This is a genomic window from Microbacterium sp. Z10_103 (assembly GCF_058310455.1).
Genome location: NZ_JBZEGK010000001.1, coordinates 2,697,772 through 2,754,023, shown reverse-complemented (window position 1 = coordinate 2,754,023; position 56,252 = coordinate 2,697,772). Strand labels below are relative to the sequence as shown.

Here is a 56,252-nt window from a genome sequence, read left to right as displayed (position 1 = left end):
ATGTCGATCGTACTCGTCGAGCAATCGATCGACTTCGCTCTGGCGATCGCGTCGAATCTCGTCGTGATCGATCTCGGCACCCTGGTGCTCTCGAGCGCGGCCGGAGCCGACGGTGTGCGGGAGGCTGTCCGCGACGCGTACCTGGGCCGAGCCGACGCCGCCGCCGAATGAGGCGAGCGGCGCCGGCCGCGACTACGACCCGTCGGGTGTGACCCAGTCGGTGAGTGCCGTGTACGTCGTCGCGAGCAGTTCGGGCGCGAGCGCCTCCGAGAGGTGCATGCCGGCCGACACGGCCTCCCACATGTTCGCCATCGCCACCTGCGGGTCGCCCTCGATCTCGTAGATCGCGATGTAGCGGTGCGACTTCAGCGCCGCCTCCGCATCGTCGTTGAGCTCGAACCGTCGTGCTCGTACGAAGCCGGGGATCGCGACGATGTCGCTGAGGTGCTGGTTGGAGTACCAGTCGTTGTACTCGTCCTCACGGCCCTCGACTGGGTTGGTGTGGACGACGTAAATCGACGAGGTCATGGCATGAAGCTTCCGCCGTTGACGTGCAGCGTCGTGCCCGTTGTGTGGTCGGAGTACGGGCCGCAGAAGTAGAGCACCGCTGCGGCGATCTCGTCGGCATCCCCGAGTCGAACCGGTGAGGCGATCACGCCGGACGAGTGCGCCTCGGCGACCTGCTGCTCGAGCGTCGGGAACGCACGCTCGACCATCGGGGTGAGGGTCGTGCCCGGGGCCACGTTGTTGACCGTGACCCCCCATTGCGCGACCTCGTTGGCCAGCACGCGCGAGTAGGCGAGCATGCCTCCCTTCGCGGCGGCGTACGGGCCGACTCCGGCACGGCCGCGGTAGGCGGCCCGCGAGGTGACGTTCACGATGCGTCCCCAGTCGCGCGTGCTCATGTCGCGCACGACGGCTTTCGAGCAGAGGAACGTGCTCCGCAGATGCACGGCGACGACCCGGTCCCAGTTCTCCACGGACAGGTCGAGGATCTGGTCGGTCGTGACGATTCCCGCGTTGTTGACGAGGATGTCGATCTTGCCGAGTTCGGCGATCCCCTTCGCCACGAGCGACTCGACTTGTTCTTCGTCGGCAGCGTCGGTCGGAACCGACACAGCGCGGCGCCCGAGCGCCTCGACTTCCGCTGCGACCGCAGCGCCGGTCTCGGGGTTGAGGTCGCAGATGACGATGTCCGCGCCCTCACGCGCGAGCATCAGGGCGGTGGCCCGACCGAGCCCGGCCCCACCCCCCGTGACCATCGCGACTCGACCTTCCACTGCGTTGCCGTTCGACATCGTCGACTCCTCCTTGAGCTGATTCGGGGTGCGGCGCCCGGCGACGGGTGCCGTCGCAAGCTCCGTCGCTTGCTCCCGGTCATGATTTCAGCGTGCATATGATGAACGCTCATGATCAATACTTGACGCGAGCGTAACCCTCGCTCTGTGCTCCGTCAACCCATCCCGAGCCGAGCTTCCCCGGCCGCGCGCGCCCGTTCCGTGAGCGAGGCATCGCCGCGCTCCCAGTGGACCGTGAGATCGATGTCGGTGAGCTTCCAGCCATCTCGCGTCCGGGCGAGCCGGTTGTCGTAGCTCGCGCCGAAGGTGTACTCGGTGTCGGGGTCGCCGGGGAGGAAGTGGGTCGCCTGCAGCATGGCTCGCTCCCTCGCGACGTCGCCGTCGATGTCGATCCGGATGTTCGTGACCTGATGGTGGGTCCCCGCGAACCCCAGGAACAGGGTGCGATTGCGTTCGACGAACTCGTCGGCACCGATCACGCGGGCCCCGGCCCCGAATCCGACGAAGGCCACGTCCGCGCTCCCCGGACGGAGTCCGAACCGCACCTCGTCGGCCAGCACGGTTCTGAGGAGGCCGTAGTCGCGATGGTCGATCGCGGCCGCGTAGTCGAGCACGGTGCGCTCGACGGCCGCGACGTCGATGAGTCGTGACACCTGTGGGTCGGTCATGGCGATCTCCTTCGATTCAGCCGATCGACGAAATGACGAGGTGGTCTCGCTCGCCCCACTTGACAGTCCAAAGGGGCCTGACTACTGTCAGAGCAGTTAGTGAACACACGATATCAATTATTGAACGAGGATGATGGTGTCCGAAGCGAGCATGCCCCTGGGCACCGCCGACCGTGCTGAGGTCGCGATCGTCGGCGCGGGCCCAACGGGCCTCATGCTCGCGAACCTCCTCGGCCTGCACGGTGTCCGCGTCGACGTCTTCGAAGCCGGACCGTCGCTCATCGACTTCCCGCGCGGGGTCGGCATGGATGACGAGACCCTCCGGACGTTCCAGAACGCCGGCCTCGCCGATGCCGTGCTGCAGCACACCATTCCGAACCAGCTGCTCGTGTTCGTGGATGCGAAGGGCCGCGATCTCGCGAGGCTCGCGCCGTCGGCGGCCGAGTTCGGCTGGCCGAGGCGAAGTGGGTTCGTGCAGCCGCTCGCCGACCGGGTGCTGATGGAGGGACTGAGCCGATTCGAGCACGTGCGCGTGCACTGGTCGTCGGCGGTGACCGGATTCACCCAGGACGCCGGCGGTGTCACCATCACCCTCGACACGCCCGACGGCGAGCGCACCGCGGCGGCCGACTACATCGTCGGCGCCGATGGCGGCAGCAGCCAGACCCGCAAGTCCCTCCGCTTGAGCTTCGAGGGTCGTTCATCCGCGGCGAACTGGCTCGTCATCGACATCCGCAACGACCCGCTCGGGCAGCCGGGAGCGTGGGTCTACGCCGACCCGAAGCGCCCGTACGTCTCCATCAGCATCCCGCACGGGATCCGACGCTTCGAGTTCATGGTGCTGCCGGGCGAGACCGAGGAGCAGGTGGTCTCCGACGAGTTCGTCCGCTCGGTGCTCGCGCCGATGATCCCGCCGACCGCCGAGATCGACATCATCCGTCGACGCGTCTACACCCACCACTCGCGCATGGCCGGCAGCTTCCGCGTCGGCAGGGCGTTCCTCATCGGCGACGCCGCCCACCTCATGCCGGTCTGGCAGGGCCAGGGGTACAACAGCGGTATCCGCGATGCGTTCAATCTGTCCTGGAAACTCGCGCTCGCGGCAGGCGGTCTGGGCAGCGAGGCCGTCCTGGACAGCTACGAGCTCGAGCGACGCGACCACGCGCAGGCGATGATCGACCTCTCGACCCGGGTCGGCGCCGTGGTCTCGGTGCGCAATCGTCTGGTCGCCGGTCTCCGCAATGTGTTCTTCAAGGGGATCTCGATCCTGCCGAGGGCGAAGCGCTACATCGTGACCATGAAGTTCAAGCCGATGCCGACCATCGAGGCCGGTGCGATCACCCGGGTCGGCTCGACCATCGGTGCGGAGGGGGTCGGTCGCCTCTTCTTCCAGCCGACGGTTCGCACCATCAGCGGGGCGACGGTGCGGCTCGACGACGCGATCGGCCCGTGGTTCGCCCTCATCGGCTGGAACAACGACCCGAGGCTCATCCTCGACGACGACGCCATCGCGCTGGCCGAGCAGCTCGGCATCCGCCTGGTCTGGGCGCGACCGGCCGTGCAGCTCGCCGACGCCGAGGCCTCCGACGACATCATCCACATCGGCGACCCGAGCGGTGCGCTCAAGCGGTACTTCGACGATCGGTCGGAGTCGTTCGTCCTGGTACGGCCAGACCGCATCGTCGCCGGCGCGAGCCCGGCGTTCGCGGCGTCCGACATGGTCAGGGCCTTCGGCGACGCCATCGAGGTCGCGCGCATCGCCACCACCGACCGTGAAACCACCGCCCGTCCCACCGCGAAGCGGAGTGCAGAATGAGCATCTGGTCAGACCTCGGGGGGCTCGACTACTCGATCCGACACGTGGACATCGGCGGATGGTCGACGCGCGTCCTCGAGGCCGGTTCGGGCGAGCCGCTCATCATCATGCACGGCACCGGAGGTCACCTCGAGGCGTTCACCAAGAACCTCCCGGCGCTCGCGGCGCACTACCGTGTCGTGCTCTACGACTACCCGGGCCACGGCTGGACGACGACCTCGACGCTCGATCTCGAGATCGACGCCTACATCGATCACCTGCTCGCGCTCATGGACGCCCTCGGCATCGACCGTGCGCACCTCAGTGGCGAGTCGCTCGGCGGCTGGGTCGCGATCAAATTCGCGGCGGCGCACCCCGACCGTGTCGGCCGCCTGCTCCTCAACACGCCAGGCGGCACGATGGCGACGCCCGAGGTGATGGAGCGCATCCGCTCGCTGAGCCAGGCCGCCGCCGACGACCCGAGCAAGGAGCGCATCCGCACCCGTCTCGAGTGGCTCATGGCCGATCCTGCGTCGGTGACCGACGAGCTCGTCGCGATCCGCCGCGGCGTCTACTCGAGGCCCGGCTTCGCCGAGTCGATGCGGCACATCCTGTGCTTGCAGGATCCAGACGTCCGCCGTCGCAACCTGGTGACCGACGAGGAACTCGCGGCCGTGGCCGCGCCGACGCTGGTCATCTGGACGAGCAACGACCCCTCAGGGCCGGCCGGCGCCGGCATGTCGATGGCCGAGCGGATCCCGGCCGGCGAATTCCGGCTCATCGAGAACGCCGGGCACTGGCCCCAGTGGGAGCAGCAGGTCGAATTCGACCGCGTCGCGCTCGAGTTTCTGGGGGGTGGCGCGTGAGCGCCACCCGCGCGAGCGAGGAGAACCTCGACCTCGCCGCATCGCTGCTCGACGCGGCCGCGTCGACGCGCCTCCCGTGCTCCCCGATCAACGGCCTCTTCGCCGAGCGCGACATCGACGCCGCCTATGGCGTGCAACAGCGGCTCACGGCCCGTCGTATCGCACGCGGAGGTCGGGTGATCGGGCGCAAGATCGGCCTCACCTCTGAGGCGATCCAGCGCCAGGTCGGTGTCGACCGTCCCGACTTCGGCGTGCTCTTCGACGACATGCGGTTCACCGATGGGGAGCCCATTCCCGCCGCAGTCCTGCTGCAGCCCCGCGCCGAAGCCGAGATCGCGTTCGTGCTCGGGGCCGACATCCTCGACGCCGGCGATGCCACCGCGGTGCGCGCCGCGGTCGCCACGGCCCATGCAGCGATCGAGGTCGTCGACTCGCGCATCGAGAACTGGAAGATCGGTATCGTCGACACGATCGCCGACAACGCGTCGTCCGGGGTGTTCGTCATCGCCGACCGCGGGATGACCCTCGACGAGTTCGACCCGGTCGACGCCGTGATGTCGATGACTCGGAACGGCGAGATTGTCTCAGACGGCCGCGGTGCGGCCTGCCTCGGTGATCCGCTCAACGCGCTGGCCTGGCTGGCGGCGACCGCGATCGAGCTCGGAGACCCGCTGCGAGCCGGCGACGTCGTCCTCTCCGGCGCGCTCGGGCCGATGATCGCGGCGAAGCCGGGAGACGCGTTCGTGGCGAGCATCGAGCCGCTCGGGTCGGTCACGGCCCGGTTCGGCAAGTGAAGGAGTACGTATGAGTGACAAGACAGGGGTCGCGATCGTCGGCTCCGGCAACATCGGCACCGACCTGATGTTCAAGATCATCCGCGGGTCGACCACGCTCGAGGTCGCGGTGATGGTCGGCATCGATCCCGCCTCGGACGGCCTCGCCCGTGCTGGTCGTCTCGGCATCGCGACGACGTCCGACGGTGTCGCCGGGCTCATGGCCATGCCAGAGTTCGCCGGGGTGGAGATCGTGCTCGACGCGACGAGCGCCGGTGCGCACATCGCGAACGCCAAACTGCTCGAGGGCTCTGGAGTGCGCCTCATCGACCTCACGCCGGCCGCGATCGGGCCGATGGTGATCCCACCGGTGAACTTCGCCGACCACCTCGATGCGCCGAACATCAACATGGTCACCTGCGGCGGACAGGCCACGATCCCGATCGTGGCCGCCATCTCGAGGGTCACGCCGGTGCCGTACGCGGAGATCGTCGCGTCGGTGTCCTCGAAGTCGGCTGGTCCGGGAACGCGGGCGAACATCGACGAGTTCACGGAGACCACGGCGCACGCGATCGAGGCCGTCGGCGGGGCGTCCCGGGGGAAGGCGATCATCATCCTGAACCCTGCTGAGCCGCCGCTCATCATGCGCGACACGGTGTTCGCCCTCGTCGGTGATGCCGATCATGCGGCGATCGAGGCGTCGATCCAGGCGATGGCGGCCGAGGTCGCCGAGTACGTGCCCGGCTACCGACTCGTGCAGCAGGTGCAGTTCACCCCGGTGACCCGCGACGAGGTCGCGACGCTGCTGCCTGACGGCACGGGTGCGGTCGACACCAAGGTGTCGGTGTTCCTCGAGGTCGAGGGCGCCGCCCACTATCTGCCCGCGTACGCCGGCAACCTCGACATCATGACCTCGGCGGCCATGCGGGTCGCTGAAGGCATCGCCGCACGCACCGTGAAGGGAGCGGCGTGATGTCGCAGAAGATCTACGTGCAGGACGTGACCCTGCGGGATGGCATGCACGCGCTGCGTCACCGCATCACCCCCGCGAACGTCGGCCGCATCGCCGCGGCGCTCGACGCCGCCGGGGTGTCCGCGATCGAGGTCAGCCATGGCGACGGTCTCGCGGGCGCGAGCCTGAACTACGGACCGGGCTCGAACACCGACTGGGAGTGGATCAGCGCGATCGTCGACAACGTGAAGAACGCGGTCGTCACCACCCTGCTGCTGCCGGGCGTCGGCACCATCGCCGAACTGCGCAAGGCCTACGACCTCGGCGTGCGCTCGGTGCGCGTCGCGACGCACTGCACCGAGGCCGACGTCTCGGCCCAGCACATCGCCGAAGCCCGCAACCTCGGCATGGACGTCTCTGGCTTCCTCATGATGGCCCACATGCTCGAGCCGGCCGAGCTCGCCGCCCAGGCGAAGCTCATGGAGTCGTACGGCGCGCACTGCGTGTACATCACCGATTCGTCCGGCCGGCTCACGACCGATGACGTGCGCGAACGCGTCCGCGCCTACCGCGACGTGCTCGACCCCGCAACGCAGGTCGGCATCCATTCGCACGAGAACCTCTCGCTCTCGGTCGCGAACTCCGTCGCCGCCGTCGAGGAGGGCGCCTTCCGCGTCGACGCCTCGCTCGCCGGCCACGGTGCAGCCGCCGGCAACACGCCGATCGAGCCGTTCGTCGCGGTCGCGCAGCTGCGCGGCTGGGAGACGGGATGCGACCTGTTCGCCCTCGAGGACGCCGCCGACGATCTCGTGCGCCCGCTGCAGGATCGGCCAGTGCGGGTCGATCGCGAGACGCTCACCATCGGCTTCGCCGGCGTCTACGGATCGTTCCTGCGCCACGCCGAGAACGCCGCCGCCCAGTACGGCGTCGACGCCCGCGACATCCTCATCGAAGCCGGCGCGCGCAAGCTCGTCGGCGGCCAGGAGGACATGCTCATCGACATCGCCATCACCCTCGCCGCGCAGCGGTCCTGAAGGAGCACGCCATGACCCGCCCCGGCTACGACCCAGGCCCCCGCATCGCGCACGCGGGCAGCATCGACCTCGGAACCCCCGACCTGCAGAAATCGCTCTGGTTCTTCCGAGACCTGCTCGGCATGGAGGTCGTCGCCGAGACCGACGGCGTCGCCTATCTCCGCGGCTACCAGGAGCTCGCGCACCACTCGCTCGTCTTGACGCAGCAGGAGACCGCCGCCGTCAACGCGTACTCGTTCCGCACCCAGCGCCCGCAGGACGTCGAGCTGTTCCGCGACGAACTGCTCGCGAGCGACATCGAGGTGCTCGAACTGCCGGCCGGCCTCGAGACCGGCCGCGGCACGGCCATCCGATTCCTCACTCCCTTCAGCGAGCATCCGTTCGAGTTCTACTACGACATCGAGAAGCCGCTCGCGCCCGAGGGGCTGCGCTCACGGCTCGCGTCGAACAGTTCGACCCGTCGAGGGCTCGGCGCCCGCCGTATCGACCACTTCAACATCCAGACCAGCCCGGGCACGATGAACCAGGCCGAGCAGTGGTTGCAGGACTTCATGGGGCTCAAGCGCCGGGAGTACATCATGATGCCCGACCACCCGACGACGCTCATGGCATCGTGGATGTCGGTGACCTCGCAGATGCACGACGTCGCGATCGGGGTGAACCGCGACGAGAAGACCGCGCAGATGCACCACGTCGCGTTCAACCTCGAGAACTACCACGACATGCTCACGGCGGCCGATCAGATCCGCGACCTCGATGTCTCGTGGGGAGTCGGCCCCGGCAAGCACGGTGTCGGTCAGGCGATGTACCTCTACCTCCACGACCCGGGCTCCGATCACCGTGTCGAGCTCTACTCGGGCGGGTACCACGTCTACGATCCCGACTGGGAGGCGATCCTCTGGCAGCCGAAGGACGTGCCGCACGGCATGACCTGGTACGGCGAGGCTATTGACATCACACCGGGCAGCCGGGGCCGCGGCACGACCCCCTCGGCCGGGCTGCAACGCTGATGCCGCTGTCGGAGCCGCGACGATGGGAGCAGTCCTTCGATCGTGCTGCTCGCGGCTCGCGGGCACTGGGGTGATGGGGGCCTCAGCGTGCCCGCAGCTCGTCGACAAGCCGGATGAGTTCGGCCGCCCAGATCTCTCCCTTCTCTCGTGTGAACCGCACGATCGGCAGGGAGATGCTGATCGCTGCGCGCTGCCCGTTCAGATCGCATGTCGCGATCGCCATGGCCGCGATTCCCGGTTCGCTCTCCTCGAAATTCCAGCCGATGCGGGTGTCGCGCACGTCGTCAATCTGTTCGTGCAGCGCTGCAAGGTCCACGGTGATGCGACGCCCACGTGGGCCGGCCATCGCCATCTTGTACCTTGCGTCGATCTCGTCGTCCGTCAGCTCCGCCAGAAGCACCTTGCCCGCGGACGTGCGGTGGGCGGGGAGCCACACCCCCACTCTCGAACCGAAGCGAAGAAAGTGCGAGGTTGCTTCGATGCCGTCGAGATGCTGGATCTGAGTCCCTGCCAAAGTGGCGATGTGCACTGTCTCATCGGTGCGTTCGAAGAGCTGCTCGAGAGCGGGCCGCAGCTGCATGACGAGGGACGGTTGGGGATACGCCGCGTGATCGACGCGGAGCACAGGACCGATCTCGTAGCGCTTGCGCTTCCCTCGCACGACGAATCCCTGCACCGCCAAGGTGCCCAGCAGCCTGTAGGCGGTCGACGGGTTGACGTCGAGTGCAGAGGCTGCCTCCGTCACACTGATCGATCCCTCGTCGAGGACGAGTTTCACCAGGGTGAGCGCGCGCTCCACGGATTGCACCGGCTCAAATTTGCGTATCACGCAAGGAAGCATAGTTGCATTTGCTCATGACGCGCGTAGTGTCGCATTTGGCGTCGTGCGGAGGTATGGCGCCCCACGACTGGACGCGATGGAGCGGCGGGATCAGACCCCTGACCGGAGCGCCGAATACACGGGCAGGGGTCGCTATGTCAACGACGAACTCGGAGTCGATCACCGCGGTAATGAGTGGGGGTGGTCGCCCGGCGAACAGCCGCCGTGAGATCAGGATCGTCGAGACGTCGCTGCGCGACGGGCATCAGAGCCTCTGGGCGACTCGGATGCGGACCGATCACATCATCGCCATGGCCGACAACTACGACGCCGCTGGGTTCGAGCAGGTGGATCTGGTCGCGCCGATTCAGTTCGACGTCGCCGTGCGCTATCTCAAGGAGAACCCGTGGGAGCGGGTCCGGCTTGCGCATGAGCACATGCCGAACACGAAGCTCCGAGCGCTCGTCCGGTCGCGCAACATCGCGGCATTCGACTTTCTCCCCGACGACGTCATCATGGCGTGGGTTGAGCGTCTACACGCGAACGGCTTCCGCGTGATCGGCTCCTTCGACGGTCTCAACGACATGGGCAACATCATCCCGGGCCTCATCCGAGCGAAGGAGCTGGGTGCGTCCACTTTCGGTGCGGTCTCGTTCTCGGAAAGCCCCGTGCACACCGACGAGCTCTTCGTAGCCAGGGCGCGTGAGCTTATCGAGAAGGCGGATGTCGACGCGATCATGCTCAAGGATGCAGCGGGACTGCTCACACCCGACCGTGTCCGCACGCTTGTGCCGGCGCTAAAGGAGGTGATGGGTGACCGAGTGCTCGAGGTCCACACCCACTCTCTGACGGGGTTGGCCCCGCTCGTGTACCTCGAAGCGGTCGAGCTCGGTGCCGACCAGATTCACACTTCCACGTGGCCGCTCGCCACGGGAAATGCGCAACCCTCGACACAGAACCTCGTCCGCGACCTGCGTGCGCTGGGGTACCAGGTCAACGTCGACCTGGACCGGGTGGACGGCATCAGCGAGCAGCTGGTGACCATCGCCCAAACGGAGGGAAAGCCGCTGGGCGCTCCGGTCGAGTACAACGGACTCCACTACATGCACCAGATCCCCGGCGGAATGCTCGCGAACTTCCGGTCGCAGCTCGAGACCGCGGGACTGTCAGACCGCTACCACGATCTCCTGACAGAGGTTGCACGAGTGCGTAGCGAACTCGCCTACCCCATCATGATCACACCGTTCGCCCAGTTCGTTGGAGTCCAGGCGGTCATGAATGTGATCACAGGCGACCGCTACTCGGTCGTCCCCAATGAAATTAAGAAGTACGCCCTCGGCTATTTCGGCAAGCTCCTCACGGACATCGAGCCAGGCGTCCTCGAAAAGATCATCCGTAACGGGTCTGCGAACATCGCCCTCGAGCCGCCAGCGCTGATCCCGCCCATGCTCGACGATCTCGTCGCCCAGCACCCGGACGAGGACATCGACACGGTCCTGCTCCGCGCCATGTTCGCGGGATCCCAGGTGGACGAGATGCTGGCGACCGCAGCCTCCGGAGGAAACCCCGACGAGGTCCCGCGTCCGATCCTCGACCTCATCCGCTCGCTCGCCGCTTCGAGCGGCCCGGGACGCCGCACGCTCAACGCCGGAGATATCCGCATCAGCATCGACAAGGGAGTAAAGGATGTCGCTTAACCCGCCAGACCTCAAAGAACTGAAGGCCATCATCGACTGGGCCAACCTGAGCGAAGACGTGCGTGAGCTGTCGCTGAAGTACGGTGACGTAGAGCTCTTCATCAGTCGCAACCACTCCTCTGCGCCCGCCGTCGCAAGCCCGCCCGCAGTTGCGGCCCCCCTGGCACCGGCACCGTCCGAACCCGTTGCAGCCGCGGCTCCGCCCGCACTCAGTCCCGTCGCGCCGGCCCCGAGCCCAGTGGCACCTCAGAACGTCGCGGGCGGCGAGACGGCGCTTGCCGACGGCGACGTCGTGGTGAAGGCGCCTATGGTCGGGACGTTCTACGCCGCGTCGAAGCCGGGAGCTCCGGCCTTCGTCGAAGTTGGCGCCCGCGTTGCGGTGGGCGACGTCCTGTGCATCGTCGAGGTTATGAAGCTCATGAACAACCTTGAGGCGTCGATCGCGGGTGTCGTCACCAGTATCTTCGTCGAGAACAACCAAACCGTCGAGTACGGCCAGCCGCTCATGGTGGTCCGTCCTGATGCCTGAGCCGCTGTCGAGCGTTCTCATCGCTAACCGCGGCGAGATCGCCCTGCGAGTTATCAGGGCCTGCCAGGAGCTCGGTATCCGAAGCGTGCTCGCTTACTCCGAGGGCGATCAGGACTCTCTGCCGGTGAAGCTCGCCGATCAGGCCGTATGCATCGGTCCCGCCCAAGTGAATTTGAGCTATCGGAACGCCCAGGCGATCGTCGGGGCAGCCCTCGCGCTCAAGGTGGACGCCATCCATCCCGGCTACGGCTTCCTTTCGGAGAATGCCGACTTCGCCGCCCTGTGCGAACGCGAAGGAATCCGCTTCGTCGGACCATCGTCGGACGTCATCCGGCGCATGGGCGACAAGATCGAGGCAAAGGAGATCGCCCGTCGCGCCGGAGTTCCCACCGTGCCCGGTTCGCTCGGCGCTGTCTCCGAGCACGCCGAGGCGCTCGAAGTCGCACGCGACGTCGGCTTCCCACTCCTCATCAAGGCTGCCGCGGGAGGAGGCGGCCGCGGAATGAGAGTGGTGGAGACGATCCAGACGCTGGAGCAGGACCTCTCGGAGATCATGTCGGAGGCCGAGATGGCTTTCGGAGACCCGTCGGTCTACATCGAGCGCTACCTCACAGACATCCGCCACATCGAGGTGCAGGTCGTGTCTGACGGGGAGACTGTGCTTCACCTCGGTGAGCGGGACTGCACGGCGCAGCGGCGCAATCAGAAGCTCATCGAGGAATCGCCGTCGCCCGTGCTCGATGCTGAGCTCCGCTCGGGACTCACAGCGGCGGCCGTCGCGCTGTGCCGCGAGGTCGGCTACAGAAACGCCGGCACGGTCGAGTTCGTCTTCGACAACATCGACCGGAAGTACTACTTCATCGAAATGAACACCCGCATCCAGGTGGAGCACCCGGTCACCGAGATGGTGACCGGCATCGACCTCATCAAACTGCAGCTGCGAATCGCGGGCGGAGAACCGCTCTCATTGACACAGAACGACATCGCGCTGCGGGGCCATGCGATCGAGTGTCGCATCAATGCGGAGGATCCCATGCGCGCCTTCGCACCTGAACCCGGAGTCATCACGCGGTTCCGCGCCCCCGGTGGGTTCGGTGTGAGGATCGACACCCACGTCGAGACCGGCTACACGATCCCGCCGTTCTACGACTCGATGATCGGCAAACTCATCTGCTGGGGTTCCGACCGCGAGGAGGCGATCGCGCGCACTCTTCGCGCCCTCCGTGAGCTACAGATCGACGGAATCACCACGACTGCGGAGTTCCACCAGGAGATCCTGCAGAGCAAAGGGTTCCGCAGCGGCCACTTCAACACCGCTTTCGTCGCCGCCCTCATAGCGGGTCGGAGCGAGGCCGCGATTCTGACCACCTCGACCACCAACTGACAAGGAGCGTTCGCAGTGTCGTCTCTCTCCATCCCCGCCCGCCGCCCCGTCCTGGCGGATCTCATCACACGTCCCCAGAGCCGTCGCTACGCTTTCGCTGTCGACGGGGGGCTCGTGTTCGCGGGCGTTGCCTTTGTCGCGCTCCTCGCCAAGGTGTCGTTCTTCATCGGTCCGATTCCGATCTCCGGTCAAACTCTCGGCGTCATCGTTGTGGGCGCGGCGCTCGGTGCGAAGCGGGCCGCCGCATCCCTGACGACCTACATGCTGATCGGACTGGCAGGCGCTCCCGTCTTCGCTGGCCCGGCAGCCGGACCCGCCTATGTGCTCATGCCGTCCTTCGGCTTCATCATCGGGTTCATCGCGGCCGCGTTCGTGGCCGGCTGGTTCGCCGAGCACGCCTGGGATCGCAACCCGGCGCTGGCGTTCGTCGGCTTCGCCGGCGCTTCCATCGTGCCGTTTCTGATCGGCGTGCCGTACACCGCGATGATCCTCGGGCTCGTGCTCGGGCAGGATGTCGCGCTCGCCGGGGTGCTCGACGCGGCGGTGTGGCCGTTCATCCTGCCGGGCCTCATCAAGGCCGCTGCCGCCGCTTTGCTGGTCCCGGGAGCCTGGCTGCTCGTGCGGGCGGTGGACCGCACAAAGGCGTGATGCGAAACGGTGCGGTGAGTCGGTGTGGCGACCTCGTCGGAGCAGCGGGCCGTAGGCGACACGCCCTCAAATGTGCTTCCGTCGCAGGATTCGCGTCCGCCCCTCGACACGCGCGCGTAGGCCCCTCCGTGAGCCCGCGGCAGCGCGCGTGAGCCGAACGGCCCAAGGGCCGAAGTCGACTTGCTATCGGAAGGTTCAACCATGATCGACAAGACCACGCTGGACACCCTCACGGCCGTCGGCGACATCGCCGACGGCGCGAGCATTATGGTCGGCGGGTTCGGGAGAGCGGGACAGCCCGTGCAGCTCATCGACGCGCTGATCGAACAGGGCGCAAGCGATCTGACGGTCATCAGCAACAACGCAGGCAACGGGGACGAGGGGCTCGCAAGGCTCATCCAGCTCGGGCGCGTCCGGAAGGTCATCTGCTCGTTCCCCCGCCAAAGCGATTCGTGGCATTTCGATGCCGCTTACCGGGCGGGCGCATTAGAGATGGAACTCGTTCCACAGGGCAATCTCGCGGAGCGCATCCGCGCAGCGGGTGCCGGGATCCCTGCGTTCTACACGGCGACCGGCGCGGGCACCGATCTCTACCGTGACGCGGAAACGAGGGTCTTCGGCGACCGCGAGTATGTGCTCGTGCCGGCGCTGGGCGCCGACGTTGCGCTCGTCCAGGGCTTCCGCGGCGATCGCCTCGGAAACGTCGTCTTCCGCAAGACCAGTCGGAACTTTGGGCCGGCGATGGCGATGGCGGCCAAACGTACGATCGTGCAGGTCGACGAGATCGTCGAACCTGGCGGACTCGATCCCGAGGCCATCGCTCTTCCGGGCATCTTCGTCGACGTCGTGGTGCCGGTCGGATGGCGTCCCTGGACGCCCCACGGCACGTTCGTGGGAGGGCTCGTGGACGTCAACGGTCGAGCGGTCAATCAGACGGCCTCGGTCGAGGGGGAGGACCGCTGATGGCGACCCGGATCAGTCGTGCGGACCTTGCGGCGCGACTCGCGCGAGACATTCCCGACGGCGCTTACGTCAATCTCGGTATTGGGGTTCCCACGCTCGTGGCCGATCACCTGCCGGAGGGAAAGCAAATCATCCTCCACACCGAGAACGGGATGCTGATGATGGGGCCCAGACCGGGGCCGGGTGAGATTGATCCAGACCTCATCAACGCCGGGAAGTGGGCCGTGACGGAGTTGCCCGGTGCCGCCTACTTCGCGCAGCACGATTCGTTTGCGATGATGCGCGGCGGACATCTAGACGTTTGCGTGTTGGGCGCCTTCGAGGTCAGCGAGCACGGTGACCTCGCGAATTGGTCGGCTGGCGGGCCGGACTCCATCCCTGCCGTCGGCGGGGCAATGGACCTCGCCAGCGGCGCGAAGGACATCTTCGTGATGACGGATCTCATTACGAGGGACGGTCGGTCGAAACTCGTCAACGAGTGCGCGCTACCTCTCACCGGCAGGCGATGCGTCAGCCGTGTGTATAGCGATCACGCAATCTTCGCGGTCACGCCAGACGGGTTCGCCGTCATCGAGACGTTCGGTGACACCACCGTGGCCGAGTTGAGGCAGCTCACCGGTCTCGCCCTGATCGATAGGACCCAGCCATGACCGCCTCCTTCGTCTATGACGCCGTGCGCACGCCCTTTGGTCGCGCGGGTGGGGCGCTCGCGAGCGTGCGACCAGACGATCTGGCCGCCGTTGTAATGAAGGCGATTGTTGAGCGCACCGGCGTCGACCCCGGGAGGATCCAGGACGTGGTGTTCGGAGACGCGAACCAGGCTGGCGAGGACAACCGCAACGTCGCACGTTTCGGCGCGCTGCTCGCGGGACTGCCGACGACGGTGACGGGCGTGACCGTCAATCGGCTGTGCGCTTCTTCGATGGAGGCCGTCTTTCAGGCATCGCGCGCAGTGGAATCCGGCGACGCGGACATCGTGCTCGCCGGTGGCGTCGAGTCCATGAGCCGCGCGCCGTTCGTCGTGGAGAAGGCGCCGAAAGGCTGGCCATCGACCGGAAACGGGACGCTTTGGAACACGTCGATCGGGTGGCGCATGGTCAACCCCGCGTTCCCGAAGGCCTGGACGATCTCCAACGGGGAGTCCGCCCAGAAGGTCGCCGACGGGCTCGGGCTCACGCGCGAGGCTCAGGACGAGTTTGCCGTCCGGTCGCACCGCCGTGCCGCAAAAGCGTGGGCCGACGGCTTTTATGAAGCGGAGATCGTGCAGGTGCCGGGCGCCGAACTTCCACGGGATGAGGGCATCCGTGACGATACGTCCGTCGAGGCGCTCGCCCGGTTGAAGCCGCTTTTTGGTGGCGGTCTCACCGTGACCGCCGGCAATTCGTCCGGTATTAACGATGGTGCCTCCGCGCTGCTTATTGGCGCCGAAGGCGCGATCGACGCTGAGCCGCTCGCGAGGATCGCGGGGCGCGCGACGCACGGCGTCGACCCAGACGTGTTTCCCCTCGCTCCTATCGAGGCGGCGAACAAGGCCCTCGCCAAGGCCGGTAAGACGTGGGAAGACGTCGATCTCGTCGAACTTAATGAGGCCTTTGCGGCGCAGTGCCTCGCTGACCTCGCGCAATGGCCTATAGATCCGCAGAAGCTCAACGTCCATGGCGGCGCGCTCGCGATCGGTCACCCACTTGGCGCGTCAGGCGGACGTGTCATCGGTCACGCCGTCCACGAACTCGCACGCAGGGGAGGCGGCGTCGCTGTCGCCGCACTGTGCGTCGGCGTTGGCCAGGGTCTGGCCGTAGTACTGGAGCGGTAGACGATCGAGGCTTCACCCATGCATATGAGAGGTGGGAGCGGACAGGGCCCTACCCAGTGAAGCCGCACGACGAGGCGGCGATCCTCAGCGCGGCGAACAGCCGCACGGGATGGTCGAGGATCTCGTCGTTGCGGGCGCCTGACGTCGTCCCCATCCGTTAGAGCAAGAGGAGGGCTCCTCTCTCAATGGAAAGGCCGGGCAATCCGGTCGTGAAAGCGAACGAGGCAGTCGGCTTGCCGCAGCGACCCTTTAGCTGGCTATCCGTCTGCAGCTGCGCCTGTAAAAGTAGACCACGGCGACCTCGCTGACACACCGGAGAGCAGCCGGTCCGAGGGTCGGTGTGTTTGTCAACGCAATGTCGGCGTCGCCGTCAACGCCCCCCTCGGCCCCGTCGTCAGGTGACCCCCAAGTGACCCCGAGCATCCTGAGGCGCACGTGCAGTGCGTACAGCCCGATACTCCGGAGTGCGAGATGAGCGACATGAGGATTGTGAGCAACTCCAGATGAATAGGAAGAAATGACGGCAGTTGCACCGTGAACAGTCCTCGAGCGCCGGCTCCGGGAACGCGCCAAGGCACCCTGCTAAGGTGGAGTCCCCTTACGGGGACCGAGGGTTCGAATCCCTCCGTCTCCGCGAGATAAAGCCCTGGTGAGCGTATTTTTCCTGATTGGAAAGACCGCCGCCATGGGCAACCGGGGGCGGCGGATTCGATCTCAGGTGACCCCCCAGGTGACCCCGGGAGAGCACCACCCTGCATGGCTTCGGAAGGGTGGCGTCCTCCTGCTGAAAACACCCTCTGAGCCGCGCCTTTGAGTAGCGCTTGAGCGCGAGTGACCCCCAGGTGACCCCGCAGGGAGTACCAACTCATCCTTCAGCGGCCAAGGGCAAGGGGGAGAGGGCGGGCGACGCGGCAGGAGACAGTACCGGCTTCGATGACGGCTCCGTTGAACGTGAGTCGGTGGACGTTCTCCTGATCGAGGTGCCACACGGGGAAGGAAGGTGCTGGCGGTCCTGGTCGAGGATGCGTCGCAGGATGGCCCGGATCACGTGCGGATCAGTATCGACGCGTTGGAACCGGGGCACCACGCTCGACTCGAGCCAACGCCACCGGTCGTCGTAGTTGGTGATGAGCGGGCACAGTCGTCCGTCGAGGCCGCGTGGGTTCTTGCGAAGGAGGGTGTAGACGAAGAACGATGTGAAGAACTTGATGGCCCGGCCCAGTCCACGCGAATCGAACGTCGTCGTCGACCCGATTGAGACGACCCGGGCGTACCTGCCGGAGAGGCGATCGAAGTGGGGTTGCACGACGAAGCGCTGCTCGTGCTCGAGAAGGAGGAGAGTGCCCTTCCAGATAAGAGCCTGTGCTCTTACTCGAGCCGCAGGCGACGCTGTTGCGTTCTCCAGTACCCGGCGGCCCTGGTCAAGTGCTTCGAATCCGGCCAGTACAGGCGCATAGTGACGCTCGTTCCGCAGCAGGGCGCGGAGCAGTTGGATCCCGTCCTCCGAGGTGACGTACGCGAGGTGGACCCAGAACAGATCGTCAAAGATGTCGTTGTTCGTCGCCCGGAGGGTATTCACGTCCGTCGTGAGCACCCGACATCTCTTCATGATGCGCATGTGACCATATGTGCCTCCGAGGGCGGTCTCGATGTGTAGCGGAACAAGGGCGACGCGGACGTGGTGCGAAGCGATCGCGGCCATCCCCGCCCACTTGAAGGAACTGGGCAGAGCCATGTAGGCCCAGGCGTAGTACGACGAGATCTGTCGGTTGCGGTCAACAGCACAGCGTTCGTCCACCAAGAGCCGTTCGGCCAAGGCCCTCCAGCCGGCGACCGTGCGAGGAGGGCCCTGCCGCTGGATCTGATCGAGTACCAGAAGAAGCCGACCGCCGCCGAAGTCTCCCTCCGCCATCGACCTGACGTTCTTCACGGGTATGGTTCCGGTCGGCTCGGGGCCGCGCGCCTCCTCAGGAACCCTCGGCGGCTCGTACCGGGGCAGGGGGGATGAGCGGCGTACCCTCACTGATTGAGAAAAGCTGAACCCGGCCATCGCCTGGTACCTCGGATTATGCTGCGACTGCCGCAGGTGTGGTAGCGCGCTCTACCCGAATTCGTCATGTGTGTCTCCCGACCGTGATGAAGGTGAAACCTCTCATCACGTTGACCGCAATCAGGCCTTGACTGTGATGCCGCGAACCGGGAGTGCTGCGGAAAGGCGTCCATGATCGGATGCCGGCGATCCCCACGCCTGATGCTTCCAGCGATCCGTGCTTGGCCGGGTGGGGTGGTCATCCTGTCCGAGCGGCAGATAGGACCGACCGTCGTCTCCGACTCGTGTAGCCACGGGTACCGCGCCGGGTAAAACTCAGGCGACCATTGGCGCCCGCCATGACACCGTCTAAGCGGACCTCCCGCATCGGAGGTAACTCGGCCGGCTAGGAGCGGGGGAAGCTGGCAAGACCAATTCCTTTCAGTAGAACGACAACCGCGTACGAGCAGAATCCGTGGAGCGGCGCGGCCTCACAACGCCACTGGTCGCCTGGTCAGTATTGATGCGCCTGCAGTGACCGTCACTGCGGTACCGCCAGTGCCAGAAGGGCTGAATAATGACTGTTCGCACCATCGGATACATCGTCGGCAGTATCTCCTCCACCTCTATCAACCGCCGTCTCGCGAGGGCACTGCGAAGGATCGCCCCGGAGGGCATGTATCTCGTCGAGATCCCCATCAGGGACCTTCCTTTTTACTCGCAGGACTTCGACGCCGACATCCCGCAGGTCGCCCGAGAGTTCAAGCAGGCCATCGACTACGTTGACGGCGTCATCATCGTGACCCCGGAGTACAGCCGGTCAATTCCGGGAGTACTCAAGAACGCCCTCGACTGGATCGCGCGACCGGTGGGCCAGAGCTCGCTGAGTGGCAAGCCAACGGCCGTCATCGGCACCTCTGCTGGATCCGTCAGCACCGCCGCAGCGCAACAGCACCTGAAGGCGATCCTCAGCCACCTGAACGCGCCCACGCTCGGTCAGCCTGAGGGGTACATCCAGTCCTTGCCGGGAATGTTTACCGACGAGGGCGAGGTGACCAGCGAGGGTACAGCCGAGTTCCTGGTGGGATATCTTCACGCATTCGACGCGCTGGTCGACCGCTACGCGGATGCTCCTGCCGTTCTCGCGAGGTAGATCCGCTCTCCCGAGGGGAACGGGCGCTGATCGAACCTGGGCGTCGCTCCACGACACCTTCGCGCATCAGCGACGGACGTATATGACGAAGCGGTACCGCGTCCCGGTCCGGCTGGTATGCCATTCGCGCTCGCCCGGGTCGACGAGAAGTCGAGTCCACTCCGCGCTCAGTTCGGGGGCCAGCACGTCGCCGTCGACCTCGACGTCCACCTCGGTCACGTGCACTTCACGGAGCCGGCTCAAGGCGCCGGCGTAAAGAGTGCCACCGCCGATGACCCAGGTGTCAGGGCTCAGCGCCGCGGCGCTTTCCAGCGCAGCGTCGAGGGAGTGAACCACGGTGGCGCCGGAGGCGCGGAATGAGACGTCTCGGGAGACGACGATGTTAGGGCGGTTCGGAAGCGGACGATAGCGATCCGGAAGCGACTGCCAGGTGCGACGGCCCATGACCACCGGCTCCGTTGCGGTGACTCGCTTGAAGTACGCCAAATCCTCCGGTAAGTACCAGGGGAGTCCGCCGTCGGCTCCGATGACGCGCGAGCGCGATTGTGCCCAGATGGCCCGCAACGTGGTTGTCACACCGCCACCGCAGCCCGGATGGCCGCGTGGTGCTGGTAGTCCTGCAGTTCGAAATCGTCAAAGGTGTAGTCGAACAAGGTGGACGGATCCCGGCGCAGCTTCATCCGCGGGTAAGGGAAGGGAGCACGTGAGAGCTGCTCCTGAACCTGGAGGCGGTGGTTGTCGTAGATGTGGCAGTCGCCGCCGGTCCAAACGAAATCGCCCGGCTCCAGATTCGTCTGCTGTGCCACCATCAACGTCAGCAGCGCGTAGGAGGCGATGTTGAACGGCACACCGAGAAACATGTCCGCGCTGCGCTGGTAGAGCTGACAGCTCAGTTTGCCGTCCGCGACGTAGAACTGAAAGAAGGCGTGACACGGCGGGAGTGCCATCGCGTCTACATCAGCGGGGTTCCAGGCGGTCACGATGTGCCGGCGGCTGTCGGGGTTGCTTTTGATCTGAACGACGACGTTCGCTATCTGGTCGATGCTCTCGCCTGACGGAGTGGGCCACGAGCGCCATTGGACGCCGTAGACGGGACCGAGCTCGCCGTCCGCATCGGCCCACTCGTTCCAGATGGATACGCCGTGCTCTTGCAGCCAGCGAACGTTGGACTCGCCCCGGAGAAACCAGAGGAGTTCGTAGGCCACCGACGCAAAGTGGACGCGCTTGGTCGTGATCAGGGGAAACCCCTGCGCGAGGTTAAACCGCATTTGTCGGCCGAACACGCTCGTCGTGCCCGTTCCCGTGCGGTCGCCCTTCGGTGTGCCGGTGGACATCACCTCACGCAGGAGGTCTTCGTAGGGGGTCGGGATGCTCATGGCCACCCGGTTAGCGTACCCACCGGCATCCTCGCGACCACGCGACTTAGCCGCCTCACAATGCGGCGCGCGTCCTGGTCCTTATTGTGAGCGGCGCCGACACAGCCGTGATGGGAGTCATCGTGAGCACCATGCACACCGCAAGCATCGCGGGCCTCGAGCGCGATTATCGACGCATCGGAATCGACCGGGACCGGATCGTGGCGAGAGAAGACGGAGCACGCACGGACGGACGCAGAGGGACCTACGAGTGGTGGTACTTCGATGCGCACCTCGACAACGGTGCGAAGCTCGTCGCGATCTTCATGACGAAGGATCTGTCGACGCCGGGTAAGCCGCTATCGCCGATGATTCGATTGAATCTCGATCTGCCTGACGGACGCAGCCGAAGCTTCATCCGGAGCTTCCCGGCCGGCGTGTTCTCAGCATCCGCGGAGGGCGCGGATGTGCGTATCGCGGAGAACCGCTTCGTCGGTGATCTCTCGCATTACGAGATCGATGTGGAGCTGGACGACGTCGTCGTTCGCGTGGCTCTGGACGCGACGATCCGCCCGTGGCGCCCGGAAACGGGATACCTCGTGTTCGGCGAGAAGCGAGACCGGGAATTCTCCTGGTTGCCCGCAGTTCCGGAGGGAACGGTTCGTGGGTACTACGAGGTGGCGGGTATCCGCACTGAGGTGACGGGGGTTGGCTACCACGACCACAACTGGGGCAATGTCGGCATGACGAAGATCATCAATGACTGGTATTGGGCCCGCGGCAAGGCCGGACCGTACTCCGTCATCGCGTCGTACATCACTGCTCATGAAGATTTCGACTTCGACGGGATTCCCATCTTTATGCTTGCCAAGGACGGTCACATCGTCGCGGACGGTGCGGAGTTCGTCCGATTTCGCGCCTCCGACGCGTACATCGACCCGAGGACTGGAAAGCCGGTTGCCAACGTCACGCGATATACCTACGACGACGGCGCCGACCGGTACGTCGTCACCTTCGCGAGACGACGCGACCTCGTCGCTGCGACCTTCGTCGAGCAGATGGACGGGTGGCGCAAGCTCGCCGCCCGGCTGATGCGGTTCGACGGCGCATACCTTCGTTTTGTCGGTGATCTCACTGTTGAACGATGGTCGGGGAACCGACTCGCCGAAACCTTCACCGACGAGGCCATCTGGGAAGTCATGTATTTCGGCCATGCCAGGACGGACGGCAAATCCGCGGTCCGAGTCCGCTGAGTAGACAGCAATGACGCCGGACGAATTCAATGAACAGCACTCCGCAATGCAGGAGGAAAGACGCCACCTCGCATCACTAGCCTTTCGGATGCTGGGATCCGTGACCGGTGCTGAGGACGCCGTGCAGGAGTCTTACATCAGCTGGTATTACCTGACGGCAGATGAACAAGACGCGGTCGAGACACCCCGAACATGGCTGACTCGAGCCGTATCTCGTGCTTGTCTGAGCAAACTCACGAACGCAGACCGAGAGAGCGCGCACCACTCGGAGGCCTGGTTGCCCAAGTCTCGTCACACCGATGATGAGGAGACGCGCTTCGAGGTGACGGAAGCGATGACCCCAGCAGAACGCGTCTCCCTGGTGCTCGACGCGCTGAACATGACGTTCGAGCAGATGGCCGAGATCCTGGACCACTCGCCGGCTGTGTGCCAGCGCATCACCGACGCCGCTCGTCGCCGGAAGACGGAAAGCCGCACGCAGCGAACCGAGCGCGCGCAGCATGACGATGTCGTGACGGTTTTCGCGTCGGCGGCCCACAACCGCGACAAAGCGGCGCTTCTCGCCGTTATGGATCCGCATGTCCGACTTGAGCCGAGCTGCGACGGGAACACGAAGCAGACGCGGAGGCGAGTGCTCAGTGCCGCGGACGCGTCGTTGTACATTCTGTCTTCTCTGGAGAGATGTCCGGCCGTGGCGGTCCTCCCGCAGGACAGTCCCATAGGTCTTGGGCTCGCGCTTTGGGACGACGGCCGTATCATCGCAGCGGTGTCAGTCGCCGTCCGCCACCAAGCAATTGCGGCGATTCAGCTACAGGGTGCGCACGAGGACCTTTGCTGACGCCGGCCTTGAAGGGGCGGGCGCGCGTGAGAATACCGTTGAAAACGACCAGGACCTGACTGGGTTGTTCGCCTGTGTGCAGTCAGTTCCACAACGACAGCTTGTAGGGGTTCATCACGAGACGAACCGCCGAAACCGTCCGCCCCGTGACATTCAACGTCGCAACACCGACGACGCGGCCGTCGCGGCGCAGTGCGAAGCCGAGGCGATCCGCCGTTTCCACGTCTTCAACGGTGATCGATGGGTACTTGCGAATCACACCAAGGAGGAACCGAGCGACCTTGTCGGCGCCGGAAATCGGTCGGCGCGCGGCCGTGACGTGACCGCCGCCGTCCGATCGCACCTCCACGCGAGGGTCCAGGACGGCGAGCAGGGCGGCCAAATCCCCTTCCCGCGCGGCGTCAGCGAAGGCGCGAACCACCCTGTCATGCTCCTCTCGGGTGACAGGCTGACCCCGGCCGTCCCTCACGCGACGGCGGGCTGCTGTGGCCAGTTGCCGGCAACCGGCCGGCGTGCGACCGACGATCGCGGCGATCTCGTCGAACGGGACCGCGAAGACGTCGTGTAGGACGAACGACACCCGCTCGGCTGGGGTCATCGATTCGAGGAGAAGGAGGAGTGCGGTACTGACGGAGTCATCCAGAGTGACCCGCTCGAGCGGATCGGAAAGCTCTGAAGTAAGTGTCGGCTCGAAGGCGCCTACGGGAACGGGCTCCGGTAGCCACGGTCCGGTGTAGAGCTCGCGGTTGTGACGAGCGGATGTCAGAACGTTCAGGCAAACGCGGCTGACGGCGCGCGTGAGCCACGCGGCCGGCGTGACGACGGAGTCGCGCTCCTCCGCGCGCATGCGGTACCAACGCACGTAGGTGTCCTGAACGGCGTCTTCCGCATCGGCCGCCGTGCCGAGCATACGGAACGCTATAGCGAGCAAACGTGGGCGTTCCCTCTCCACCGCCGTCGGGCCCACACGTGCGTCGGGAGGCATCCATCACTCTCGCGGGGTTCATTGGTGCGGGGGCAGAGCACGATACTGGTCCGAATCGCTCGCCCCAGCGTACCGATGGCCGTAGACGCGATGCCGTGACGCGATCGTCAGGCCCACATGGTGAGCTTGTGCGGGTTCATCATCATCCGTACGTCACTTACCAGACCATTCAATACGTCCAGGGTCACGACCCCGAAGACTCGCCCGTTCTCCCGCAGGGCGAAGCCCGTCCCGTCGGGCGTGACCTGCTCCACGACCGACGCGTAGGGGTGTTTGCTCAACACGCCCAGGACGAAGCGAGCGACCTTGTTGCTCCCCATGATGGGGTTCAAAGCGGCGGTCACGATGCCGCCTCCATCGGAGCGGAGGACGACTTGAGGATCGAGCACGGCGACGAGACCGGCGATGTCGCCCGCGCGGGCTGCTGCCGCGAAAGCCTTCACAACTCTTTCGTGTTCGCTGTGCGTCGCTCTACGGTTACGACTTTTCTGGACGCGCCCCCGAGCGGACATAGCTAGCTGCCTACACGCAGCCGGAGTTCGACCGACGATCTCAGCGATCTCGTCGAATGTCATTGCGAACACATCGTGCAGGACGAACGCGACGCGCTCCGCGGGGGTCATGGCTTCCAGTACGACGAGCAGCGCGGTGCTTATGGACTCGTCCAAAGTCACTCGTTCGAGAGGGTCCTCCGCCCCCGCCGCGGGTGACGCCAGAGCCAACGCGGGGACGGGCTCTGGAAGCCACTCGCCGACGTACGTCTCCCGACGGTGTCTTGCGGAGGCGAGGACGTTGAGACAAATCCTGCTTGTCGCTCGAGTGAGCCAGGCCCGTGGCACGATTATGGCGTCGCGTTCGGACTCACTCATTCGATACCAACGAATGTAAGTCTCCTGCACGGCGTCTTCTGCGTCCGCTACTGTGCCCAGCATCCGGAAAGCAAGCGACACCAATCGGCGACGCTCGTCCCACACGTCGTAGTCCCCGCCGTCGTGCTCGTTGCCGGCCATCGTGAGCCTCCTGTCACCTAATTGACCGAGCAAGCGGAAGAAATGTGAGGTGCAACCCCACAGCGCTTGTCTGATGCCTCAGCTGATCACGCGCAGCGGATCTTCGAGCAGAGACGAGAGTGTGGCAAGGAAACGGGCCGCGTCGGCTCCGTCGATGATGCGGTGGTCGGCCGTGAGCGTGAAGGTGAGCCGTTTGCGACTCTCCACTCGTCCGTTCTCGAGAGCCAGCTCGTCCCGGACGGCTCCCACCGCGAGGATCGCACCTTGCGGCGGGTTGATGAGGGCGGTGAAATGGTCGATGCCGAACATCCCGAGATTGCTGATGGTGAAGGTTCCGTCGCTCATGTCTGCGAACGTCAGCTTCCGCTCGCTCGCCCTGGACACGAGTGTGCGGGCGGTGATGGCGATTGCGCTGACCGAGACGCGATCCGCGTTGTGTACCACTGGCACAATGAGCCCCGCCGGTGAGGCCACCGCGAACCCCACATTCACACGAGCGTGCAGGAGCGTGTGCCCGTCACCTTCGGGGTCGTATGACGCGTTCACGGCAGGGTTGAGGCGCAAGGCCACGGCGGCCGCGCGCAGGAGAAGATCGTTCACGCTGACTTTGACACCTACCTCCGAATGAGCCGAGTTGATCTCCGCCCTCAGCGACAAGAGGTGGTCCACATCCGCGGATGCCGTCGCGGTGAACGTCGGGATGTCTGAGCCGCTCGCCGTCAGCCGCGCAGCGACTGCCTGGCGAACCGCGTCGAACGGCACTCGCGTCGGTTCGCGACGATCCCTGGTGGCTTCGAGGATCGAGGACACGTCGGTGGCCGGCGCTGCTGCTCCTGGAAGATCAGCGCGCACGATGCGGCCTGCGGGGCCGCTCCCCGACACGGTGTGCAGATCGATCCCGCGTTCTCGGGCGAGCCGTCGCACCAGCGGCGTAGCGGCTTGGCGATCCTCTGGATCGTGTTCCCGTGCACGTGGCGTTGACGTGGTCTCTGCGCTCGTCCGGTTCACCGCCGCGGTCCCGCCGCCGGTGGGAGGCGGAGCGGCTCCGCGGGATCCGCTCTCGGGTTGGTTGTTGTTCTGGCCGTTGTCGAGGCGTGCGATGGGGGTACCGATCTCGACGTTCTGGCCCTCTGGGACGAGGATCTCGACGAGGGTGCCCGCGTCGTAGGCTTCCTGCTCCATGAGAGCCTTATCCGTCTCGATCTCCACGAGGATGTCGCCGGGCTTCACCATGTCGCCGGGCTTCTTTCGCCATGCGGCGATGGCGCCTTCGGTCATGGTGTCTGACAGCCGCGGCATGAGGATGTCAATCATGGTCGTCCTTCCTGGTCCGGCGAGCCACGGAATCGAGGGTTTCGAGGATCGCGATGATGGCGTCGTCGATCGAGGGGAGTGCTGCAGTCTCGAGCGACTTCGCGTAGGGCATCGGCACCTCCGCCATCGCAACTCGACGCACGGGGGCGTCGAGCCAGTCGAAGGCGCCATCAGAGATGGTCGCCGCGATTTCTGCGCCGATGCCGTAGGTCAGCCAGTCGTCCTCCAACACGACGGCACAGTGGGTTTTCTTCACTGACGCGATGATGGTCTCTCGGTCCAGCGGGCGAAGACTGCGGAGGTCGATCACTTCGACCTCGATGCCCTCCTCGGCGAGCCGGGCGGCTGCTTGGCGGGCGATGACGGCCATCCGGGAGTACGCCACCACGGTGACGTCTCGTCCCTCCTGGGCCACTACGGCGCGACCGATCTCAACCGGTTTAGTGATATCGGGGACCTCGCCGGTGGTGTTGTAGAGAGAGAGGTTCTCGAGGACGAGCACGGGATCGTCGTCGCGTATCGCGGCGACCATGAGCGCCTTCGCATCAGCAGGGGTCGACGGCGCAACCACCTTCATCCCCGGGACGAACGCGTAGTACAGCTCGATGTTCTGTGAGTGAGTAGCTCCCAGCTGTTGCCCGCCGCCCCCCGGTGTGCGGATCACCATGGGAACCGCCGCTTGCCCGCCGAACATCCCATAGATCTTGGCCGCGTGGTTGACGATCTGGTCCAGGGCCAGCAGTGAGAAGTTGATGGTCATGATCTCGACCACGGGGCGCAGTCCCACCACCGCGGCCCCGATCGCCGCGCCGGTGAAACCCTCCTCAGCGATGGGGGCGTCTCGCACCCGTCGCGGACCGAACTCTTCGAGCATTCCCGCCGTGATCTTGTACGAGCCTTCGAAGATTCCGATCTCCTCACCAATGAGGAAGACACTCGGATCACGCAGCATCTCCTCCCTCAGAGCATCGTGAATTGCCTGCCGATAGCTGATGACGCTCATGCGGGTACCTCCCTGAGTGTCGCGGCCGGCCGGGGCGCCGCCGGGTAGAGAGCCTGGCCGGGGAGTCGACGTGAGTCGTTGGGAACCGCCGTCGCGTAGGTGTAGTCAAACAGCGACGAGATCTCCGGGTGCGGGCTCGCCTCCGCGTACCGCACAGCTTCTGCGACGGAAGCCATCGCCTCCGCGTCGATCTCCGCCATCGTCTCGTCCGTGAGCAGGCCGTGGTCTTTCAGCTTCTGCGCATACTTCCTCACCGGATCGGCGGCGATCAGGGCGCTCGCCTCGTCTCGGCTGCGGTAGCGAGCCGGGTCGACGACAGAGTGGCCTTTGAGGCGCTTGGTGGTCGTCTCCAGGAGGTATGGCTTGCCGTTCCGTGCGCTGTCGAGAGCGGCTAGGGCCGCCTCGTACACCGCGGCAGGATCTTCGCCGTCCACGATGGCCGAAGCCATCCGGTAAGACGACGCGCGTTTGTGGAGCTCGGGTTCGGCCGACGACTGCGCCACCGTGGTGCCCATGCCAAGGCCGTTGTTGTTGACGATGTAGACCACAGGCAGCGACCACAAAGCCGCGATGTTCAACGACTCGTGGAAGGCGCCGATATTCGTCGTCCCGTCCCCCATGAGGCACACCACCGCTTCCGGGCCGCCGCGGTACGCCACGGCCAGGGCGGTACCGGTTGCGAGCGGCACCTGGCCGCCGACGATTCCGTAACCCCCCATGAAGCGGGAGGCCGCATCGAAAAGGTGCATGGACCCTCCCCAGCCCTTGGACACTCCGTCCTTCCGTCCGTACAGTTCGGCCATGACACGGCCGGGGCTGATCCCCCGAGCGAGCGCGTAGCCGTGATCCCGGTAGTTCGTATAGATGTAGTCCTCGGCGCCGACGGCAGCCACGATGCCTACGACTGTCGCCTCCTCGCCGAGGTTCAGGTGGCAGTACCCGCCGATCTTCGCCTCCGAGTACGCCCGGGCAGCGCGCTCCTCGAACCGACGGATCAGCACCATCTTCCGGTAGAAGCGCACAGGCATTCCTGGGTCGGCGAGACCGGCGGCTTTCCGTTTCGCGGAAGCAGACTGACGAGCTGCGTTCGTCTTCTCGGGCATGCGGGTCCTTTCGGCGAGGCGCGGCGGCCTCGCATGGCGCGCTCGTGAAGACGTGAACGCTGTGCTCGGGATCTCCGAGTTGGCCGATTCGCGCTTCTGCGCGACACGCGCTTACCCATCAGGACCACGCGGCCGCTCCGCATGTGAGGTGCGGGTTACCGAGTCCCGCACAACCTCACAAACCTGCCGTGCACGTGGTCTTCCATGTGGGCACCTGACGTGCCCGGAAACGAGAGGACGATCGATGTCTCAAGTGCATATGGGCAAGGTGCATCCGGCCGCTTATCAGGCCATGACGGAGTTGAACGCCCGCGCGGCAGCTGCCGCGAAGGAGTCCGGGCTCGATGCGATGCTCGTCGAACTCGTGAAGATCCGTGCCTCACAGATCAACGGATGCGCGTACTGCCTGCGGCTCCATGTCAAAGACGCCGTCAAACTCGGCGAAACCCAGGATCGTCTGGCCGTGTTGGCGGCGTGGTGGGAGTCGCAGTACTTCACGCCGCAGGAACAGGCGGCACTGCAGATTGCCGAGCAGGTCACGCACATCGGCACGCCCCCGTGGCAGGTCGACCGGGGCATCGACGTGGGCACGGTTCTTACCGACCACCAGATCTCCGCGGCCACCTGGGTTGCCGTCGCCATCAATTCCGCGAATCGGGTCGCCATCAGCAGCCACTTCCGAGTAGGCCCGGCGTCGGAAGGAACCGCTCATGCAACCGACTGAACGTCGCATCTCCACCACAGTTCTGGTGATCGGAACCGGGGGCTCCGGCCTCCGTGCTGCCATCGAACTCGCCGAGCGGCGCGTAGACGTCCTCGCGGTCGGCAAGCGACCGAAACAGGACGCGCACACCTCGCTCGCTGCCGGCGGCATCAACGCCGCCCTCGCCACGATGGATGAAGATGACAGTTGGCAGCAGCACGCAGCGGACACCATCAAAGAGAGCTACTTCCTCGCGAATCCACACACCGCGGAAATCGTGACAAAGAATGCACAGCGGGGGATCGAGGATCTCGAACGGTACGGCATGCCGTTCGCTCGTGAGGCGGACGGGCGCATCAGCCAGCGCTTCTTCGGGGCGCACACCTACCGTCGCACCGCCTTCGCAGGGGACTACACCGGGCTGGAGATTCAGCGCACTCTCATCAAACGCGCGGAAGAACTCGACGTACCTGTCATGGACGACGTCTACATCACCCGTCTCCTCGTGAAGGACAACGTGGTCTTCGGCGCTTACGGGTTCAACACCTCCAGCGGAGAATGCGTGCTGATCCATGCCGACGCTGTGATCCTGGCAGCGGGCGGCCACAACCGGATCTGGCGACGGACATCGTCTCGTCGCGACGAGAACACCGGCGATTCGTTCCGGCTTGCGACCCTCGCCGGTGGACGTATCAGGGATCCCGAGCTCGTACAGTTCCATCCCAGCGGCATCATCGAGCCGGAAGGCGCGGCCGGGACTCTCATCAGCGAGGCGGCCCGGGGCGAAGGGGGACTACTCCGCAACGCTCACGGGGAACGGTTCATGGCCCGCTACGACCCTGAGCGTATGGAGCTGTCGACTCGCGACCGCGTAGCACTGGCGGCGTATACAGAGATCGCAGAAGGTCGCGGGACCGAGAAGGGCGGTGTCTTGCTGGATGTGTCCCATCTGCCCCGCGAGACCATCATGACCAAACTCCCTCGCGTGTACTCGACCATGCTCGAACTGCAGATGCTCGACGTCACGACGACACCCATGGAAATCGCACCCACCGCGCACTACTCAATGGGCGGTGTGTGGGTACGTCCCGAAGACCATTCGACCGATGTCGCCGGTCTCTACGCCATTGGCGAAGCATCCAGCGGCCTGCACGGGGCAAACCGCCTCGGAGGGAACTCCCTCATCGAACTGCTCGTCTTCGGCCGCATCGTCGGCGAAGCCGCCGCAAACTACAGCGCCGGGCTCGCCGCACAGACGCGCTCAACCGACGCCGTCGACGAAGCCCGGCAAGAGATCCGAACCGCTCTTCGCTCAGACGGCGCCGAGAACGTCCGTGTGCTTCAGCGCGCCATCCGGAACACGATGACCACCCACGCGGGAGTCGTTCGGAGCGAAGCAGGTCTTCTGGTCGGTCTTGAAGAGTTGAGCGACACCGAGACCCGATTCACCGACATCGGCGTGCACCCGGACGTGGCCGGCTTCCAGGCCCTCGCCCACTACTTCGACCTACGCGCCGCAGCCATCGCCGCAAGAGCGACCATGCGCGCAGCACTCGAACGGCGGGAGACGCGCGGCGCACACAATCGCAGCGACTATCCCGAAATGGACCCGAAGCTCACGGTCAACCTGGTGTGGTCACCCGACGACACCGTCGAACACGAGCGGATCCCGCCCGTAGCGCCGGAGGTGCAGGCGCTGATCACAGAGGTTTCGGCCGACGGGAAGCTCGTCGAGTAGGGAAGACCAGCACTCCTTCTCGACCGTTCAACGCTTGCTCGCGCCGGTGCTGTCCACGCCAGCCCGGCCGTGAGGAGCTGCTTGTCGCGCCTGCGGGGGAGGGGGAGAGTCGCCCGGCGCCCTTCCCTTGCGGACACCTCCTCAGCAGAGCATCGGCGATCACATTTCAGCAAGCTGCCCGGTCTTAACAGTGAGAGCAACACGGAGGAGCCATGCAAAGAATTCTCATCGTCGGTGGAGGCTACGCCGGTTTCTACGCCGCCTGGCACCTCGAGAAGAAGGTGAACGCGAAGCGCGCGCAGATCACCATCGTCGAGCCGCGGCCATATATGACCTACCAGCCGTTCCTACCGGAGGTCGTCGCGGGGTCGGTGGAGCCCCGACATGTGGCTGTTTCCCTTCGGAGCAACCTCCGCCGCACGTCCGTGGTCCCCGGGCGGGTGGTTTCCATCACCCACGCGGACAAGCGAGTACTCGCGGAAATGCCCGACGGCTCGACCCGAACGCTGGACTACGACATCGTCGTCGTAACCGCAGGGGCGGTCACCCGAACATTCCCCATCGAGGGCATCGCGGAACACGCGATCGGATTGAAGACCGTGGAAGAGGCCGTCGCGGTCCGCGACCAGCTCCTCACCGCGTTCGAGCAGGCAGCCTGGCTTCCGGATGGACCGGAGCGCCGTCGTCTGCTGACGTTCACGGTCGTCGGGGGCGGCTTCTCCGGCGTGGAGGTTTTCGGGGAGATGCTCTCCTTGGCTTCTTCCCTGCTGAAGTCTTATGCCGAGCTGAAGTTCTCCGACCTGGCCTTCCACCTCATCGAAGCGAGCGGCCGCATTCTGCCCGAGGTGACCGAGCAGCCCGGCCGCTGGGTTGTCGAACACCTCACCCGACGCGGTGCCCACGTCCACCTCAACACACAGATGGTGTCGGCGCGGGGTGGCCGAGTCGTCCTGTCCACGGGCGAGGAGTACTTCACCAATGTCCTCGTCTGGGCGGCTGGCAACGCGGCGAATCCCGTGGTTGCTACGAACACCGATTTGCCGGTCGATGCGCGCGGGCTCCTCCTGACGAGACCGGACTTGCGCATTGGTACGAGCGAAGCCTTCGTCGAGGACGCATGGGCCGCTGGCGACAATGCCGCTGTACCCGACCTTGCTGTCGCCGTCAACGGAGCCCGAACAGTACCCAACGCCCAGCACGCCGTACGCCAAGGCAAGCTCCTGGCCAAGAATCTCGCGGCCGTGATGAAGGGCGAGGTCCCGAGGAATTACCTCCACCACAGCGCGGGAACGATCGCAACGCTGGGGCTCGGACACGGGATCTTCCAGTACCGCAGCATCGTCATCAAGGGGGTCCTGGCGTGGCTCATGCATCGCGGCTACCACGTACTCGCCGTGCCCACGTGGCAACGGAAGGCACGAGTGCTGGTGCTGTGGGTGGTGGCGTTCCTGTTCGGCCGCGACATCATCTCCTTGCAGTCGGTCCAGCAGCCCCGGGCGGCATTCCTGGCGGCACTGCCGCTTCCCTCGTCGCACGTCGCGGAACCGACCACGACAGCAGGAGTGGCCACCGCGGCGAACGCGACCCCGCCAGAGGCGCGTCGTGCCGGTTAATCGTCGCGCCAAGCCATTCACGGCGACGGCGTCGCAATACCTCCGGGAGCGTACGCCGTTCGGACGGAGGTACGCTGCGGTCGCAGCCGAGTTGCGTGGTCGAAGGGTCCCTCTGCACTGGACCAACCTTTTCGGCGTCATCACTCTGGCGAGCATCGCGGTGCTGTTCCTCACCGGCGTTCTACTGATGATCGTCTACGTGCCGTCGAGCGAACCTGTCCCCTATCGCGGACCGTACGCGCCCTTGCAGGGCGTTGAGGCCTCAGGAGCGTTCGTCTCAGTGATGCGGCTGTCCTTCGAAGTTCCCGGTGGCCTCCTGATCCGGCAGCTGCACCATTGGGCGGCGCTCCTCGTTCCTGCTTCGATCATGCTGCAGATGCTCGTCAGTTTCTTCACCGGCGCGTTCCGCCGTCCACGTCGGACGAGCTGGGTACTGCTGTTCCTGTTGTTCGTCATCGCGCTCGCCGGCGGCTGGAGCGGGTACGCGCTGCCCGATGACATGCTGTCCGGCTCAGGCCTTCGCATCGTTCAGGGCATCATGCTCGGCATCCCCCTCGTCGGCACCTGGTTGTCGATGTTGTTGTTCGGCGGCGAGTTCCCCGGCACCATCGTGGAGAACCTGTACGTGATCCACATTCTTGTGATTCCCGCCGGTGCCGTCGTGCTCGTCGCTGCCCGCGCGTGGGCGGCTTATCGCATCAAGCCGCCGCAGTTCGCCAGGAGAGGGCGTCGGGAGGACAACGTCGTGGGGGTGCCTCTCTTCCCGGTCGCCGTCGCTCGCGCCGGCGGTCTGTTTTCGATGGTTGCCGGCATCCTGGTCCTGATCGCTGCCACCGTCACGGTCAGCCCGATCTGGTTGTATGGGCCCGCAGATCCCGGCAACGTCTCGGCGGGAAGCCAGCCGGACTGGTACACCGGATTTCTCGACGGCGCCCTCCGGCTCGTTCCCCCCGGGTGGGAGTTCGTGCGGCTCGATCGCACGTGGTCGCTAGCGGTCTTGGCGCCGTTGGGTGTTATCGGGCTGTTCCTTCTCTCCGTTGTCGCCTATCCGTTCATTGAGGGGTGGATCTCTCGCGACAAGGCAGAGCATCACATCCTGGACCGCCCGCGAAACGTCGCCTCCCGCACAGGTCTGGGCGTTGCCGGGATCGTCTTCTACGGTGTCCTCTGGGTGGCGGCCAGCGCCGACATTCTCGCGCTGGTGTTCCGTCTGAGCTTGGAGTCGGTCATCATGACGCTCCAAATCACTTTAATCCTCGGACCTGTGTTCGCCTTTGTTCTGACGAGGCGCGTGTGTCTCGCTCTTCAGAAGAAGGATCGGGATCTTGTTCTGCACGGCTACGAGACCGGGCGTATCGTTCGGCTTCCTGGAGGCGAGTACGTGGAGGTGCACAACTCCGTTGACGACGACGAGCAGGAGCGACTGACTGCGCACTCGCACACCCTCGCTGCCGATGCGAGGCCCAACGACGCGGGGCAGCTCACTCTGCTGGAACGCGCCCGAGGAAAGTTGGCGGGCTGGTTTTTCGCGGACCGGATCGATATGCCCCCAAAGAATCACGCGATCAAGGAGAGGCCGAGTGTGGCGGAGCATCCCCAGAATGGGGTTCGTGCCGCTGCAGGGAAGCATCGCCGTAACCGTTTGAGTTTTACCAGATCACATAAGGGGTGACCGCGCGACGGGGTTTGCCGAAGTGCGGACACCCCTGTGGCGGGTTGTCGGTTCGGCCGTGCTCGCCGTCGCTCGAGGTTGCGAGAGGGGCTCCATCGCGAACGCTCTGGGAGTGACCCGCCACGCCAGAGGCGGCGGAGACACGTCCGAATGCCCGACCACGACCAGGAGGTTTGCAATGAATTCAGTTCGCCTTGAGACCCCGGCCGGGATCGAGGCTCGGCTCGGTGCCGACCCGCGGGCGTCGGCCTGGGACCGGCATCGCACCCTCGCCAGAGAGCTTGTAGCGGTGCGATTCGGCGTGGAGAGGCAGGCGGTCGGCGTTCTGCGAGAAGCGCCTGCGGGCTTTGGGTCTGAGCAGCAATCCTTTGCCGAGATCGCCCATACGAGGATTCCCTTGAAGATGCGCACCGTGCACTTCGGAGCCGCAACGGTAGTTGCTCTCGTGGAACCCGGCGTCCGGCTCGGACTAGACCTACGCGACCCTTATCCCGATGAGGGCGCGGTGGCCGAGATGCAATTGCATTCGCACCTGTTCGACGAGGACAACGTCGATTCGTTGTTGCGGCACTGGACGAAGGTGCAGGCTGTTCTCGACGCCGACGGCCGCGGCGCACGGCTCAGGCCCGAGTACGTCAGATTGGACCCCCTACGCTCCACGGGGTGGGTCCCCGACATGAGAGCCCACTATTCATTGCTCGACCTATCGCGAGACGGGTGGATCATCACGTTCGCGCTGCAGAGAACCTGACCAGTTTGTAGCAGGTAAGGCGATGTGCGGCCGGGTTTCCCGAGGGCCGGTGCGAGCGGCGCTGGAGCGTTATCTCGGCCTACGGGACGCCGATGCCGGGTGTCGTGCGGTTCACCGTCGGCGACGCCGCGCCCCACCCCAATCCGTTGAACACCGGCCTGTCGCCGGCAGAGGCTTCCGGGATTCGCGTTGCGGCGCTAGGAGGGTCATGCGTGGGAACGACGGCACGGGAGCTCGCGCCCGGGAGAGACCACATCATGCTTATGAACGTGCTCGATCCCATCGCCCCCCCGCGGGGACAGCGGAACCATGCTTACGTTCGGGGACAAATCCGTGTGCGCATTCGTTGCCCCATCTAACCGTTCCTCTGAGGGGACCAGGAGCGCGTGGGGTCTTTACTCGGGAGCGGAAGCGGGCGCGGTGCTCTCGCCGACGCCGGCGCCGTCGCCGTCGCGGTCGACGACCGATAGTGACCGACGTTCGCGCCCCTCAGCTACGCGCATCAAGTCGAGGCCAGTACGGCGGGTGAGTACCGGAGGCGTGTGGCCGGCCTGTCGTGCCGGCGACGACGTGACGCCTCGCGGCACCGTTGCCCCGCGAACGCGAACTTCATCGTGCGCTTTCTTCTCCGGAGCCGGTTCTCCTAGGGCGAGGTGTGCGTACAGGCAAGACCAGAAGGACACCGAGGATGGCACTCACTCCGAGGCTGAGCGCTGTTCCGACGACATCGACCGGTCCGCCGATGATGTGGCTTACGTGGTAAGCCAGGTGCAGTACTCCGAACACCGCCCAGCCGAGTCCGGCGACGCGTCCGACCGTCGCCGTCTTGGACAGGAATCCCGCCATACTGATCGCGGTCAGGGCCAGGTAGAAACTTCCGATGTCCCGGATGAGGTGCTCGTTTTCGGCGCCGTCGAGCCTGATCCAGGTGAGCCCGAATCCGGGGAACGACGTGTAGAACGCGTGCGGGAAAAACTGCGCCCACAGACCCACGTAAAGGCCGATGAGGATGGTGAGGGCCAGGACCACTCGTCGAGAAGTATTGTCCATATCTATCAAGACAGCCTCGCCGGCCGGACTGTGAGGGCGGACGGCCGTTTGATCTGTTCGGTCGCACCGGAGTCTGGCATCGGTGCACTGCGCTGGCTGAAGGCACATGTCGCTGGGGACCTGCGGAGATGCTGCCCGCAGGGTGAGGCACAGGCCCCGACCGAGGATTCCCTGCTCCGTTGCAGCCTCCCGTACGGACCGGCGGTGGCTGCGACGTCGCGAGGAGGTCCGCCTAACGCTCGCGGGGCGGGCTTTGATTCCCTCACAAATGAGCGGTGTTTGCGGTCCTAACTAGAGACCCCATTCAACCGCGGGGCGAACCGGACCCAGCTAGGAGATCCCCGTCGCGCCGACGGGCGGAGGTGCAAGATGTCGGTCATCAGCAGACGTGACAGTGTGCGTCAACGCGCTCGCGCGTCCTCCCGCTGGGACACCTTTTGGGAATGGTTCGCTCGGCCGGTGCACTACAGCGCCGTGCGCAGCCTACGGGTCGCGGCACAGGAAGGCGACGCTCCGCGGCTCGAATCCCTTCTTCACGCCGATGTGGCTGTCGTGGTCGTTTCCGATGCGGGAGCAAACCCCGGAATGCTGACCGCGCGAGGACCCCGAGACGCGACCGGACTGCTGATTCATGGCATGGCGGCTCAACCGGGAGCCTCCGTCGTGGAGCGTTCTGTGAACGGTCAGGCCGGCCTTGTAGTGACCTCGCATGGGCGGGCCTCGGCCATGATCACCGTGGACTTCACAGGGCGGCTTGTCAGCATGGTTTGGGTGGCGTTGCGGCCTGAGTTGTTACGGCATTGGAACTCTGTGTGAGGCCGCCGCCCTCGACGAGATTCGGAACGCGGTCACGTCAGTTCGAATCCCTCTGTCTCCGCGCAGCTATTTGGCCCAAGATCCCTTGGAAACACTGGGGTCACGGGCCATAGCTTTCTCGTAGGACGGCTGTTTGCGTAAGGATTGCGTAAACCCGGTCGCGGAACGCGTCGAACGGCACCACGCGTGGAGCTGTCGGCCTGCTCAGTCCTCGCTGAATATTCCTCGGATGCCAGCATTCTCGGCGGCGCGGTCGAGCGCACTCGAGACGGCGTCGAGGTCGGCTTCGAAGAGGTCCGAGTACACGGCGGTGTTGGTGTCGGTTGTGCGGGCTTCGCCGTAGGGGGTGTAGGAGTAGCCACCCGCGTAGGTGCCTGTTTCGGTGAAGATACCGACGACGGAGCCGAGGTGGTCGTGGATGTAGTACTTGTGGGAGTCGTCTGACCCGCCTAGGACGCCTACGGCGTCCCCGGCGGGTGTGCGGACGTAGTTGTCGACGGTGGTCCCGCTGGTGCGTTGCATGAGGCCGAGGGCGCCGCTGTTAAACGTGACGCTGCCTTGGGAAAGGCGGTCGGTGTTTCCGGTGCCGAAGTAGGTTCTGTTGTTGCTGCCGAGCGCGGTCAGCTGGCCGCGGTCTCCGAACGTTCCTGTGGTGCCGGTGAGGCCGTTGCGGGTCTGGTTCTCGGCGGCGTCGTAGGTCCAGGTGGTGGTTTGTCCGGTAGCCGCGGTGATTTGGTTGGCCGCGTCGTACGTGTAGTCGATGGTTCCCGCGGTGGCACCGGTGGCACCAGCTCGGATCTGCTGCGTCCGGTTGCTGTTGTTGTCATAGGTGTACGCCCACGACGCTGTCGTCGTCGACCCGGATTCTTCTTGGGCCAGGGTGAGGCGGTTACGGGAGTCGTGGGTGTAGCTGGTGGCCGCGCCCGCGGTGATTCCTTGCTCCTTATGTGCTGTCCGGGCCTGCACGTTGACCCGGTCTCCGGTGCGCGACTCGTTCTCCTTCCACAGCGAACGTCCGCACCTCTACTTCAACCACACCTCGTCGGCGGCGCGAGGAGTGTGGTCTGTAATCGGCCGCCGAGGGGAACAGGGCGGCGAGGGGGCCAGCGCGAGCCGGGGCACGCCGATCATTTCCGCCGTCGAGGTGCTGTCGATGATGGGCTCGCTGCGCGCGCGGCCAGAGTTGATCCGGATACGACGAAGCGCTGGCCCGAAAAGGGGCCAGCGCTCCGTCGGACGTTCGCCCGGGTATCAGTGTCACTTAGCGGCGAGATATCCGCCGTCCGCGACGACCGTCTGCGCGGTGATGGCGCGAGAAGCCGGCGAAGACAGGAAGACTACGACCTCGGCGATGTCCGAGGGCTCCATGAGGTGACCCTGCGGCGTCTGCGAGATCCAGGTGCTCATGATCTCGGGATCACTCGCCCCGACGTCTTTGAGCAGCTCGGTGTTCGTGTAACCGGGGGCCACCGCGTTCACCCGGACGCCGCGGGAGGCCCACTCGACTCCGAGGGTGCGCGACAGTGCGACGATAGCGGCCTTAGTCGCGTCGTAACTGGCGTGCACCTCCGGCCGGGGTGCCGCGAAGGCGGTGATCGAGGAAATGTTGACGATCGTGCCCTTCGTCTTGAAGAGCTCGGGCGCGAACTCTCGACATCCATAGAAGGTGCCGGTCAGGTTCAGATCGACCACTCGCTTCCACACATCGTCAGGCTGCTCGGCGGACGCCCCGTCCAGCGACATTCCCGCACAGTTCACGAGATGATCCACTCTGCCGAATCGCTCGACGGTGGCGGCGACGAGCGCCTTTACCGAGGTGGAATCGGTTACATCGACCGAGATGCCTACGAGCTCGGACCCAACTTCGGCCGCGATCTCCGCCGCGGTGCGTTCGGCCGCGTCCTGGCGAATGTCGGCGACGACGACCCTTACGCCATGACGTGCGAACGCCGTGGCGATTGCACGTCCAATTCCTCCCGCCGCGCCTGTGACGACGGCGGTGCGCGTAGTTGCGCTCATGTGGTCCTCCTCGACCTCTGCCACTCGGCTCGTCGGGAGCGACGAACGCCGTAAACATCCTGCCACACTGTTCACTCACAACACACAGCTCCCCCGCCGCGGACTTGACAACACGGGGCGAGCCGGGTTCAGTAAGCGATGTCAGTTCACTACAGGTGCACACTCGGCTGACCGAGAGCACCGGTCAGACCCGAAAGAACGGCGGCAATGGAGCCTTCCAGCCTCCTCGAGATGCGCGGCATCACCAAGGACTTCTCCGGCATCAAGGCGTTGAGCGACGTCACGATCGATCTCCGCGCGAACGAGGTCTTGGCGATCTGCGGCGAGAACGGTGCCGGCAAGTCCACCTTGATGAAGGTGCTCAGCGGTGTGTACCCGCACGGCAGCTACGACGGGCAGATCCTCCTCGATGGGCAGCCGGTCGAAATGGCGGGCATCGCCCAGAGCGAGCGGCTCGGCATCGTCATCATCCACCAGGAACTCGCCCTTACCGACAACATGTCCATCGCCGAGAACATCTATCTCGGCAATGAGGTCAAGGGTGCGTTCGGGCTGATCGACTGGGAGGAGACACATCGACGCGCGGCCGAGCTGCTGAAGACCGTCGGTCTCCGCGAGAAGCCGTCGACGCCTGTCGCCGAGCTCGGTGTGGGCAAACAGCAGCTTGTCGAGATCGCCAAGGCTTTTAGCAAGGACGTCCGCATCCTGATCCTCGACGAGCCGACCTCGGCGCTCAACGAGGAGGAGTCGGAGCACCTCCTCGGCCTGGTGGCGGACCTCAAGAAGCGCGGCATCGCCTCCATCATCATCAGCCACAAGCTCAACGAGGTCGAAGAGATCGCCGACCGGGTCACCGTGATCCGAGACGGCTCGGTCGTCGAGACGCTGACGAAAGCGGAGATCTCGCAGCCTCGGATCATCCGTGGAATGGTCGGACGCGACATCAACCACCTCTTCCCCGACCGCGTCGAGCGTGAACTCGGCGACGAAGCCTTCAGCATCGACTCGTGGAGCGTCCGCGACCCCGCCGACCCCGATCGCTTCAAGGTGCGCGACGCGTCGCTGACCGTCCGCGCCAGCGAGATCGTCGGCATCTGCGGACTCATGGGCGCGGGCCGCACCGAGCTCGCGCTCAGCGTGTTCGGTCGCTCCTACGGCGTGGGCATCTCGGGAGAGGTGCGCGTTGACGGCTCCGTCCGCGACGTCTCCACCGTGAGCAAGGCGATCGGCGCGGGCCTCGCCTACGCGACCGAGGACCGGAAGACTCTGGGCCTGCACTTGGACGACGATGTCGTACGCAACATCAGCCTGCCGAACCTGCGGCGCTTCTCGCGCAACGGCCTGGTGGACGAAGACGCGGAGATCCACGCCGCGAACGGTTTCAAGACTTCGATGCGCATCAAGACACCCTCCATCTTCGAGCCGGTCGGCCAACTCTCGGGCGGGAACCAGCAGAAGGTCGTGCTGAGCAAGTGGATCTACACCGACCCGCGCGTGCTGATCCTCGACGAACCGACCCGTGGAATCGACGTCGGAGCCAAGTTCGAGATCTACGCGATCATTCAAGAGCTGGCGGCGAGCGGCAAGGCGATTCTGTTCATCTCTTCCGAGCTACCCGAGCTGCTCGGCGTCTGCGACCGCATCATCGCGATGCACGAGGGCGAGATCACCGGAGAACTGCCGATCGACGACGCCACACCCGAAAAGCTCATGGAGCTGATGACCCTCGAGAGGACGCGCCATGTCAACTAGTGGCACCACCCGCCTTGCGCCGCAGGACCAGGACGGATTGGTGCGGACGACGAACCTCGTCTCGCGCGTCGGCCGCTTCCTTAACAAATACAGCATGGCTGTCGCACTGATCGTCGTGATCACGGTCTTCGCGTTTTCGACCGACGGAATCCTGCTTCGCGAGCAGAACATCTCAAACATCGTCACTCAGAACGGTTACATCCTCATCCTCGCCATCGGAATGGTGATGGTGATCATCGGCGGTCACATCGACCTATCGGTCGGCTCGCTCGCCGGGCTATCCGGGGCGGTCGCGGCGATCCTCATGATGCAGTGGCGCCTGGACTGGTGGCTCGCCGTCATCCTGGCGCTCGTCGTCGGCGCCACTGCCGGCGCGTTCCAGGGATATTGGATCGCGTTCGCGCGCGTGCCGTCGTTCATCGTCACGCTCGCGGGCATGCTCATCTTCCGTGGGCTCACGCTCGCCCTGATAGGCGGTAACAACATCGGCTCGCTGCCGGAACCCTTCGTGTTCCTGGGCGCCGGGTACATCAATCTCGGTTCCGGGTCCGGTCCCGACATCGTCACGATGGCCATCGGTGTCCTGATCGCCGCGACGATCGTGTGGTGGCAGGTCGCGAGCCGGCGCCGCAAGGCCCGGCATGGCGAGCCGGCGGGCAATCTCATCGGATTCATCATCGGGCTGGCCCTCGTGTCTATCGCGATTCTCGCGGTGACCTACGCCCTGGCCAGTTTTCGCGGCCTTCCCGTCGTCTTGCTCATCCTCATCGTGCTCGCCGCCGGGTACACAATTCTGATGACGCGTTCGGTCATCGGCCGGCACATCTTCGCGGTGGGCAGCAACCGCCGTGCGGCGCAGCTGTCCGGCGTGAAAGATCGTCGCGTCGACTTTTTCCTCTTCGTCAACATGGGTGTCTTGGCAGCACTGGCCGGCATCATCCTCACCGCTCGACTGAACCTCGCCACCTCGGGTGCCGGTGCGGGCTTCGAGCTGGAAGCCATCGCCGCGGCATTCGTGGGCGGTGCTGCCGTTCAGGGCGGTGTCGGCTCCATCGCCGGAGCGCTCGTCGGGGGCCTCACGATCGGCATCATCAACAACGGCATGTCGATCATGGGTCTCGGGACGCAGTGGCAGCAGACCGTGCTCGGCATCGTCGTCCTGCTGTTCGTGGCGTTCGACATCTGGAACAAGAGTCGTCGGGTGCCGCGCGCCGTCTGAAGGATTTCCTCCCCAACTTCGCCTGAGAGGGCGGATCGTCCCATCCGAAACACAGCACAGAAAGACGAGACGCTATGAAGCTCAGTTCCGTAGCCCAGGGCCTTCCGGTCCGCCGGACGTTGGCAGTCGCCGCAACCACGGTTGTCCTCGCGGCGGGACTCGCCGCCTGCAGCGGCGGATCCGGCTCCGGCGGCGACGGTGAAGGCACGGTCGGCATCCTGATGCCGGGTGTCACCAGCGTCCGCTGGCAACTCGAAGCGGACGTCATGACTGACACGTTCGAGGAGCGCGGTTATGACACCACCGTGCAGTTCGCCAATGACGACGCGTCCACGCAGGTCCAGCAGATGGAGGACATGATCACGTCGGGCGTGAATGCGCTCGTCGTCGTCGCCGTGGATGCGCAGTCGCTCAATGGGCCGCTCGCCGACGCGGAGGCATCGGACATCCCGGTACTCGCCTACACGCGTCTGCTGCAGGACACCGATGCCGTCGACTACTACACGACCTTCGACTACACCGCGTACGGCGCCGCCAGCGGGCACTCGATCCTCACGGCGCTCGGTGTCGAGGACGCAGACGGCAACCCGACGGGCGAGACGGGGCCGTTCAACATCGAGATCGTTAACGGCAGCCCGACCGACTCGGTCGCGTACGACATGTTCGACGGTTACCTCGAAACGATCAAGCCCTACGTCGACGAGGGCGTCATCAACATCCCGTCCGGTCAGACCGAGTTCGACCAGACAGCGGTGCCGAACTTCACCGCGGAGGGCGCACAGAGCCGCATCGAGGACCTCGTGACGGCGAACTACTCCGACGGGACGAAGCTCGACGCCGTCTGGGTGCCCTTCGACGGAATGACCCGTGGTGTCATCGCCGGACTGAAATCCTCGGGACTGCAGCCGGGCACCGAAGACTGGCCGATTCTGCCCGGGGGTGACGGCGAGCTCGATTCAATCAAGCTGATCCTCTCCGGCGAGCAGTACTCCTCCGCCTGGATCGACGTCATCACCCTCGCCGAGGGTGCCGCGAGCATGGTCGCGGACGTGCTCGACGGCGGCGACTGGCCCGAGCCCGACACCACCTTCGATAACAACAACTTCGAAGTGCCGGCGAAGCTCTTCCCCGTTGTGAACGTCACGAAGGACAACGTTCAGGAAGTCCTGGTCGACAGCGGCTTCTACTCGGCGGAGGACCTCGGTCTCTGACCGGCGTCAGGAAGCCGACCATCCCTGCGTCCCCGTCGGTGTCGCTGCGCGGCAACGACGGGGACCTCGATCCCCACTTCGCAGGGGCATCATTAAAGCCGCTGTCTTCCATGCCGACCACGACATCCGCGTGACGGATGTCCAGGCACCCGGGCGCGTGGGGCCTCGCGATGTGCTGCTGAAGCCGTGCTGGTGCGGAATCTGCGGAACCGACCTGCACGAGTACGCGCAGGGACCGATCGTGATCCCCAGCAAGCCCACCCGTTAAACGGCTCGATCGCACCGCAGATCCTCGGTCACGAGTTCTCCGCCGAGGTGATCGAGGTCGGATCCGAGGTCAGTCACGTCCGTGCGGGCCAGCGCGTGTCGGTGATGCCCCTGCTCTTCTGCGGCGAGTGCGACTTCTGTCGGCGCGCCCTGAACCACTTGTGCCAGCGCATGGCCTGCATCGAACTGAGCTACGCCTGGGGGGCCTCGCCGAGGTCGCGATCGTTCCCGCCGCGAACGTCAGCGTGCTTCCCGGCGAGGTGTCCGACCTCCAGGGCGCCCTGGTCGAGCCCGGAGCGGCTACTTCGGGGAGGCCCAGATAGCACGAAAACCCGAGTCAGAGCGCTCTGCGGCCCCAACACGACGATCGTCCAGCGGCGGACCGCGGAGACCCGAAGATGGGTACTCGCGGCCAGAACTGCGGTGAGCCGACGCTGCGGATGGGGCGCCGCGACCTGCGAGTTGACCCCCAGGTGACCCCGAGCATCTCGAGGAGGGGATCGACCTGAGTGTCCTTGAGTGCACTGCGTGTCAAGCGAGCCTGGCGACGATTCTGGGAATCGGCTGATCACCAGTCCAATTCGAGATGGGTTTCCACTAGATCGGTGCGGCGGTCCGGCCCAAATTGAGCTTGGGAGACACCCTGCTAAGGTGGAGTCCCCTTACGGGGACCGAGGGTTCGAATCCCTCCGTCTCCGCAAAAGAATGCCTGGCCCGGCCTGGATTCCCGTCGAGGACGCTTCCGATTGCCTGGCGTCATTCGACCTCATTTCGGGGGGTGAAGTGACCACTGCGGGGGTCACCGGTGGGGCCACCTACACTCGGAGCATGGGGCGCCCGCCCGCGTGAACTCGCGGTTCGAGGCGGTCTCGGCATCGTCGGCAGCGGGTGGCCCGCCATCCGTCACAGGTGGTGCACTTCGTCGCCATATCGGCGACTGACCTCCGATTCTCGACGTGGACCTCGAGCGAGGTGTCCCCCAGGTGTCTCCCGCCTCGCTGCAGAGGTGCGCGCAGCCGTGAGTCTCGTCTGCGCGACCCGGGCTCACGCAGCCGTCTCAAAGGCCGACATGCACCTGACGTGCCAGGGCCCGGCTCTGCGGTGAGAGCCGGACCCTGGCACGGTCATTTCAGTCTGGGTCGCACACGAGTCGTGGACGACCTCCGTAGTCCGGCTACGCAGCGCCGATAGCGGTCACGAGTGTCGGGCGAGGTTCGCCCGCAGGACCTCTTCGAGATTCAACTCCGCCTCCCGCGTGGGAATCCCGGCGGCGAGTGCCGCCGCGGCAAGCTCCCCAGACGCGGGGGTGAAGGTCACCCCGAGCAGGCGGTCCTCCGCGCGCAGTGCGTCCTCGAGCGTGCCGTCCGCCGCGTCGATCGCTTCGGTCGCTGCGGCGCGGACACCGTCGGGCAGAGTCGCGATGATCCGTGCGACCCGATCGACGAATTCGTCCAGCTCTGCGGCGGGCAGGGCTCGGTTCACCCATCCCCACCGCTCGGCGGTCGCCGCGTCGACGAGCTCGCCCGTCAGCACGACCTCGAGGGCGCGCGCGCGACCCACGAGGCGGGGGAGGTGGGCAGTTGCACCAGATCCCGGAACGATGCCGATCAGCGCTTCGAACTGGCCGAACGCCGCCGTCTCGAGGGCCGCGAATCGCAGATCCAGGCTGGAGGCCAGTTCGGATCCACCTCCGCGGGCAAATCCCGCGACCTTGGCGATGGTGGTCTGAGGCAGACGCCGCCAGCGTTCATGGAGCCGCATCATCGGTCCGGTCCCGACGAGCGTCTCCTCCGCGATCGGGAGGGCGGCGTACGTCGCGGGGTCCTTCACGAATGTGAGGTCACCGTGTGCCATGAAGAACTCCGGATTGGAGCTCTGGAGCACAATGACGTGCAGGTCGGTATCGTTCTCCGCCGATGCTGCGACGGCGTCCAGGTCGATCAGGAGCTGGGCCGTAATCAGGTTGACGGGCGGAACATCCATCGAAACCCACAGGACTCCGTCCTGGCGCTTGAGATGGAGGGTGGGCAGGGACTGTTCAGTCATGAGATTCCTTAACGTGAGGTATCTCTGGTATACCTGGTACATGATGGGTACTTCAACGAAACCTGGTATCGGCGAGGATCGCACCAATCGCGACACCATCGTCGGCCCTCAGCGCGAGCTCCTCGATCAGCTACTGGACAAGTGGGGTCAGCTGCTGCTGGCCGCGGTGTGCCACCAGCCGCGACGCTTCAACGAGCTCAAGCGAGAGCTCGATGGGGTCACTCAGAAGTCGCTCACCCAGGCGCTGCGGCGCTTGGAGCGCAACGGCCTCGTTGAGCGCCGGGTGCTGACGCAACGCCCGATTGCTGTGGAGTACCGGATCACGCCGCTGGGTCGCACGCTCGAGGAGCCCTTCTTGACCCTGCGCGCCTGGACGGTCGACCACCTGGCCGAAGTCGAACGGCACAGGGACGCATACGACGAGGCAACCGGCGCCACCCCCGCCTGGTGACTCCAGCCCCCCGTTCGGTGCGACACCTCGTGACAGCACGGGACCGTTTCGGCTGGGAGCCTGAGGCGCGCGCTGAACCAGCGTGTTCCGCGCCGGTGTGCAATCTTCTACGTGGTGGTGGTTGCCCTCGCACGCCTAGTCCGGGGGCTGGGCTATCGGGTGCGACGCTGTGCTGGTGTGGGGCGTGCGACCTTCCCGCCGAGGTCGCACGGCCCACGGATGATCAGAAGGCTGACGTGGTCTTCGACGGTATTGGCAAGAAGACGCCGTTCGCCCTGGACTGCCCAGCACTGGGCGCCACCACCTAGCGACTCGTGGGGGCATGCTCCGCTGAGGCGTGCCACACCAACTCGTCGCGTCGGCGCAGAACCTCCTGATGCAGGGCCAGGCGAACGGCTCGTACGTCCACCCGATCGATGGACTGCTTGCGAAAGGCGAGAGAGACATCGGCTCGCGCGGGAGGCATTCTGGCGGACACCCGCCACAATTCGGGTGCGGTGTCAGCGATGAACTTGGGCAGCAGTGCAACTCCCGCGCCCTGCCGGGCGGCCTCGAGCAGCGCGAAGATGTTGGTCGACGCGAAAGCGACCGACGCGCCAGGTACGTAGGAGCGTATCTCGTGCTCCTTCACGCGTTCCAGCGAGTCGATCATGTAGATCAGTGGATGGTGCGCCAGGTCCTCGGCGGATCCGGGGTCACCGTGCTCGGCCAGGTAGGCGGCGCTTGCGTAGAAGGCTGAGTCGTATCGGCAGAGCTTCTCGGTGAAGAGGGCCGACGAAGGAGGTGCTCCCAGAATCAGGGCGATGTCGAAGTTTGTCTGTCGAAGGGTGAGGTGCTGGGCACCTGTCACCAACTCGACGTTGAGTCCGGGATGCTGCACACGCAGCCTGGTGAGCGCGGGAGTGACGAAACGCGCGCCGAACCCGTCCGCGGCCGAAAGCCGGATTGTTCCACTGATCCCGTCGGTGGCGACCCCTGCGATGGACTGCGCGGCCCGTTCCACGGCAATCTGGATGGTCCGCGCGTGCTCGGCGACCCTTCTCCCTTCTTCCGTCAGTACCCACCCCTCATGACCGCGCCCCACCAGGCGTGCACCCAGCGCCGTCTCAAGCGCCCGCAACCGTCTTGAGACGGTGCTGTGGTCCACACCGAGGCTGCGAGCCGCCCCCACCAAGCGACCCGTGTCCGCCACCGCCGCCAGGTATCGAAGATCATCTGCGCGGATGCTACGGATGTCGATCTCATGTGCCATTGTTGGGCCTCCGTTGCGCAAGAGTGCAGAGACGTTGTGCGCTTCTGCCCCTTTTTCTCGCCGTTGCCGCACTCCTACAGTCGGAGCGTGGCCGTCGGGCGACCAGCCATTCAACGCGGAGATGAATGTCGGAGCACGCCGCGTCCGCTTGAGGATCGGCACAACCACCAACCCACGCCGGAAGCAAGGAGCGATCGTGCACGTATTCATCATTGGCGTCACCGGTGGCGTCGGCTCGTTGGTCGCGCGTGACCTGCGGAGGGGAGGAGACTCCGTCACCGGACTCGTGCGGGCGGAATCCCAGCGAGACTCGCTCGCCGCCATCGGAGCGAGCGCCCAGATCGGCGATCTCATCGCCCTCACGGCGGAGCACCTGGCCGCCATGATCGGGACGGCCGACAGCATCGTCTTCGCTGCCGGCGCGAGCGGAGGAGGCCGGGATGCGACCACCGCGATCGACGGTGACGGTGTGGCCAAGGCCATCGCCGCCGCACAACTCACCGGGCGCCGCATCCGGTTCGTGCTGGTGTCGGTCTTCCCGGAGGCCTGGCGTGAGCGGAATCTGGGGGAGGGTTTCGACCACTACATTCACGTGAAGAAGACGGCCGATATCGCCCTCTCGCAAAGCGGACTCGACTGGGTGATCCTTCGCCCATCCGCCCTGCAGGATGGGCCGGGCGAAGGATCGGTGGCGCTGGGCTTGGCGGAGATCCACGACGAGATCGCCCGCGCCGACGTCGCGGCGGCTCTGGTGGAGATCCTTCACGAGCCGCGTATCACTCAGGAGATCCTCGAAGTGACGGCGGGGGACGTTCCCATTCGCCAGGCCGTCGCGGGCGTCATTCGCACGGGCGGGAGCCTGCCAAACGGGTGACGCCGGCCCGACGAGGCTTGCAACTGACCGGCGTCGTCCGCACGGGCGGGAAGCTGCCATACGTATGACGCCGGTCAGTCGGGCTCGTCGAACGTGATGATCTGACGGATGGCACGTCCGTCGGCCAAGTCGTCCATGGCCTGATTGATACCCACGAGGGTCGTGCGCCCGGAGATCAACTGCTCCACGGGGAGGCGCCCGTCGCGCCACAGCTGGGCGTACGCGGGAATGTCCCTGGACGGCACCGCCGATCCGAGGTAGCTGCCCTCGATGCGGCGCGCCTCCGCGGTGATCACAAGGGGATTGATGACGGCCTCGGCACGGGGATGGGGCAGTCCGACTGTCACCGTCGTGCCGCCGACGGCCGTCAACGCGATCGCGGTCTCGAACGCGCGCGTGTTCCCGGCCGCTTCGATCACGATGGGGGCTCTGATCCCCGCCTCCAGCGCCTCGGCGGGGGTCAGAGCTTGGGAAGCACCCAGTCGCAGCGCGTGTTCGAGTTTCTCCGGTACCGCGTCGACCCCGATGACCGCGCCGTTGCCGAGGGAGACGGCCGTGATGAGCGCCGCCATCCCCACGCCGCCCAGGCCCACCACGAGAACGCTGTCACCAGGCTGGGGTCGACCCGTGTTGATGACGGCGCCGCCGCCGGTGAGGACGGCGCATCCGAGCACGGCCGCGACATCGGGCGGGACGTCGTTGCCGACAGGCACGACCGAGCGGCGGTCCACGACAGCGTGGGTGGCGAAACCGGAGACGCCGAGATGGTGATGCACCTCTTCGCCGTCCAGGTGCAGCCGGCGAGAGCCGCTCATCAGCGTGCCCGCCGTGTTCGCCGCCGTGCCGCGCTCGCACGGCAAACGGCCGTCGGTGAGGCAGGCCGGGCATTGCCCGCACCGTGGCAGGAACGCCATGACGACCCGTTGCCCGACGGTGAGGTCGTCGACTCCCTCGCCGAGATCGATCACGATGCCTGCCGCCTCATGCCCGAGCAGCATAGGCAACGGGCGCACCCGGTTGCCGTCGACGACCGACAGGTCCGAATGACACAGTCCGGCCGCCTCGATCTTGACGAGCAGCTCGCCGGGCCCGGGCGGGTCGAGTTCGAGATCCCGGATGGTGATGGGTGCGGAGGCGGCGAAGGGTCGGGGCCGCCCGGCGTCTTCGAGGACGGCGCCAGTGATTCTCATGTTCTCTTCCTGCCTTCGAGTGGTCTCAGCCGTGGAGGGTCGGGTCGAGGGCGAGGTACTTGGTCTCCAAGTACTCGTCGATGCCGAAGTGGCCTCCCTCGCGGCCAAGCCCTGACGCCTTGAGGCCGCCGAAGGGCGCGCCGGCCTCGGACACCAACCCGCGGTTCACTCCGATCATGCCCGCCTCGATACGGGCCGTCGCGTCCAGCGCGCGGGAGAGATCCTGCGTGTAGACGAACGCCGCCAACCCGTAGGGCGTCGCGTTGGCCTTCTCGATCGCTTCGTCGTCGGACGAGACCACGGTCACTGTCGCGACCGGCCCGAAGATCTCTTCGCGGATGATGGACGCGGAATCGGGGACGTCGGTGAGAACAGTCGGCTCGTAGAAGTAGCCCTCGCCGGGGATGATGCGACCCCCCGTATGTACACGCGCACCCGATGCCACGGCGTCTTCGACGAGCCCGTGGATGCGGAGGCGCTGGCGCTCATCGATGATGGGGCCGATGCCCAGGGCGGTGTCGGTTCCACCGCCCACGGGGAGCGCTTTCGTGCGCTGCACGAAAGCGTCGATGAATTGGTCAGCGACGGCTTCGTGCACGATGAAGCGGTTGGCCGCGACGCACGATTGCCCGCTGTTGCGGAATTTCGCGATCATCGCCCCGTCGACGGCCGAGGGGACATGCGCGTGCTCGAGGACGAGGAAGGGACCGTTCCCCCCGAGCTCCATGGACGAGCGCAGCACATGGGCGGAGGCCTGCTCGAGCAGTCGGGAGCCGACCGCCGTGGACCCCGTGAAGCTGACCTTCCGCAACCGCGGATCGGCCATCAGTGTTTCGGACACCGCTGCCGCACGCGTCGTCGGCAGCAGGTTCACCACGCCGTCCGGGACGCCCGCCTGCTCGAGCACCTCGACGAGAAGAGCCATGGTCAGCGGCGTCTGCGCCGCGGGCTTGATGATGGTCGTGCAGCCGGCGGCGAGAGCGGCTCCGAGCTTGCGCGTGCCCATCGCAAGCGGGAAGTTCCACGGCGTGATGAGCAGCGACGGACCGACCGGCACGCGCGTCGTCGCGATCATGAAGTCACCGCGTGGCGATGAGCCGAACTCGCCGTGCACATGTGCTGCTTGCTCCCCGAACCAGCGCAGGAACTCGGCGCCGTAGTCGACCTCGGCGAGGGACTGGGTGAATGGGCGCCCGACCTCGGCCGAGATCACGGCGGCGAACTCCTCCCTTCGCGTCGTGACGGCCGCGAAGGCAGCCTGCAGAATCGTCGCGCGCTCACGAGCAGACGTGCGCGCCCATCCGGGCTGCGCGGCATCCGCGCTGCGCAAGGCCGATACGGCGTCGTCGGGCGTCGCGTCCGCCACGGTGGTGAGGAGCCTGCCCGATCCTGGGTCGATCACTTCGAAGCGGGAGGTGTCGGAGGCGTCCTGCCAGTGACCGGAGATGTGGAGTCCGGTCGTCACCCGCGTGCCCGCGACGATGGCGCTGGCCTCCGACAAGGATGTGGTGCTCATGATCCTGCTGTCCTCTCCGCGGCAATGTCGTGAACCGTCGCCGGGATAGCCGGTTCACATTTGGAACTTGGATCCCGAATGTGAAACAGAGGTTGACACAGTGATCACCACCGTGTCAACAGCAGGATCTCAGCTGAGAGACATGCGGCGTGCGGCGTCCAGCGCGGCCTCGCGGATAGCGGGGAGCCGGTCGGCGGGGAGGTCGGCGCGCGGTATGCATACCGTGACGGCGCCGAGCACGTCACGACTGCGTCCCCATATGGGAGCTGCCAGGCACGAGAGATTCGCCGTCGATTCTTCGGACTCCGTCGCGTACCCGAGCCGGCGTACCTCGTCGAGTTGGTCCAGGAGCTGGTCCCGGTCGGTGACCGTGCGCGGTGTCAGGGCGGGCAGGCCTCCGGCCATAGTCTCGTGGAGCGCCTGTTCGTCGGAGAACGCCAGGATCGCCTTGCCGGTGGCGCTGGCGTGGGCCGGGAGCGTCCGGCCGGCGTAGCTGACGAGGCGCACTGGCTTCGTGGACTCGATCCCGGTCAGGAAGGTGACTTCGCTCCCGGTGAGGACGCCGAACTGCGCGGTTTCGTTGAGCGGCCGCAATACCGGTGCCGCTTTGTCGTGGAACCTGCTCACCAGCAGCGGCGTCTGGGAGATCCGCGCATAGTCGTCGAACTTCTGACCGAGACGGTATCGACGATCCCCCTCTCCGCGTCGGACGGCGCCTTCCATCTCGAGTGCGCGTAAGAGCCGGAAGACGCTGGACTTCGGCAGGTTGACGGCTGCGACGATGTCTGTCATCCGCATCGGTGCCGAGGCGAGCGCCACGACGTCGAGGATCTGGAAGGCGGCATGGACGGCGCGGGTGCCTTCCGAGGGGGCGGTTTCTGGGGAGGCGGCGATGCTGGCCACGGGGGTCTCCTGTCTTCGTCACCCTCCTGCGCGGGCAGCCGGGGTGCGGACTCTTGACAACCAGTCTAGGTCCGTGTCATTAATCACATGTGAACCTACAGTTCCAATAATGAAACTGTAGTCGACACGCGGAGCCGGGGATCCCGCGGCACATTCAAGGAGATGGCGATCAATGACGACGACACACACCCCTGCCGCCACCGAGACGCGTGGGGGCATGGCGCGGGTTGCTGCGGCCAGCTTCATCGGCGCTGCGATCGAATACTACGATTTCTTCCTGTTTGGAACGGCAGCGGCGTTGATCTTCGGGCGACTGTTCTTCCCCGGCGCCGATCCCCTCGCGGGGACGATGCTGGCCTTCGCGACCTTCGGCGTCGGCTTCTTCGCGCGTCCGCTCGGCGGAGTGATCGCCGGTCATCTCGGCGACCGGATCGGGCGCAAGAAAACGCTCGTGGCCACCTTGCTGGTCATGGGAATCGCGACGACGGCGGTCGGACTGCTGCCCACCTATGACGCGATCGGCGTTTGGGCGCCGATCGCGCTCGTCGTCCTCCGTCTCTGCCAGGGCCTCGGTGTGGGAGGCGAGTGGGGAGGCGCGGCGCTTCTGGCCGTGGAGCACGCCCCCGCCGCGCGAAGGGGGTTCTATGGGAGCTGGCCTCAGATGGGGATCCCCGCGGGTCTCCTGCTCTCTTCGGCCGCATTCGCCTTGGTGAACCTGCTCCCGGACGACGCCTTCCTGGAATGGGGCTGGCGCCTGCCGTTCCTCGCCAGTTCGTTGCTTGTGGCGACGGGACTGTACATCCGCGCGAAGATCAGCGAGCCGCCGGCCTTCCAGAAGATCATCGAGAGTGCGGCCCAGGTGAAGCGGCCGCTGGTCGAGGTTCTTCGCAAGCATCCTCGCGATGTCATCGTCATCGCGGGTATCCGCTTCGCCGATAACGTCCTGTACTACGTCTTCGCGACCTTCGGGCTGACCTACATGACGACTCAACTCGGGTTGCCCAACAGCGTCGCCCTCGCAGGAGTGCTGACCGCATCGGCGATCGAACTCGTCACCATGCCGTTCTTCGGCGCGCTTTCTGACCGGCTCGGACGCAGGCCAGTGGTCGTGACGGGGACCCTGGTGATGATCGCCATGGCATTCCCGTTCTTCTGGCTGGTCGGCACCGCGAACCCGTGGGCGGTGATCCTCGCCTGCGTCATCGTTCTCGCTCTCGCCCACTCGATGGTGTTCGCGCCGCTGTCTGCGTGGTTCGCGGAGCTGTTCGACGCGGAAATCCGGTACACCGGCGTTTCCGTCGGCTACCAGCTCGGCTCTCTCCTGGCGGGAGCGCCGGCTCCGATTCTGGCGGCGTACCTGGTGGCGGTGAGCGGCGGTGCGTACTGGCCGGTGGCACTCATGGTCATCAGCGCCGGCGTCGTCACCCTGATCGCCGCGTTCGCCGCGCGACGGGGCGATGCCGGTGCGAGCCGGCGCGGCTGACCGTGCCTTCGAGCGGGCACATCTCCCGACTGACGCCGGATGTCACGGACCGCCCTCCGTCTCCGCGAAAAATCCCCCGGTAAGCCAGGGGATTTTGGTTCTGGTGATGTTACCGGTCAATCCCCTCAGCCGGGCCGTGCAGGCCCCAGGTGGCCCCCGGCTGATTCTGCCGCTTCTGCGTCGGCGAGACGCTGAAGATGGGCTCGGCGTTGGCCCTCGCCGAGGATGTGAGCGTAGAGCTCGGGCTGGACCGAGCACTTGGTCCCGCGTCCCTGGCCCTGGAAGGTGCCCGGGCCTACCGTTGTCCGCGTGGCCAGCCCGCGGGCTCGGCTCACACCGACACATTTGGGATGACCGTGCGTCGGCGTCCGTCCGGCGCACCCCATAGACGGGAGCTTCCATGAGCGATCTTCAGGCCGACAATGACCTCACGCCGCGTTTCGCGCGGCCGGGCGAGGCTACCCTCGCCGCGCGCCACGTGATTCCCCAGGAGGAGTCCCTTCCCGACACTGCCAAGCAGATCGTGGACGACGAGACGATGCTCGACGGCAACTCGCGGCTCAACCTCGCGACCTTCGTCGGTACGTGGATGGACGAGGACGCCAAGCAGGTGTACGAGGCGTCCTTCGATAAGAACATGATCGACAAGGACGAGTATCCGCAGACCGCGGCCGTCGAGGACAACTGCTGGCACATGCTCGCGAACCTGTGGAACGCGCCCGACGCGTCCCGCAGCATCGGCACGTCCACGATCGGCTCCTCGGAGGCCTGCATGCTCGGCGGCCTGGCCTTCAAGCGGCGCTGGCAGCATTCCCGTCGCGCCGCGGGCAAGGACACGTCCAAGCCCAATCTGGTGATGTCGTCCGCGGTCCAGGTGTGCTGGGAGAAGTTCTGCAACTATTTCGACGTCGAGCCGCGGTTCGTGCCGATCAGCATGGACCACAAGACGCTCGACGGGTACGACCTGGAGAAGTACATCGACGAGAACACGATCGGGGTCGTCGCGATCATGGGAGTCACCTACACCGGCATGTACGAACCGGTGGCCGAGATCGCCCGGGCGCTCGACGCCATCCAGGCCGAGAAAGGGCTCGACATCCCGATCCACGTGGACGGGGCATCCGGCGCGATGATCGCCCCGTTCCTGCAGCCCGATCTGGTGTGGGATTTCCGGCTGGAGCGCGTGCACTCGATCAGCACGTCGGGCCACAAGTACGGTCTGGTCTACCCGGGCCTGGGCTGGGTCGTCTGGCGCCACACGCAGTGGCTGCCCGACGACCTGGTGTTCAAGGTGAGCTACCTGGGCGGTGAGATGCCGACCTTCGCCCTGAACTTCTCCCGCCCCGGTGCCCAGGTTCTGCTGCAGTACTACATGTTCCTCCGCTTGGGGTTCGACGGGTACCGTGCCGTTCAGCAGACGTCCCAGGACGTCGCGAAGTACCTGTCCGCCGGAGTCGCGAAGCTCGACGCGTTCGAGCTCTGGAACGACGGCAGCGACATCCCCGTCTTCGCGTGGTACCTGAAGGACGGGCACACGAAGAACTGGAACCTCTACCACCTGCAGGACAGGCTGCGGGAGAAGGGATGGCTCGTCCCGGCGTACCCGATGCCCGACGACCTCGCCCAGCTGACCGTGCAGCGCATCGTGGTCCGCAACGGCCTGAGCATGGATCTCGCGGCCGAGCTCCTCGCCGACATCCAGACCGAGACCGCGTACCTCGATGCCCTCGAGTCGGCCATGCCGGTCGAGGGTCAGCACCCGGCCTTCCACCACTGAGGCATGAACATGTCACTCCCGCGCGCAGGGCGTCGCGGAAGCTGACCTCTTCGATGTCGATGCTGTCGAGCGCGCCGAAGCGCGCGCCGTTCGGGTCGTTTTCGCTGGTGTCGTTGCCCGACCACCCCCGCCGTCTTCGTGGACGCTCAGGCGGCCGTGAGCCTCGATGAATCCCGCAAGCACCCAGCGGCCGGTGACGTCGGCGACGCGAGCGCCCTCCGGGATGGGGGGTCGGCCTCGGCGACGGCGGAGATCACTCCGTCAGCGACGACGACCGTTCCGTTGATCGAGAGCAACACCCACGGGAGTCCCGCCGGCTGGGCCGTCGGCGCCGACCTGCATCGGGGGTCGATGGTGTCGTCGGGTCCGAAGAAGTCCTCGAACCAGCGCGCCCGTCGCTAAGGAGCTTCGACCCCGATCGGCGCACCCACATGCCGACCGAGCGAAGCCTGTGCCGTCCGAGGCGCTCGACCCATCCTTTCTGGAACGCTCGGAATAGAAGTCGTTCGGGCGCGGTTCCCACCCACTGAAGCGGCCGCCACAGCCAGACCGTGGAGGACGTCCCTATCACCAGCAAGTGCACACCCCCGGGCCCCGGGGACAGAAAGGAAGACCACCATGTCCATGTCTGAGAGCGAGATCCGCGACGTCTTCGAGCGCTACATCGAGGCGCTCAACGCTCACGACTTCGACCGCATGACCGAGTTCGTCCACGACGAGCTCGTCGAGAACGGCAAGCCGGTCACGCGCGAGCACATCATCGCCGAGCTGAAGGGGCACGGCGACGCCGTGCCGGACTACGAGTGGCGGCCCCAGGACATCGCCATCGACGGAGACCGCGTCGTGGCCCGCCTGTACAACAAGGGCACCCACACCAAGGAGTGGTTCGGCGTCGCGCCGACGGGCAAGACGTTGGAGTTCGCCGAGTACTCGTTCCACAAGCTCCGCGACGGCAAGTTCTACGAGATGAACTACCTGATCGACTCACAGGCAGTTCGCGACCAGCTCGACATCTGACACCGCTGGCATCTGGCCGGTAGGGCCATCAGCCCTCGTCGGGGTCCTGCTTCCCGAGTCGGTGAGACCGGCTCGGGAAGCAGGACGAGCCCATGCGAGGCCGGGTTTCAGCCGAGGAGGCCCTGCTGGCTCGACTCGCAGCACCGGCTGGTCATCAGTGGCTTCTGGACTTCTGGGACGAGGGCACCACTGCGCCTAACGCGCGACCCGCGCCACCATAAACGCGTCCATGATCTATGCGCACACCGGGCTCAAGTGACCCGCAAGTGACCCCGAGCATGCCGAGGCACGCGATCAACATGGTTGCCCGCACGCATAGAGGGTGAGGAGTGTCACGCGAGGACTGAAGGAAATACCTGATCAAGCCCAAGTGCTTGCACTGGCCTTGGCCCGATTGGCGACCAGGCTCGTCTCCGTTCGCGCCGACGCGAGCGGAGGAACAGAAAGTTCCACATGGAGCTTTCATGCTACCGTCGTGCCATGCATGACATCGCCGTCCAGATAGAGATGCGGATCCACAAGGCGCTGCGCGAACAAATCGGCCCCGCGCTCTTCCGGCGTTTTCAGCCCGTGAGCCTCGCCGCGTGGGAGGTTCCCGACGAGCCGGTGCCGTTCACGGAAGCGATAGAGCAGGCGTAC

Annotated in this window: 53 protein-coding genes (2 of these 53 only partly in view); 33 read left to right on the top strand and 20 right to left on the bottom strand. The window is 65.7% G+C overall.

The window, feature by feature from the left end; translation table 11 throughout:
* Positions 1-171, top strand: the 3' end of a protein-coding gene (locus AC4FS2_RS13410) for an ABC transporter ATP-binding protein (protein ID WP_491156197.1). Its footprint begins 564 nt before the window's first position; only the last 171 of its 735 coding nucleotides appear in the window; its start codon lies off the left edge, out of view; the stop codon is at positions 169-171.
* Positions 172-192: 21 nt separating this feature from the next.
* Here AC4FS2_RS13410 and AC4FS2_RS13405 read toward each other — a convergent pair whose 3' ends face one another.
* The 3 genes from AC4FS2_RS13405 to AC4FS2_RS13395 form a co-directional block, all read right to left on the bottom strand.
* The gene (locus AC4FS2_RS13405) at positions 193-528 is read right to left on the bottom strand and encodes a hypothetical protein (RefSeq protein ID WP_491156199.1); all 336 of its coding nucleotides are present in this window, start codon (positions 526-528) and stop codon (positions 193-195) included.
* Positions 525-1,298, bottom strand: coding sequence for an SDR family NAD(P)-dependent oxidoreductase (locus AC4FS2_RS13400; protein ID WP_491156201.1), 774 nt, complete (start codon positions 1,296-1,298; stop codon positions 525-527). Before AC4FS2_RS13400 ends, AC4FS2_RS13405 begins: the two co-directional genes overlap by 4 nt.
* A 155-nt stretch (positions 1,299-1,453) precedes the next feature.
* Positions 1,454-1,966 (bottom strand): nuclear transport factor 2 family protein, encoded by a 513-nt coding sequence (locus AC4FS2_RS13395; protein WP_491156203.1) that lies wholly within the window; start codon positions 1,964-1,966, stop codon positions 1,454-1,456.
* Between the two features lie 130 nt (positions 1,967-2,096).
* On the opposite strand from AC4FS2_RS13395, the gene AC4FS2_RS13390 reads away from it, so the two are divergent.
* The 6 genes from AC4FS2_RS13390 to AC4FS2_RS13365 are packed head-to-tail and all read left to right on the top strand — an operon-like array spanning position 2,097 to position 8,396.
* Positions 2,097-3,782 carry a bifunctional 3-(3-hydroxy-phenyl)propionate/3-hydroxycinnamic acid hydroxylase gene (locus tag AC4FS2_RS13390; RefSeq protein ID WP_491177589.1) on the top strand — a complete coding sequence of 562 codons (1,686 nt, stop codon included), beginning with the start codon at positions 2,097-2,099 and terminating at the stop codon, positions 3,780-3,782.
* On the top strand, positions 3,779-4,627 hold the full coding sequence (locus tag AC4FS2_RS13385) for an alpha/beta fold hydrolase (protein WP_491156205.1): 849 nt from the start codon (positions 3,779-3,781) through the stop codon (positions 4,625-4,627). The genes AC4FS2_RS13390 and AC4FS2_RS13385 overlap by 4 nt, the downstream gene beginning before the upstream one ends.
* Positions 4,624-5,421: a 2-keto-4-pentenoate hydratase gene (locus AC4FS2_RS13380; protein ID WP_491156206.1), complete on the top strand. Its 798-nt coding sequence runs from the start codon at positions 4,624-4,626 to the stop codon at positions 5,419-5,421. Before AC4FS2_RS13385 ends, AC4FS2_RS13380 begins: the two co-directional genes overlap by 4 nt.
* Before the next feature lie 10 nt (positions 5,422-5,431).
* A complete protein-coding gene (locus AC4FS2_RS13375; RefSeq protein WP_491156207.1) occupies positions 5,432-6,373 on the top strand; it encodes an acetaldehyde dehydrogenase (acetylating) in 942 nt (313 codons plus the stop codon).
* On the top strand, positions 6,373-7,386 hold the full coding sequence (gene dmpG, locus AC4FS2_RS13370) for a 4-hydroxy-2-oxovalerate aldolase (RefSeq protein WP_491156208.1): 1,014 nt from the start codon (positions 6,373-6,375) through the stop codon (positions 7,384-7,386). Before AC4FS2_RS13375 ends, dmpG begins: the two co-directional genes overlap by 1 nt.
* A gap of 11 nt (positions 7,387-7,397) precedes the next feature.
* Complete coding sequence (locus tag AC4FS2_RS13365) at positions 7,398-8,396, top strand: VOC family protein (RefSeq protein ID WP_491156209.1); 999 nt, start codon at positions 7,398-7,400, stop codon at positions 8,394-8,396.
* A gap of 82 nt (positions 8,397-8,478) precedes the next feature.
* Here the strand turns inward: AC4FS2_RS13365 and AC4FS2_RS13360 are convergent, their stop codons facing one another.
* Positions 8,479-9,225: an IclR family transcriptional regulator gene (locus AC4FS2_RS13360; RefSeq protein WP_491156211.1), complete on the bottom strand. Its 747-nt coding sequence runs from the start codon at positions 9,223-9,225 to the stop codon at positions 8,479-8,481.
* Between the two features lie 146 nt (positions 9,226-9,371).
* Between AC4FS2_RS13360 and AC4FS2_RS13355 the strand changes: the two genes are divergently transcribed.
* The 7 genes from AC4FS2_RS13355 to AC4FS2_RS13325 all read left to right on the top strand — a co-directional run bounded on the left by AC4FS2_RS13355 (position 9,372) and on the right by AC4FS2_RS13325 (position 16,250).
* Positions 9,372-10,913 (top strand): pyruvate carboxylase subunit B, encoded by a 1,542-nt coding sequence (locus tag AC4FS2_RS13355; protein WP_491156212.1) that lies wholly within the window; start codon positions 9,372-9,374, stop codon positions 10,911-10,913.
* A complete protein-coding gene (gene accB / locus AC4FS2_RS13350; RefSeq protein ID WP_491156214.1) occupies positions 10,903-11,442 on the top strand; it encodes an acetyl-CoA carboxylase biotin carboxyl carrier protein in 540 nt (179 codons plus the stop codon). Before AC4FS2_RS13355 ends, accB begins: the two co-directional genes overlap by 11 nt.
* Complete coding sequence (gene accC / locus AC4FS2_RS13345; protein ID WP_491156216.1) at positions 11,435-12,826, top strand: acetyl-CoA carboxylase biotin carboxylase subunit; 1,392 nt, start codon at positions 11,435-11,437, stop codon at positions 12,824-12,826. Before accB ends, accC begins: the two co-directional genes overlap by 8 nt.
* A gap of 15 nt (positions 12,827-12,841) precedes the next feature.
* Positions 12,842-13,474 (top strand): biotin transporter BioY, encoded by a 633-nt coding sequence (locus tag AC4FS2_RS13340; protein ID WP_491156218.1) that lies wholly within the window; start codon positions 12,842-12,844, stop codon positions 13,472-13,474.
* 201 nt (positions 13,475-13,675) lie between these two features.
* Entirely contained in the window at positions 13,676-14,437 is a 762-nt protein-coding gene (locus AC4FS2_RS13335; protein WP_491156219.1) for a 3-oxoacid CoA-transferase subunit A, read from the top strand.
* The gene (locus AC4FS2_RS13330; protein WP_491156220.1) at positions 14,437-15,087 is read left to right on the top strand and encodes a 3-oxoacid CoA-transferase subunit B; all 651 of its coding nucleotides are present in this window, start codon (positions 14,437-14,439) and stop codon (positions 15,085-15,087) included. The genes AC4FS2_RS13335 and AC4FS2_RS13330 overlap by 1 nt, the downstream gene beginning before the upstream one ends.
* On the top strand, positions 15,084-16,250 hold the full coding sequence (locus tag AC4FS2_RS13325; RefSeq protein ID WP_491156222.1) for a thiolase family protein: 1,167 nt from the start codon (positions 15,084-15,086) through the stop codon (positions 16,248-16,250). Before AC4FS2_RS13330 ends, AC4FS2_RS13325 begins: the two co-directional genes overlap by 4 nt.
* Positions 16,251-17,115: 865 nt before the next feature.
* Here the strand turns inward: AC4FS2_RS13325 and AC4FS2_RS13320 are convergent.
* The gene (locus tag AC4FS2_RS13320) at positions 17,116-18,162 is read right to left on the bottom strand and encodes a DUF2515 family protein (protein ID WP_491177587.1); all 1,047 of its coding nucleotides are present in this window, start codon (positions 18,160-18,162) and stop codon (positions 17,116-17,118) included.
* 694 nt (positions 18,163-18,856) lie between these two features.
* Between AC4FS2_RS13320 and AC4FS2_RS13315 the strand changes: the two genes are divergently transcribed.
* Positions 18,857-19,432, top strand: coding sequence for an NADPH-dependent FMN reductase (locus AC4FS2_RS13315; RefSeq protein WP_491156225.1), 576 nt, complete (start codon positions 18,857-18,859; stop codon positions 19,430-19,432).
* Positions 19,433-19,498: 66 nt separating this feature from the next.
* Here the strand turns inward: AC4FS2_RS13315 and AC4FS2_RS13310 are convergent, their stop codons facing one another.
* Both AC4FS2_RS13310 and AC4FS2_RS13305 read right to left on the bottom strand, forming a co-directional pair.
* A complete protein-coding gene (locus AC4FS2_RS13310) occupies positions 19,499-20,008 on the bottom strand; it encodes a dihydrofolate reductase (RefSeq protein ID WP_491156226.1) in 510 nt (169 codons plus the stop codon).
* Entirely contained in the window at positions 20,005-20,808 is an 804-nt protein-coding gene (locus AC4FS2_RS13305) for a thymidylate synthase (RefSeq protein ID WP_491156776.1), read from the bottom strand. Before AC4FS2_RS13305 ends, AC4FS2_RS13310 begins: the two co-directional genes overlap by 4 nt.
* A 305-nt stretch (positions 20,809-21,113) precedes the next feature.
* Between AC4FS2_RS13305 and AC4FS2_RS13300 the strand changes: the two genes are divergently transcribed.
* Both AC4FS2_RS13300 and AC4FS2_RS13295 read left to right on the top strand, forming a co-directional pair.
* Positions 21,114-22,040, top strand: coding sequence for a lipocalin-like domain-containing protein (locus AC4FS2_RS13300; protein WP_491177585.1), 927 nt, complete (start codon positions 21,114-21,116; stop codon positions 22,038-22,040).
* Positions 22,041-22,050: 10 nt separating this feature from the next.
* A complete protein-coding gene (locus tag AC4FS2_RS13295) occupies positions 22,051-22,878 on the top strand; it encodes a sigma factor (protein WP_491156228.1) in 828 nt (275 codons plus the stop codon).
* Positions 22,879-22,960: 82 nt separating this feature from the next.
* Here the strand turns inward: AC4FS2_RS13295 and sigJ (AC4FS2_RS13290) are convergent, their stop codons facing one another.
* The 5 genes from sigJ (AC4FS2_RS13290) to pdhA all read right to left on the bottom strand — a co-directional run bounded on the left by sigJ (AC4FS2_RS13290) (position 22,961) and on the right by pdhA (position 28,293).
* Positions 22,961-23,863, bottom strand: coding sequence for an RNA polymerase sigma factor SigJ (sigJ, locus tag AC4FS2_RS13290; protein WP_491156230.1), 903 nt, complete (start codon positions 23,861-23,863; stop codon positions 22,961-22,963).
* A 107-nt stretch (positions 23,864-23,970) separates the two neighbouring features.
* Positions 23,971-24,873, bottom strand: a complete 903-nt coding sequence (sigJ, locus tag AC4FS2_RS13285; RefSeq protein WP_491156232.1) for an RNA polymerase sigma factor SigJ — start codon at positions 24,871-24,873, stop codon at positions 23,971-23,973.
* A gap of 78 nt (positions 24,874-24,951) precedes the next feature.
* Positions 24,952-26,187 carry a dihydrolipoamide acetyltransferase family protein gene (locus tag AC4FS2_RS13280; RefSeq protein ID WP_491156233.1) on the bottom strand — a complete coding sequence of 412 codons (1,236 nt, stop codon included), beginning with the start codon at positions 26,185-26,187 and terminating at the stop codon, positions 24,952-24,954.
* Entirely contained in the window at positions 26,180-27,190 is a 1,011-nt protein-coding gene (locus AC4FS2_RS13275; protein WP_491156235.1) for an alpha-ketoacid dehydrogenase subunit beta, read from the bottom strand. Before AC4FS2_RS13275 ends, AC4FS2_RS13280 begins: the two co-directional genes overlap by 8 nt.
* Positions 27,187-28,293 (bottom strand): pyruvate dehydrogenase (acetyl-transferring) E1 component subunit alpha, encoded by a 1,107-nt coding sequence (gene pdhA, locus AC4FS2_RS13270; RefSeq protein WP_491156237.1) that lies wholly within the window; start codon positions 28,291-28,293, stop codon positions 27,187-27,189. Before pdhA ends, AC4FS2_RS13275 begins: the two co-directional genes overlap by 4 nt.
* Positions 28,294-28,537: 244 nt before the next feature.
* Here pdhA and AC4FS2_RS13265 point away from each other — a divergent pair, with 244 nt between their 5' ends.
* From AC4FS2_RS13265 to AC4FS2_RS13245, 5 genes are all read left to right on the top strand, one after another.
* Positions 28,538-29,017 carry a carboxymuconolactone decarboxylase family protein gene (locus AC4FS2_RS13265; protein WP_491156238.1) on the top strand — a complete coding sequence of 160 codons (480 nt, stop codon included), beginning with the start codon at positions 28,538-28,540 and terminating at the stop codon, positions 29,015-29,017.
* Positions 29,004-30,734 (top strand): FAD-binding protein, encoded by a 1,731-nt coding sequence (locus tag AC4FS2_RS13260; protein ID WP_491156239.1) that lies wholly within the window; start codon positions 29,004-29,006, stop codon positions 30,732-30,734. The genes AC4FS2_RS13265 and AC4FS2_RS13260 overlap by 14 nt, the downstream gene beginning before the upstream one ends.
* Before the next feature lie 212 nt (positions 30,735-30,946).
* A complete protein-coding gene (locus AC4FS2_RS13255; protein WP_491156241.1) occupies positions 30,947-32,347 on the top strand; it encodes an NAD(P)/FAD-dependent oxidoreductase in 1,401 nt (466 codons plus the stop codon).
* Entirely contained in the window at positions 32,337-34,019 is a 1,683-nt protein-coding gene (gene qcrB, locus AC4FS2_RS13250) for a cytochrome bc1 complex cytochrome b subunit (RefSeq protein WP_491177582.1), read from the top strand. The genes AC4FS2_RS13255 and qcrB overlap by 11 nt, the downstream gene beginning before the upstream one ends.
* Positions 34,020-34,416: 397 nt before the next feature.
* Positions 34,417-34,770: a hypothetical protein gene (locus AC4FS2_RS13245; protein WP_491177580.1), complete on the top strand. Its 354-nt coding sequence runs from the start codon at positions 34,417-34,419 to the stop codon at positions 34,768-34,770.
* A 609-nt stretch (positions 34,771-35,379) separates the two neighbouring features.
* Here AC4FS2_RS13245 and AC4FS2_RS13240 read toward each other — a convergent pair.
* From AC4FS2_RS13240 to AC4FS2_RS13230, 3 genes are all read right to left on the bottom strand, one after another.
* A complete protein-coding gene (locus AC4FS2_RS13240) occupies positions 35,380-35,820 on the bottom strand; it encodes a hypothetical protein (protein ID WP_491156247.1) in 441 nt (146 codons plus the stop codon).
* 1,020 nt (positions 35,821-36,840) lie between these two features.
* A complete protein-coding gene (locus tag AC4FS2_RS13235; protein ID WP_491156249.1) occupies positions 36,841-37,602 on the bottom strand; it encodes a hypothetical protein in 762 nt (253 codons plus the stop codon).
* A 291-nt stretch (positions 37,603-37,893) separates the two neighbouring features.
* A complete protein-coding gene (locus AC4FS2_RS13230) occupies positions 37,894-38,655 on the bottom strand; it encodes an SDR family NAD(P)-dependent oxidoreductase (protein ID WP_491156250.1) in 762 nt (253 codons plus the stop codon).
* Positions 38,656-38,862: 207 nt separating this feature from the next.
* Here AC4FS2_RS13230 and AC4FS2_RS13225 point away from each other — a divergent pair, with 207 nt between their 5' ends.
* The 4 genes from AC4FS2_RS13225 to AC4FS2_RS13210 all read left to right on the top strand — a co-directional run bounded on the left by AC4FS2_RS13225 (position 38,863) and on the right by AC4FS2_RS13210 (position 43,581).
* Positions 38,863-40,407, top strand: a complete 1,545-nt coding sequence (locus AC4FS2_RS13225) for an ATP-binding cassette domain-containing protein (RefSeq protein WP_491156251.1) — start codon at positions 38,863-38,865, stop codon at positions 40,405-40,407.
* Positions 40,397-41,626, top strand: coding sequence for a multiple monosaccharide ABC transporter permease (mmsB, locus tag AC4FS2_RS13220; protein WP_491156253.1), 1,230 nt, complete (start codon positions 40,397-40,399; stop codon positions 41,624-41,626). Before AC4FS2_RS13225 ends, mmsB begins: the two co-directional genes overlap by 11 nt.
* A gap of 74 nt (positions 41,627-41,700) precedes the next feature.
* On the top strand, positions 41,701-42,837 hold the full coding sequence (locus tag AC4FS2_RS13215) for a substrate-binding domain-containing protein (RefSeq protein ID WP_491156255.1): 1,137 nt from the start codon (positions 41,701-41,703) through the stop codon (positions 42,835-42,837).
* 186 nt (positions 42,838-43,023) lie between these two features.
* Entirely contained in the window at positions 43,024-43,581 is a 558-nt protein-coding gene (locus AC4FS2_RS13210) for an alcohol dehydrogenase catalytic domain-containing protein (protein WP_491177578.1), read from the top strand.
* 717 nt (positions 43,582-44,298) lie between these two features.
* Here the strand turns inward: AC4FS2_RS13210 and AC4FS2_RS13205 are convergent.
* Positions 44,299-45,150, bottom strand: coding sequence for an enoyl-CoA hydratase/isomerase family protein (locus tag AC4FS2_RS13205; protein ID WP_491156257.1), 852 nt, complete (start codon positions 45,148-45,150; stop codon positions 44,299-44,301).
* A gap of 40 nt (positions 45,151-45,190) precedes the next feature.
* Between AC4FS2_RS13205 and AC4FS2_RS13200 the strand changes: the two genes are divergently transcribed.
* Positions 45,191-45,601, top strand: a complete 411-nt coding sequence (locus AC4FS2_RS13200) for a winged helix-turn-helix transcriptional regulator (protein WP_491156259.1) — start codon at positions 45,191-45,193, stop codon at positions 45,599-45,601.
* Between the two features lie 304 nt (positions 45,602-45,905).
* On the opposite strand, the gene AC4FS2_RS13195 is transcribed toward AC4FS2_RS13200, so the two are convergent.
* On the bottom strand, positions 45,906-46,853 hold the full coding sequence (locus AC4FS2_RS13195; RefSeq protein ID WP_491156261.1) for a LysR family transcriptional regulator: 948 nt from the start codon (positions 46,851-46,853) through the stop codon (positions 45,906-45,908).
* Positions 46,854-47,049: 196 nt separating this feature from the next.
* Between AC4FS2_RS13195 and AC4FS2_RS13190 the strand changes: the two genes are divergently transcribed.
* Positions 47,050-47,727, top strand: coding sequence for an NAD(P)H-binding protein (locus AC4FS2_RS13190; protein ID WP_491156263.1), 678 nt, complete (start codon positions 47,050-47,052; stop codon positions 47,725-47,727).
* Positions 47,728-47,801: 74 nt separating this feature from the next.
* Here the strand turns inward: AC4FS2_RS13190 and AC4FS2_RS13185 are convergent, their stop codons facing one another.
* The 3 genes from AC4FS2_RS13185 to AC4FS2_RS13175 form a co-directional block, all read right to left on the bottom strand.
* The gene (locus tag AC4FS2_RS13185; protein ID WP_491156264.1) at positions 47,802-48,917 is read right to left on the bottom strand and encodes an alcohol dehydrogenase catalytic domain-containing protein; all 1,116 of its coding nucleotides are present in this window, start codon (positions 48,915-48,917) and stop codon (positions 47,802-47,804) included.
* 25 nt (positions 48,918-48,942) lie between these two features.
* Positions 48,943-50,433, bottom strand: coding sequence for an NAD-dependent succinate-semialdehyde dehydrogenase (locus AC4FS2_RS13180; RefSeq protein ID WP_491156266.1), 1,491 nt, complete (start codon positions 50,431-50,433; stop codon positions 48,943-48,945).
* Between the two features lie 129 nt (positions 50,434-50,562).
* Entirely contained in the window at positions 50,563-51,336 is a 774-nt protein-coding gene (locus AC4FS2_RS13175; protein ID WP_491156267.1) for an IclR family transcriptional regulator, read from the bottom strand.
* Positions 51,337-51,508: 172 nt separating this feature from the next.
* Here AC4FS2_RS13175 and AC4FS2_RS13170 point away from each other — a divergent pair, with 172 nt between their 5' ends.
* From AC4FS2_RS13170 to AC4FS2_RS13150, 5 genes are all read left to right on the top strand, one after another.
* Positions 51,509-52,819 carry an MFS transporter gene (locus AC4FS2_RS13170; protein WP_491156269.1) on the top strand — a complete coding sequence of 437 codons (1,311 nt, stop codon included), beginning with the start codon at positions 51,509-51,511 and terminating at the stop codon, positions 52,817-52,819.
* A gap of 400 nt (positions 52,820-53,219) precedes the next feature.
* On the top strand, positions 53,220-54,596 hold the full coding sequence (gene gad / locus AC4FS2_RS13165; RefSeq protein WP_491156270.1) for a glutamate decarboxylase: 1,377 nt from the start codon (positions 53,220-53,222) through the stop codon (positions 54,594-54,596).
* Between the two features lie 156 nt (positions 54,597-54,752).
* Positions 54,753-54,998, top strand: coding sequence for a hypothetical protein (locus tag AC4FS2_RS13160; protein WP_491156272.1), 246 nt, complete (start codon positions 54,753-54,755; stop codon positions 54,996-54,998).
* A gap of 216 nt (positions 54,999-55,214) precedes the next feature.
* Complete coding sequence (locus tag AC4FS2_RS13155; protein WP_491156274.1) at positions 55,215-55,613, top strand: ester cyclase; 399 nt, start codon at positions 55,215-55,217, stop codon at positions 55,611-55,613.
* 480 nt (positions 55,614-56,093) lie between these two features.
* On the top strand, positions 56,094-56,252 hold the beginning of the coding sequence (locus tag AC4FS2_RS13150; RefSeq protein WP_491156275.1) for an alpha-mannosidase. 2,916 nt of this gene lie beyond the right edge of the window; only the first 159 of its 3,075 coding nucleotides appear in the window; its start codon is at positions 56,094-56,096; its stop codon lies beyond the right edge, outside the window.

Coding starts and splice junctions, on each gene's coding strand:
- AC4FS2_RS13155 (WP_491156274.1), top strand. CDS start 55,215: ATGTCCATGTCTGAGAGCGAGATCCGCGACGTCTTCGAGCGCTACATC.
- AC4FS2_RS13280 (WP_491156233.1), bottom strand. CDS start 26,187: ATGATTGACATCCTCATGCCGCGGCTGTCAGACACCATGACCGAAGGC.
- AC4FS2_RS13200 (WP_491156259.1), top strand. CDS start 45,191: ATGATGGGTACTTCAACGAAACCTGGTATCGGCGAGGATCGCACCAAT.
- AC4FS2_RS13335 (WP_491156219.1), top strand. CDS start 13,676: ATGATCGACAAGACCACGCTGGACACCCTCACGGCCGTCGGCGACATC.
- AC4FS2_RS13180 (WP_491156266.1), bottom strand. CDS start 50,433: ATGAGCACCACATCCTTGTCGGAGGCCAGCGCCATCGTCGCGGGCACG.
- AC4FS2_RS13365 (WP_491156209.1), top strand. CDS start 7,398: ATGACCCGCCCCGGCTACGACCCAGGCCCCCGCATCGCGCACGCGGGC.
- pdhA (WP_491156237.1), bottom strand. CDS start 28,293: ATGCCCGAGAAGACGAACGCAGCTCGTCAGTCTGCTTCCGCGAAACGG.
- AC4FS2_RS13320 (WP_491177587.1), bottom strand. CDS start 18,162: ATGGCGGAGGGAGACTTCGGCGGCGGTCGGCTTCTTCTGGTACTCGAT.
- AC4FS2_RS13240 (WP_491156247.1), bottom strand. CDS start 35,820: ATGGACAATACTTCTCGACGAGTGGTCCTGGCCCTCACCATCCTCATC.
- AC4FS2_RS13315 (WP_491156225.1), top strand. CDS start 18,857: ATGACTGTTCGCACCATCGGATACATCGTCGGCAGTATCTCCTCCACC.
- AC4FS2_RS13275 (WP_491156235.1), bottom strand. CDS start 27,190: ATGAGCGTCATCAGCTATCGGCAGGCAATTCACGATGCTCTGAGGGAG.
- AC4FS2_RS13195 (WP_491156261.1), bottom strand. CDS start 46,853: ATGGCACATGAGATCGACATCCGTAGCATCCGCGCAGATGATCTTCGA.
- AC4FS2_RS13300 (WP_491177585.1), top strand. CDS start 21,114: ATGACGAAGGATCTGTCGACGCCGGGTAAGCCGCTATCGCCGATGATT.
- sigJ (WP_491156230.1), bottom strand. CDS start 23,863: ATGCCTCCCGACGCACGTGTGGGCCCGACGGCGGTGGAGAGGGAACGC.
- AC4FS2_RS13395 (WP_491156203.1), bottom strand. CDS start 1,966: ATGACCGACCCACAGGTGTCACGACTCATCGACGTCGCGGCCGTCGAG.
- AC4FS2_RS13355 (WP_491156212.1), top strand. CDS start 9,372: ATGTCAACGACGAACTCGGAGTCGATCACCGCGGTAATGAGTGGGGGT.
- AC4FS2_RS13260 (WP_491156239.1), top strand. CDS start 29,004: ATGCAACCGACTGAACGTCGCATCTCCACCACAGTTCTGGTGATCGGA.
- AC4FS2_RS13330 (WP_491156220.1), top strand. CDS start 14,437: ATGGCGACCCGGATCAGTCGTGCGGACCTTGCGGCGCGACTCGCGCGA.
- sigJ (WP_491156232.1), bottom strand. CDS start 24,873: ATGGCCGGCAACGAGCACGACGGCGGGGACTACGACGTGTGGGACGAG.
- AC4FS2_RS13185 (WP_491156264.1), bottom strand. CDS start 48,917: ATGAGAATCACTGGCGCCGTCCTCGAAGACGCCGGGCGGCCCCGACCC.
- AC4FS2_RS13265 (WP_491156238.1), top strand. CDS start 28,538: ATGTCTCAAGTGCATATGGGCAAGGTGCATCCGGCCGCTTATCAGGCC.
- AC4FS2_RS13305 (WP_491156776.1), bottom strand. CDS start 20,808: ATGAGCATCCCGACCCCCTACGAAGACCTCCTGCGTGAGGTGATGTCC.
- AC4FS2_RS13405 (WP_491156199.1), bottom strand. CDS start 528: ATGACCTCGTCGATTTACGTCGTCCACACCAACCCAGTCGAGGGCCGT.
- accB (WP_491156214.1), top strand. CDS start 10,903: ATGTCGCTTAACCCGCCAGACCTCAAAGAACTGAAGGCCATCATCGAC.
- dmpG (WP_491156208.1), top strand. CDS start 6,373: ATGTCGCAGAAGATCTACGTGCAGGACGTGACCCTGCGGGATGGCATG.
- AC4FS2_RS13230 (WP_491156250.1), bottom strand. CDS start 38,655: ATGAGCGCAACTACGCGCACCGCCGTCGTCACAGGCGCGGCGGGAGGA.
- AC4FS2_RS13400 (WP_491156201.1), bottom strand. CDS start 1,298: ATGTCGAACGGCAACGCAGTGGAAGGTCGAGTCGCGATGGTCACGGGG.
- mmsB (WP_491156253.1), top strand. CDS start 40,397: ATGTCAACTAGTGGCACCACCCGCCTTGCGCCGCAGGACCAGGACGGA.
- gad (WP_491156270.1), top strand. CDS start 53,220: ATGAGCGATCTTCAGGCCGACAATGACCTCACGCCGCGTTTCGCGCGG.
- AC4FS2_RS13295 (WP_491156228.1), top strand. CDS start 22,051: ATGACGCCGGACGAATTCAATGAACAGCACTCCGCAATGCAGGAGGAA.
- AC4FS2_RS13255 (WP_491156241.1), top strand. CDS start 30,947: ATGCAAAGAATTCTCATCGTCGGTGGAGGCTACGCCGGTTTCTACGCC.
- AC4FS2_RS13385 (WP_491156205.1), top strand. CDS start 3,779: ATGAGCATCTGGTCAGACCTCGGGGGGCTCGACTACTCGATCCGACAC.
- AC4FS2_RS13225 (WP_491156251.1), top strand. CDS start 38,863: ATGGAGCCTTCCAGCCTCCTCGAGATGCGCGGCATCACCAAGGACTTC.
- AC4FS2_RS13375 (WP_491156207.1), top strand. CDS start 5,432: ATGAGTGACAAGACAGGGGTCGCGATCGTCGGCTCCGGCAACATCGGC.
- AC4FS2_RS13170 (WP_491156269.1), top strand. CDS start 51,509: ATGACGACGACACACACCCCTGCCGCCACCGAGACGCGTGGGGGCATG.
- AC4FS2_RS13205 (WP_491156257.1), bottom strand. CDS start 45,150: ATGACTGAACAGTCCCTGCCCACCCTCCATCTCAAGCGCCAGGACGGA.
- AC4FS2_RS13390 (WP_491177589.1), top strand. CDS start 2,097: ATGATGGTGTCCGAAGCGAGCATGCCCCTGGGCACCGCCGACCGTGCT.
- AC4FS2_RS13215 (WP_491156255.1), top strand. CDS start 41,701: ATGAAGCTCAGTTCCGTAGCCCAGGGCCTTCCGGTCCGCCGGACGTTG.
- accC (WP_491156216.1), top strand. CDS start 11,435: ATGCCTGAGCCGCTGTCGAGCGTTCTCATCGCTAACCGCGGCGAGATC.
- AC4FS2_RS13325 (WP_491156222.1), top strand. CDS start 15,084: ATGACCGCCTCCTTCGTCTATGACGCCGTGCGCACGCCCTTTGGTCGC.